This is a genomic window from Clostridium sp. (genome assembly GCF_036646415.1).
Classification (GTDB): Bacteria; Bacillota; Clostridia; order Clostridiales; family Clostridiaceae; genus Clostridium_J.
The window spans coordinates 57,672-108,258 of record NZ_JAVXMF010000011.1; the positions used below are offsets into that span (position 1 = coordinate 57,672).

Annotated in this window: 55 protein-coding genes and 1 riboswitch (1 of these 56 running past the window's edge); of the genes, 53 read left to right on the top strand and 2 right to left on the bottom strand. The window is 31.0% G+C overall.

Annotation, left to right across the window (positions count from 1 at the left end):
- From fliY to RSD37_RS09560, 52 genes are all read left to right on the top strand, one after another.
- Positions 1 to 174, top strand: partial view of a flagellar motor switch phosphatase FliY gene (fliY, locus tag RSD37_RS09305; protein ID WP_346946454.1) — the 3' portion only. 1,005 nt of this gene lie to the left of the window's left edge; only the last 174 of its 1,179 coding nucleotides appear in the window; its start codon lies off the left edge, out of view; its stop codon occupies positions 172 to 174.
- A gap of 128 nt (positions 175 to 302) precedes the next feature.
- The gene (flgM, locus tag RSD37_RS09310; RefSeq protein ID WP_346946455.1) at positions 303 to 593 is read left to right on the top strand and encodes a flagellar biosynthesis anti-sigma factor FlgM; all 291 of its coding nucleotides are present in this window, start codon (positions 303 to 305) and stop codon (positions 591 to 593) included.
- Positions 594 to 1,004, top strand: coding sequence for a flagellar protein FlgN (locus RSD37_RS09315; protein ID WP_346946456.1), 411 nt, complete (start codon positions 594 to 596; stop codon positions 1,002 to 1,004).
- An 11-nt stretch (positions 1,005 to 1,015) separates the two neighbouring features.
- The gene (gene flgK, locus RSD37_RS09320) at positions 1,016 to 2,689 is read left to right on the top strand and encodes a flagellar hook-associated protein FlgK (RefSeq protein WP_346946457.1); all 1,674 of its coding nucleotides are present in this window, start codon (positions 1,016 to 1,018) and stop codon (positions 2,687 to 2,689) included.
- 27 nt (positions 2,690 to 2,716) lie between these two features.
- Positions 2,717 to 3,658 carry a flagellar hook-associated protein FlgL gene (flgL, locus tag RSD37_RS09325; RefSeq protein WP_346946458.1) on the top strand — a complete coding sequence of 314 codons (942 nt, stop codon included), beginning with the start codon at positions 2,717 to 2,719 and terminating at the stop codon, positions 3,656 to 3,658.
- Positions 3,659 to 3,992: 334 nt separating this feature from the next.
- Positions 3,993 to 4,421 carry a flagellar assembly protein FliW gene (fliW, locus tag RSD37_RS09330; protein WP_346946459.1) on the top strand — a complete coding sequence of 143 codons (429 nt, stop codon included), beginning with the start codon at positions 3,993 to 3,995 and terminating at the stop codon, positions 4,419 to 4,421.
- A gap of 1 nt (position 4,422) precedes the next feature.
- The gene (gene csrA, locus RSD37_RS09335) at positions 4,423 to 4,644 is read left to right on the top strand and encodes a carbon storage regulator CsrA (protein WP_346946460.1); all 222 of its coding nucleotides are present in this window, start codon (positions 4,423 to 4,425) and stop codon (positions 4,642 to 4,644) included.
- 130 nt (positions 4,645 to 4,774) lie between these two features.
- The gene (locus tag RSD37_RS09340) at positions 4,775 to 5,128 is read left to right on the top strand and encodes a flagellar protein FlaG (protein WP_346946461.1); all 354 of its coding nucleotides are present in this window, start codon (positions 4,775 to 4,777) and stop codon (positions 5,126 to 5,128) included.
- 15 nt (positions 5,129 to 5,143) lie between these two features.
- Positions 5,144 to 5,533, top strand: a complete 390-nt coding sequence (gene fliS, locus RSD37_RS09345) for a flagellar export chaperone FliS (protein ID WP_346946462.1) — start codon at positions 5,144 to 5,146, stop codon at positions 5,531 to 5,533.
- Positions 5,534 to 5,547: 14 nt separating this feature from the next.
- Positions 5,548 to 7,026 (top strand): flagellar filament capping protein FliD, encoded by a 1,479-nt coding sequence (gene fliD / locus RSD37_RS09350; protein ID WP_346946463.1) that lies wholly within the window; start codon positions 5,548 to 5,550, stop codon positions 7,024 to 7,026.
- A gap of 1 nt (position 7,027) precedes the next feature.
- Complete coding sequence (locus RSD37_RS09355) at positions 7,028 to 7,357, top strand: hypothetical protein (protein WP_346946464.1); 330 nt, start codon at positions 7,028 to 7,030, stop codon at positions 7,355 to 7,357.
- A 176-nt stretch (positions 7,358 to 7,533) separates the two neighbouring features.
- Positions 7,534 to 8,346: a flagellin gene (locus RSD37_RS09360; protein ID WP_346946465.1), complete on the top strand. Its 813-nt coding sequence runs from the start codon at positions 7,534 to 7,536 to the stop codon at positions 8,344 to 8,346.
- 148 nt (positions 8,347 to 8,494) lie between these two features.
- Positions 8,495 to 9,307 (top strand): flagellin, encoded by an 813-nt coding sequence (locus RSD37_RS09365; RefSeq protein ID WP_346946466.1) that lies wholly within the window; start codon positions 8,495 to 8,497, stop codon positions 9,305 to 9,307.
- Between the two features lie 149 nt (positions 9,308 to 9,456).
- Positions 9,457 to 11,187, top strand: coding sequence for a 6-hydroxymethylpterin diphosphokinase MptE-like protein (locus RSD37_RS09370; protein ID WP_346946467.1), 1,731 nt, complete (start codon positions 9,457 to 9,459; stop codon positions 11,185 to 11,187).
- Between the two features lie 9 nt (positions 11,188 to 11,196).
- Complete coding sequence (locus RSD37_RS09375; RefSeq protein ID WP_346946468.1) at positions 11,197 to 12,417, top strand: 6-hydroxymethylpterin diphosphokinase MptE-like protein; 1,221 nt, start codon at positions 11,197 to 11,199, stop codon at positions 12,415 to 12,417.
- A gap of 18 nt (positions 12,418 to 12,435) precedes the next feature.
- A complete protein-coding gene (locus RSD37_RS09380; protein WP_346946469.1) occupies positions 12,436 to 12,777 on the top strand; it encodes a hypothetical protein in 342 nt (113 codons plus the stop codon).
- Between the two features lie 321 nt (positions 12,778 to 13,098).
- Positions 13,099 to 14,163, top strand: a complete 1,065-nt coding sequence (gene pseB / locus RSD37_RS09385; RefSeq protein WP_346946470.1) for a UDP-N-acetylglucosamine 4,6-dehydratase (inverting) — start codon at positions 13,099 to 13,101, stop codon at positions 14,161 to 14,163.
- Between the two features lie 3 nt (positions 14,164 to 14,166).
- Entirely contained in the window at positions 14,167 to 15,354 is a 1,188-nt protein-coding gene (gene pseC, locus RSD37_RS09390; protein WP_346946471.1) for a UDP-4-amino-4,6-dideoxy-N-acetyl-beta-L-altrosamine transaminase, read from the top strand.
- 8 nt (positions 15,355 to 15,362) lie between these two features.
- The gene (locus RSD37_RS09395; protein ID WP_346946472.1) at positions 15,363 to 16,106 is read left to right on the top strand and encodes a glycosyltransferase family protein; all 744 of its coding nucleotides are present in this window, start codon (positions 15,363 to 15,365) and stop codon (positions 16,104 to 16,106) included.
- A 36-nt stretch (positions 16,107 to 16,142) separates the two neighbouring features.
- Complete coding sequence (locus RSD37_RS09400) at positions 16,143 to 17,009, top strand: methionyl-tRNA formyltransferase (protein ID WP_346946473.1); 867 nt, start codon at positions 16,143 to 16,145, stop codon at positions 17,007 to 17,009.
- Between the two features lie 6 nt (positions 17,010 to 17,015).
- Complete coding sequence (pseI, locus tag RSD37_RS09405; RefSeq protein ID WP_346946507.1) at positions 17,016 to 18,065, top strand: pseudaminic acid synthase; 1,050 nt, start codon at positions 17,016 to 17,018, stop codon at positions 18,063 to 18,065.
- A gap of 52 nt (positions 18,066 to 18,117) precedes the next feature.
- The gene (gene pseG / locus RSD37_RS09410) at positions 18,118 to 19,137 is read left to right on the top strand and encodes a UDP-2,4-diacetamido-2,4,6-trideoxy-beta-L-altropyranose hydrolase (protein WP_346946474.1); all 1,020 of its coding nucleotides are present in this window, start codon (positions 18,118 to 18,120) and stop codon (positions 19,135 to 19,137) included.
- Positions 19,138 to 20,150: 1,013 nt separating this feature from the next.
- Complete coding sequence (locus tag RSD37_RS09415; RefSeq protein ID WP_346946475.1) at positions 20,151 to 20,996, top strand: flagellin; 846 nt, start codon at positions 20,151 to 20,153, stop codon at positions 20,994 to 20,996.
- Between the two features lie 106 nt (positions 20,997 to 21,102).
- A riboswitch (cyclic di-GMP riboswitch) is annotated at positions 21,103 to 21,186 on the top strand.
- A gap of 213 nt (positions 21,187 to 21,399) precedes the next feature.
- Positions 21,400 to 21,777, top strand: coding sequence for a flagellar basal body rod protein FlgB (flgB, locus tag RSD37_RS09420; protein ID WP_346946476.1), 378 nt, complete (start codon positions 21,400 to 21,402; stop codon positions 21,775 to 21,777).
- Positions 21,778 to 21,779: 2 nt separating this feature from the next.
- The gene (gene flgC / locus RSD37_RS09425) at positions 21,780 to 22,211 is read left to right on the top strand and encodes a flagellar basal body rod protein FlgC (RefSeq protein ID WP_346946477.1); all 432 of its coding nucleotides are present in this window, start codon (positions 21,780 to 21,782) and stop codon (positions 22,209 to 22,211) included.
- A gap of 20 nt (positions 22,212 to 22,231) precedes the next feature.
- Complete coding sequence (gene fliE, locus RSD37_RS09430) at positions 22,232 to 22,558, top strand: flagellar hook-basal body complex protein FliE (RefSeq protein ID WP_346946478.1); 327 nt, start codon at positions 22,232 to 22,234, stop codon at positions 22,556 to 22,558.
- Positions 22,559 to 22,574: 16 nt separating this feature from the next.
- The gene (gene fliF / locus RSD37_RS09435) at positions 22,575 to 24,146 is read left to right on the top strand and encodes a flagellar basal-body MS-ring/collar protein FliF (RefSeq protein WP_346946479.1); all 1,572 of its coding nucleotides are present in this window, start codon (positions 22,575 to 22,577) and stop codon (positions 24,144 to 24,146) included.
- Positions 24,147 to 24,148: 2 nt separating this feature from the next.
- Entirely contained in the window at positions 24,149 to 25,162 is a 1,014-nt protein-coding gene (gene fliG / locus RSD37_RS09440; RefSeq protein ID WP_346946480.1) for a flagellar motor switch protein FliG, read from the top strand.
- Positions 25,146 to 25,904 carry a FliH/SctL family protein gene (locus tag RSD37_RS09445; protein ID WP_346946481.1) on the top strand — a complete coding sequence of 253 codons (759 nt, stop codon included), beginning with the start codon at positions 25,146 to 25,148 and terminating at the stop codon, positions 25,902 to 25,904. The genes fliG and RSD37_RS09445 overlap by 17 nt, the downstream gene beginning before the upstream one ends.
- A gap of 15 nt (positions 25,905 to 25,919) precedes the next feature.
- Positions 25,920 to 27,227: a flagellar protein export ATPase FliI gene (fliI, locus tag RSD37_RS09450; RefSeq protein ID WP_346946482.1), complete on the top strand. Its 1,308-nt coding sequence runs from the start codon at positions 25,920 to 25,922 to the stop codon at positions 27,225 to 27,227.
- Positions 27,228 to 27,243: 16 nt separating this feature from the next.
- A complete protein-coding gene (gene fliJ, locus RSD37_RS09455) occupies positions 27,244 to 27,684 on the top strand; it encodes a flagellar export protein FliJ (protein WP_346946483.1) in 441 nt (146 codons plus the stop codon).
- A 2-nt stretch (positions 27,685 to 27,686) separates the two neighbouring features.
- Positions 27,687 to 29,051 (top strand): flagellar hook-length control protein FliK, encoded by a 1,365-nt coding sequence (locus tag RSD37_RS09460; RefSeq protein ID WP_346946484.1) that lies wholly within the window; start codon positions 27,687 to 27,689, stop codon positions 29,049 to 29,051.
- A gap of 11 nt (positions 29,052 to 29,062) precedes the next feature.
- Positions 29,063 to 29,752, top strand: coding sequence for a flagellar hook capping FlgD N-terminal domain-containing protein (locus tag RSD37_RS09465; protein ID WP_346946485.1), 690 nt, complete (start codon positions 29,063 to 29,065; stop codon positions 29,750 to 29,752).
- A 79-nt stretch (positions 29,753 to 29,831) separates the two neighbouring features.
- On the top strand, positions 29,832 to 30,923 hold the full coding sequence (locus RSD37_RS09470; RefSeq protein WP_346946486.1) for a flagellar hook-basal body complex protein: 1,092 nt from the start codon (positions 29,832 to 29,834) through the stop codon (positions 30,921 to 30,923).
- 102 nt (positions 30,924 to 31,025) lie between these two features.
- Positions 31,026 to 31,241 carry a flagellar FlbD family protein gene (locus RSD37_RS09475; protein ID WP_346946487.1) on the top strand — a complete coding sequence of 72 codons (216 nt, stop codon included), beginning with the start codon at positions 31,026 to 31,028 and terminating at the stop codon, positions 31,239 to 31,241.
- Entirely contained in the window at positions 31,228 to 32,028 is an 801-nt protein-coding gene (locus RSD37_RS09480) for a motility protein A (protein ID WP_346946488.1), read from the top strand. The genes RSD37_RS09475 and RSD37_RS09480 overlap by 14 nt, the downstream gene beginning before the upstream one ends.
- Before the next feature lie 2 nt (positions 32,029 to 32,030).
- Entirely contained in the window at positions 32,031 to 32,756 is a 726-nt protein-coding gene (locus RSD37_RS09485) for an OmpA family protein (protein WP_346946489.1), read from the top strand.
- Positions 32,749 to 33,240 (top strand): flagellar basal body-associated FliL family protein, encoded by a 492-nt coding sequence (locus RSD37_RS09490; RefSeq protein WP_346946490.1) that lies wholly within the window; start codon positions 32,749 to 32,751, stop codon positions 33,238 to 33,240. Before RSD37_RS09485 ends, RSD37_RS09490 begins: the two co-directional genes overlap by 8 nt.
- A gap of 8 nt (positions 33,241 to 33,248) precedes the next feature.
- Entirely contained in the window at positions 33,249 to 33,599 is a 351-nt protein-coding gene (locus RSD37_RS09495) for a flagellar biosynthetic protein FliO (protein WP_346946491.1), read from the top strand.
- Between the two features lie 86 nt (positions 33,600 to 33,685).
- Positions 33,686 to 34,456: a flagellar type III secretion system pore protein FliP gene (gene fliP / locus RSD37_RS09500; RefSeq protein ID WP_346946508.1), complete on the top strand. Its 771-nt coding sequence runs from the start codon at positions 33,686 to 33,688 to the stop codon at positions 34,454 to 34,456.
- Positions 34,457 to 34,470: 14 nt separating this feature from the next.
- Complete coding sequence (gene fliQ, locus RSD37_RS09505; RefSeq protein WP_346946492.1) at positions 34,471 to 34,740, top strand: flagellar biosynthesis protein FliQ; 270 nt, start codon at positions 34,471 to 34,473, stop codon at positions 34,738 to 34,740.
- A gap of 11 nt (positions 34,741 to 34,751) precedes the next feature.
- Positions 34,752 to 36,587 (top strand): fused FliR family export protein/FlhB family type III secretion system protein, encoded by a 1,836-nt coding sequence (locus RSD37_RS09510; protein WP_346946493.1) that lies wholly within the window; start codon positions 34,752 to 34,754, stop codon positions 36,585 to 36,587.
- A gap of 10 nt (positions 36,588 to 36,597) precedes the next feature.
- On the top strand, positions 36,598 to 38,670 hold the full coding sequence (flhA, locus tag RSD37_RS09515; protein ID WP_346946494.1) for a flagellar biosynthesis protein FlhA: 2,073 nt from the start codon (positions 36,598 to 36,600) through the stop codon (positions 38,668 to 38,670).
- Positions 38,670 to 39,800 carry a flagellar biosynthesis protein FlhF gene (flhF, locus tag RSD37_RS09520; protein WP_346946495.1) on the top strand — a complete coding sequence of 377 codons (1,131 nt, stop codon included), beginning with the start codon at positions 38,670 to 38,672 and terminating at the stop codon, positions 39,798 to 39,800. The genes flhA and flhF overlap by 1 nt, the downstream gene beginning before the upstream one ends.
- Positions 39,794 to 40,660: a MinD/ParA family protein gene (locus tag RSD37_RS09525; RefSeq protein ID WP_346946496.1), complete on the top strand. Its 867-nt coding sequence runs from the start codon at positions 39,794 to 39,796 to the stop codon at positions 40,658 to 40,660. Before flhF ends, RSD37_RS09525 begins: the two co-directional genes overlap by 7 nt.
- Before the next feature lie 9 nt (positions 40,661 to 40,669).
- A complete protein-coding gene (locus tag RSD37_RS09530) occupies positions 40,670 to 41,323 on the top strand; it encodes a flagellar brake domain-containing protein (protein ID WP_346946497.1) in 654 nt (217 codons plus the stop codon).
- Between the two features lie 13 nt (positions 41,324 to 41,336).
- Entirely contained in the window at positions 41,337 to 42,071 is a 735-nt protein-coding gene (locus RSD37_RS09535; RefSeq protein WP_346946498.1) for a FliA/WhiG family RNA polymerase sigma factor, read from the top strand.
- 15 nt (positions 42,072 to 42,086) lie between these two features.
- Positions 42,087 to 42,704, top strand: coding sequence for a hypothetical protein (locus RSD37_RS09540; protein ID WP_346946499.1), 618 nt, complete (start codon positions 42,087 to 42,089; stop codon positions 42,702 to 42,704).
- A gap of 80 nt (positions 42,705 to 42,784) precedes the next feature.
- Complete coding sequence (locus tag RSD37_RS09545; RefSeq protein WP_346946500.1) at positions 42,785 to 42,907, top strand: hypothetical protein; 123 nt, start codon at positions 42,785 to 42,787, stop codon at positions 42,905 to 42,907.
- Positions 42,900 to 43,682 (top strand): flagellar hook-basal body complex protein, encoded by a 783-nt coding sequence (locus RSD37_RS09550; protein ID WP_346946501.1) that lies wholly within the window; start codon positions 42,900 to 42,902, stop codon positions 43,680 to 43,682. Before RSD37_RS09545 ends, RSD37_RS09550 begins: the two co-directional genes overlap by 8 nt.
- 39 nt (positions 43,683 to 43,721) lie before the next feature.
- Positions 43,722 to 44,510 carry a flagellar hook-basal body complex protein gene (locus tag RSD37_RS09555; RefSeq protein ID WP_346946502.1) on the top strand — a complete coding sequence of 263 codons (789 nt, stop codon included), beginning with the start codon at positions 43,722 to 43,724 and terminating at the stop codon, positions 44,508 to 44,510.
- Between the two features lie 114 nt (positions 44,511 to 44,624).
- Positions 44,625 to 45,422, top strand: a complete 798-nt coding sequence (locus RSD37_RS09560; protein WP_346946503.1) for a hypothetical protein — start codon at positions 44,625 to 44,627, stop codon at positions 45,420 to 45,422.
- Between the two features lie 47 nt (positions 45,423 to 45,469).
- On the opposite strand, the gene RSD37_RS09565 is transcribed toward RSD37_RS09560, so the two are convergent.
- Positions 45,470 to 47,110, bottom strand: coding sequence for a putative manganese-dependent inorganic diphosphatase (locus tag RSD37_RS09565; RefSeq protein WP_346946504.1), 1,641 nt, complete (start codon positions 47,108 to 47,110; stop codon positions 45,470 to 45,472).
- 168 nt (positions 47,111 to 47,278) lie between these two features.
- Between RSD37_RS09565 and RSD37_RS09570 the strand changes: the two genes are divergently transcribed.
- The gene (locus tag RSD37_RS09570) at positions 47,279 to 49,828 is read left to right on the top strand and encodes a calcium-translocating P-type ATPase, PMCA-type (RefSeq protein WP_346946505.1); all 2,550 of its coding nucleotides are present in this window, start codon (positions 47,279 to 47,281) and stop codon (positions 49,826 to 49,828) included.
- A gap of 57 nt (positions 49,829 to 49,885) precedes the next feature.
- On the opposite strand, the gene RSD37_RS09575 is transcribed toward RSD37_RS09570, so the two are convergent.
- Entirely contained in the window at positions 49,886 to 50,314 is a 429-nt protein-coding gene (locus tag RSD37_RS09575) for a hypothetical protein (protein ID WP_346946506.1), read from the bottom strand.
- Positions 50,315 to 50,587 lie beyond the last annotated feature (273 nt).

The following is a 50,587-nucleotide window of genomic DNA, read 5'->3' on the forward strand; positions in this document are numbered from 1 at the left end:
CTTTCAAGAGGATCACTAATAGAACTAAATAAATTGGCAGAAGAGCCAGTGGACATTTATATTAATGGAAAAAGAATTGCTTACGGAGAAGTAGTCGTAGTAGATGAAAACTTCGGAGTAAAAATCACTGAAATAGCCAGTGGAGAAGATAGAGTAAAAAGTCTTTCTAAGTAAAGACTTTTTTTCTTTGTGTAGTTAATAAAAAATTAACTTACTTATGCAAGTTTAAATAAGAAATACTATAAACTTTAATTGAATGTAGTCGACTATAGAAATAGAGAGAATTAGTTGGGAGTGAAATTATGAAAATAAATAACGGAAATATTCACGCTCTATATGTAAAGAACTATAAAACTAATGAAAATATATCAAATAAAGATAATTGTAAATTAGCGAAAGAAAATATTAAAGATACATGTGAGCTTTCCTCATTAGGTAAAAGTTTAAATAAGCTATCCATAGAGGATGAAAGTATAGGAGTAAGTAATAAAGTGGTTGAGAAAATAAGAAATGAAATTTCAAAGGGGACATATACTGTAGATTCAAAGGTTTTAGCAAAGGCTATGGTAAACTCAATGAAAGGTGGACAATAAATGAAAAATCAGCTCAGAAGTATATTGGAGGAAGAAGTAACGGCTATTAATGCTCTCGTAAATATTTTAGAGGTACAACATAGTTTGTTAGTTAATCAGGATGTATTTCAGCTTGAAAAAATAACTAAAGATATAGATGAATGTAGTAGGAATCTAGCTAGAAGTGAAGGCAAGAGAAGAGGCCTTATAGGACAAAACTCAATGAAGGTTATACTAGAAACTCTTGGAGAAGAAGAAATTGATGAGGTTTATCTTAAGGTGACTAGTAGCTTAAATGAATTAATAATACAAAAGGAAAGTAATGAACTTTTAATAAAACAAAGTCTTAGCTATACAAATTCAATGTTAGCTATGATAGGACCCAAGAAAGAAACACCAACCTATAATGCTTATGGCAAAGTAGGAAGATAAGGAGGACATAAGTGTCAGGATTATTTGCAACATTAAATACGTCAAAAAATGGTATGTTTGCTCAACAGCAATTTATTAATGTAACAAGTCACAATATATCAAATGCTAATACACCAGGATTTTCAAGACAGCATCTTGTACTTCAGACTGCAAGACCACAGACTGTGGTAGGGGGAGCAGGGCAGATTGGTACAGGGGTGTCTGTGACCTCCATAGAAAGAACAAGAAACCAATTTTTAGATTATCAAATAAGAAAAGAAGGATCACACCTTGGGACTTATGGTGTAAGACAAGAATATCTTTCTCAAATTGAGGGGATTTTTAATGAACCTTCAGATACAGGGATATCAGAACTCATGTCAGAGTTCTTTGATGCATGGCAGACTCTTTCAAAAAATCCGGAGAAATCAGATGCGAGAACAGTAGTTGCTCAGAAAGCAAAGGCTCTTGTGGATGAAATTAATCATACTTATAAGAAACTAAATGATACTAAAGATAATGCAGTAAATGAGATTCAGAGTAGTCTATTCGAGATAAATACTACATTAGATCAATTAAATTCTATTAATAAAGAGATTATAACTGTTACAATAGCAGGAAATAATCCTAATGACTTATTAGATAGTAGAGATGCTCTTTTAGATCAGCTAAGTGAAAAGTTTGGGATAGATACAAAGAATCAAAATTTAAATGGTATGGTCTGTAAGCCAGAGGGAAATGATTTAATTAATTTTATTAGAAATAAAGAATCAGAGAAGATAAATAAATTAGGGTATGTTAACAAGATAACTGAAACAGTACCAGGAAGTGGTATTTATGAAGTTCAATATTATAAAAATGGAGATACTACCTCAGAAAAAAATAAGGTGACTGAAACTATAAAGCTAACAGCAGATCAGTATAAAGCTTTAAATGAAGGTAGAGTTATTGTTACAAAGGAAGATGGAAGTATTGATTTAAATGCTGATGGAACTATTGAATCAGGTCTGATTTTCAATCCACCTTCAGGAGAGTTAGGTGGACTTCAATCAGTTTCTAAGGATGCAGATGATTATATAGAGCAATTAAATACGTTAGCAAAAACTATAGCATTTGCAGTTAATGGGGTACATACACAAGGTATAGATTCCGCAAAACAAGTAGCATTCTTTGTAAACTCCGATGGAACACCTCTTAATTTTGATGGAATTACTGCAGGAAACATAACTATGAATAAAAATATCCTAGACAATGTTATGTTGATACAAACTGGATCAAGTGATAGTTCAGGATCTACAGATGGTGATAGAGCACTAGCCATTGCAGCACTTAGAGATTATGGATTAAATATCGATAGTGTACAAGGTGGAGCAACCTATGATAATTTTGTAACTGAACACTTTGGAATAACAGATATTGGGAAAATTCCAACGTTTAAACCGATAGCTTCAGGAACAAAAGTTGAAAGTTTTTTTAAGAATACTATAAATAAGTTAGGGGTACAGGCTCAAGAAGCAAGTAGAATAGTTAAAAATCAGAGTACCCTACTAAAGGGACTTTTAGAAAGAAGACTTTCAACTTCAGGAGTGTCTCTTGATGAAGAAGCAATAAACTTAGTGCAATTCCAACATGCATTCCAAGCAAATGCAAAGGTGATATCTACAGTAGATCAGCTTTTGGATGTAGTAATCGGACTAGTTAGATAGCAAAAGTTTAATATAGAGGTGATAAAAATGAGAATAACTCATGGAGTAATGGTAACTAGTTTTTTAGGAGATATGAACACAAACCTAAATAGCATGAATAAAATACAAAGGCAATTAAATACGGGTAAGGTATTTTCCAAACCTTCAGATGATCCTTTTAGAGTGTCTCGTTCTATGCAGATGTATTCTGAAATAAATGCTAATAAGCAATACAATACTAATATAAAAGATACTACGAATTGGATGGATACAACGGATACAGCTTTAAGTCAAACTACAAATTGTCTTCAAAGGATAAGAGAACTTATGGTATCAGCTGGTAATGCTGCCTATGGTACTAATGAGCTTACAGCCATTAAAGATGAGATAAATGAAAAAGTAGCAGAGTTTGGACAGATTTTAAACACAAGCTTTGATGGGAAGTATATATTTGGAGGAAAAGATGGAGCTTCGAAACCGGTAAAAGTAGAGACCGTTGATGGAAAAAACTCAATTGCTATTGATCCACAGAAAGAAATAGTAATAGATCAATCCCTAAAGGCAGAAATTTCTGCAGGAGTAACGGTAGATTACAATGTTAATGCAGTAGAAATATTAAAGTTTAAAGATCCAAATGATTCAACTAATGAAATAGATGTTACGAAGATTTTTGATGATATTATCAAAAATTTAAGTAGCACTGGAGATAAAACCAAAGTTGTAGGAGAAAATTTAGGACAAATTGATAAGATTATTAATAATATGTTGAGTTTGAGTTCAAAAGTTGGTGCTATACAAAATAGAATGGAAAGCGCACAAAAGCTAAATGTAGCACAAAATGAAGACATGACAGAAATTTTATCTTCAAATGAGGACATTGACTTCGTAGAAAAAAGTATGGAGATGGCGGTTGCACAAACGGTATACACGGCGGCGCTTCAAACTAGTGCAAAGGTTCTTCAACCAACAATATTAGACTTTTTAAGATAGGGTATGTTTTAACTTACGTTGTGTAAGGCATTTTATTATTCTCGCTAAACCGTTTCAGAACCCTTATTTACTACAAGCTCTGTTCAGGATAAAATCTAAAATACAACAACTCGCATGGGCTCAAACAGGTTGTATTTTTAAACGATTTTAACCATCACATAGCTTAAGTAAATTAAGGAGCCCTGCAAATGGTATTACGCTGGGATAATATTGATGCCACCTTCAACTATCAGTTAAAACAAATCCAATATTAAGTGAAAATTAGTTTTAGAGAGAAAATTAAATTTGGTAGATATCGGACAAAAAAATCTGATAATTAAGGTGGGCTGAGAACATGACACTAGATAAAGAATTAAATGCTGACAGAAGTAAAGACGATTCAAATACAATTACCTTTACTCATGGAATTCCGGGTTTTGAAGAGTTTAAAGAATTTCAATTGACAGATATAGAGAAAGATAGTCCCTTTAAGCTATTGAAATCTATAGAAGATGACAAGATTGGATTCGTAACAGTGATGCCCTTTGACTTTAAACAGGATTATCAAGTGGAATTAACAGAGGGAGTAATAAAAGATCTTAAAATAGATAAGGAAGAGGATGTATTAATTTTAAATACAGTAACTCTTCATAGTGATGTGAAAAAGATAACTACAAATTTAAAGGCTCCTATAATAATAAATCTTAAAAATAACCTTGGGTATCAAATGATTTTGGATAGGGAAAACTATAGCATTAAACATCCCCTAATAAAGGAGCGATAGTATGCTAGTTGTAACAAGAAAGCAAGGTCAAAGTATTAGAATTGGTGATGATATAGAGATAACTATAGCTAAACTGGACGATGGTTCTGTAAAGGTAGCTATAAGTGCACCTAAGGAAGTAAAGATTTTAAGGAGTGAACTTTATAAAGAGGTTGGAGAAGAAAATAAAGTAGCAGCGAGTATAGATATGAATCTATTAGCTGCTTTAAAAAGTAAAAAATAGAAGTAAAGATAATATTGATACTAACTTCAACTACCTATTAAAATATAGCTAATTATAAATTGATGATGCATAATTCAGGGAAGAAGAAATGCAACAAAATAAATAAAATAACATTAATTGGGGGAAAATTATGGAAATTAATGGAGTGAATATAGGGACAGCCATGGAAGGTACAAGACAAGTAAGAGAGATTCAAAGAATATCAGGGGATAATATTAATGTAAGCCAAAAGTCATCCAGTAGTGAACATGAAAACTACACTAAGGAAGATGTAGAAAAAGCAGTAGATAAACTTAATAAGGTTCTAGAGGATGAAAATATATGTACAGAGTACTCAGTTCATGATAAGTTTAATCAAATAATGATAAAAATAATAAATAAAGATACTAAGGAAGTATTGCTAGAAGTACCATCAAAGAAAATTATTGATATGGTGGCTAAAATGTGCGAAATGGTAGGAATACTTGTAGATAAAAAAGCCTAAACTGGAGGAGATAGAATGTATAATGCAGGTGCTAATGCCTACAATGCTTATAAAAATAACAGTGTAAACTATGCTTCAAAGGAACAATTACTAATGATGCTTTTAGACGGAGTTGTAAAGTTTTCTAAAATAGCAAGACAAGCTATTTTAGATAAAGATATTAAAAAGAGTCACGAAAACCTTATAAAGATACAAGATATATTTACAGAATTGATGATTTCACTAGACCAAGGTGCAGGGGAGTGGGCTGTTCAGATATTTAAGGTTTATGAATACATTAAGATGAGATTGATGGAGATAAATATTAGTAAAGATATAAAGGCTATGGATGAGCTAATGCCTATAATTGAAGAAATAAGAAATACTTGGAATGAAGCTTATGAAATTTCTAAGGGAAAAAGATAAGGGGGGGAAGTTAAATGAGAATTACAGGACTGGCAACTGGAATGGATATAGATACCATGGTTAAGGATATGATGAAACCTTATAGAGTAAAGGTGGATAAAGTACAACAAGACAGTGATATTTATGCAATGAAGCAACAATTATATAGAGATGTTCTAAAGGACTCCCAAGAGTTTTATAATAAATATTTTGATGTTTTAAAAAAAGATAGTTTGTTATTATCTAGTAATTGGGAATCTATAAAGTTTACGTCATCAGATGATAGTTTAGTAACGGCTAAGGGTATGGCAGGTGCAACTGCAGAAAACTTTACTGTAGATGTTAAAGCAATTGCAACTGCAGCATCATCAACTTTAAAAGATGTTGACTTAGCTAATGCTAGTAAGATTGAAATAGCTGTAGATGTAAAAGGGGTTAGAGAAACTTTTGAAATAAGTACTGCAAAAGCTGATGTAAGCGGAACTAAAACATCCAAGGAATTGGTTGATGAGTTAAATGTAGCATTAAAAGCGAAGGGGTCTGATGTTACAGCTAAATATAGTGAGTTTTCTAAAGGTATAGTGTTAGAAAGTAAAAGTCTTGGTACAGGTGTTACCTTTGACGTTGTATTAAAGGATTCCTCAGGTGCTAAGATATTTGAAAAATCACCTATTGGAACAAATGCGGATGTTACTATAACTAATAGCAAAGGTGAAACTTTTGTACATGTTGGAAATAATAATACAGTAAACATAGATGGAATTGAATTTACTTTTAATGGCAAAACTGACGGGGCAAATCCTGTTAAGCTAAATGGGAAAAGTGATGTCACGGCATTGAAAGATAAGCTTGTAGGTTTTATTAATGATTATAACAAGCTAATAGAGGGAATAAATACGAAGGTATTAGAAAATAGAGATAAAAAATACGCACCATTAACTCCAGAGCAAAGAAAAGAAATGAGCGAAGATGAAATTAAGCTTTGGGAAAAAAAGACAAAGGAAGGTTTATTAAGAAAGGACAGAGATTTAGAGCGATTGACTAATTCTCTGAGAAGTATCATGTCACCGGTAATGGGAGAACTTAAAAAGATAGGTATAACGCCTATATCTAACTACTCAGATAAAAATGGAATGTTAACTATAGATGAGAGTGAATTAACTAAAGTACTTGAAAATAATGCTGAAGGTGTTAAAGATTTATTTATAAAAGCTCCTAGTAGTGATAGTTCAAAAGATGGTGGTATATTACATGGATTTAAAGATGTTTTATATGAACAAACAGTGACAGTGAATTCATCACTGATTAAGAAGGTGGGAATGGAAGGATCTGTTACAGCTACAACTAATGAATATACTAAAATAATGGACAAGAAAAAAGCACAGATTGCAGAAATGGAAAAACAATTTACTGCAAAAGAAAGTGCTCTTTATATAAAATATTCAAGACTTGAAACTCAGATGGCAAATTTAAATAATCAAAGTGCCTATTTAATGCAACAATTAGGAGGCTAAAATGACTTTATATGAATTACTTCAAGACTATAAAAATACTACAACTAAAATCATTACAGAAGTGTGTGCAGATAGTGATATTGAAGTGATGATTAGTGATAGAGAAGATATTATAAACTCTTTAAAAAAAATGCAGTTTAGTAAAGAAGAATTTAAAGAAATTATAGAAGAACTTGGAGTATTAGAAGTAGATAAGAAGCTGTTTGCTACTTTAGAAAAAGAAAAGCAAAATGTAAAACATGAATTAAATGAAATTCAAAGAAAAAAAGTAGCTGGAAGACAGTATAATAAAACTTTTGGCATGTATACTTTGCTTAATAAAAAGATATAAAACACTTATTAAAGGCACAAATTAGAACAGATAAATAGGTATTATATAGTGGGTGAAAATATTTTCAGAAAAACTATAAAGTTATTTTAAGATGAGGCGAAATATATAGTATAAGGCTTAAGCCTTAAATAAATATTAGGACAAGGATGTCCGTTAAATTCAAGGAGGATTTTATTATGATTATCAATCACAATATGAACGCAATGAACGCTCACAGACAAATGGGAGTAAACAACACAAACAATGGTAAGGCTATTGAAAAGTTAAGCTCAGGTTTAAGAATAAACAGAGCTGGAGACGATGCAGCAGGACTTTCTATATCTGAAAAAATGAGAGGACAAATCAGAGGTTTAGATCAAGCTTCAAGAAACTCTCAAGATGGTATATCTTTAATCCAAACAGCAGAGGGTGCTACTAATGAAACTCATAACATTCTTCAAAGAATGAGAGAACTAGCTGTTCAATCTACAAATGGAACTAATACATCTGCAGATAGAGCTCAAACTCAAAAAGAGTTTACACAATTACAAAGTGAAATTAATAGAATAGCTTCTCAAACTCAATTTAATAAACAAGGTTTATTAGCATCAGATAAGACTGTTACTTTCCAAGTTGGAGCTAATGCTGCACAAACTATAGCAGTTTCATTAAAGAAAATGGATACTACAGCTTTAGCAGTAACTACTGCAGTTAAAGTTACAACTGCAACACTTGCAAGTGCAGCGATTACTGCAGTAGATACAGCAATTCAAACTGTATCATCATTTAGAGCGGATTTAGGATCAGTTCAAAATAGATTAGAGTCGGCTATAAGATCAACTGATAACTCATCAGAAAATTTACAAGCTGCTGAATCAAGAATTAGAGATGTAGATATGGCTAAAGAGATGATGACTTTCTCAAAGACTAATATATTATCTCAAGCTGCTCAAGCAATGCTTTCACAAGCTAATCAACAACCACAAGGTGTATTACAATTATTAAGATAAGTTAGAATCTAAATCTTTGATTTAGTTATTCGAAATTACTCAACTGACTTTGGAGGGGGAGTTTCCATCAGGAGTCTAAATGTTGAAAATTATGTAATGAACAAATATTAGGACAAGGATGTCCGTTAAATTCAAGGAGGATTTTATTATGATTATCAATCACAATATGAACGCAATGAACGCTCACAGACAAATGGGAGTAAACAACACAAACAATGGTAAGGCTATTGAAAAGTTAAGCTCAGGTTTAAGAATAAACAGAGCTGGAGACGATGCAGCAGGACTTTCCATATCTGAAAAAATGAGAGGGCAAATCAGAGGATTAGATCAAGCTTCAAGAAACTCTCAGGATGGTATATCTTTAATCCAAACAGCAGAGGGAGCTACTAATGAAACTCATAACATTCTTCAAAGAATGAGAGAACTAGCAGTTCAATCTTCAAATGGAACTAATACATCTGCAGATAGAGCTCAAACTCAAAAGGAGTTTACACAATTACAAAGTGAGATTAATAGAATAGCTTCTCAAACTCAATTTAATAAACAAGATTTATTAAAAGCTTCACAAACTATTAAATTCCAAGTTGGAGCTAATGCTTCACAAACTATATCAATTGATTTGAAGAAAATGGATACTACGGCTTTATCAGTTGCAGCAGGAATTACTGTTTCGACTGCAGCTAATGCAAGTACGGCTATTACTGCAGTGGATAAGGCTATTCAAACTGTATCATCATTTAGAGCAGATTTAGGATCAGTTCAAAACAGATTAGAGTCAGCTATAAGATCAACTGATAACTCATCAGAAAATTTACAAGCAGCAGAATCAAGAATTAGAGATGTAGATATGGCGAAAGAGATGATGACTTTCTCTAAGACTAATATATTATCTCAAGCTGCTCAAGCAATGCTTTCGCAAGCAAATCAACAACCACAAGGTGTGTTACAATTATTAAGATAGTAACTACTAAATATTAAATTTAATATTGGAGTCATATTTACTGATAAAGTAAAATGATTTTAGTAGAATTTAAAGAGTGATTTTTCACTCTTTTTTTTTACCCATTAAGTATATTAAAAAGATTTCGATAATACTTATGAGGTGATATTATGGAAATGTGTTATACCTTAGATAAAACAAAGGATAATTACAATATTTTAAGAGTAAATAAAAACAATAGAAAAATGTATATAGGAAGTAAATATAGAGAGAATGAAGAAAATTATAAAATCATAGAAGAACAAGGTATTATTACTGAAAACACCAATTATATAGTTTTTGGTATTGGCACAGGAAATTTGATAAGAGAATTAATTAAAAGAAAAGATAAGAATAGTAAAATAATAATAGTTGAAGTAGATAAAGAATTATTAAAATTTGTTCGTGAAAAAAAAATTGTTGATGATTTAATTAAAAGGGATGATATTATAATTACTACTGAAGTAAATGGCATGTTGGATAGTGCTAATAAAATAATAAGTGAAATGAATGTTGAATTTTTAAAGATTATAGAAAGCACTAATTATTCAAAATTATATTCAAAAGAATTGGAAGAATATTTTATTGTAATAAAAGATTTTATAGTTAAAGTTTGTGTAGAAAGAAATACGAGAAAAAGATTTTCAGTGGAATGGTATTATACTCTGCTAGAAAATATGAAGTTTTATACAACTGGTAAGTCTATATTTGAATATAAAAATAAGTATAAAGGAAAACCTGCCATAATAGTTTCGGCAGGACCATCTTTAAATAGAAACATAGATTTGTTAAAAAATAATACAAATAATATAATATTAACAGGTGGAAGACCATTAAAGGCATTGTGTGAAAGAAATATAAAAGCAGATTTTCTTGCAATAGTAGATGCAGGTGAAAGTTCATTTAATATAGTGAAGGATTGGATAGATAGTGTAGAGTGTCCTTTATTAATGAATGAAACAACTAATTCTAAAGCAACCCAAAAACATAAGGGGGAAAAAATAGTTACGGCTAGAAATAAATTTATTAAAAGAGCATTTGATGATAAAATAGATTCCGTTGATTACGGTGGCTCTGTTGCTCATTCTATGACATATTTTGCCATGCAAATGGGATGTGATCCCATAATATTCATTGGTCAAGATTTAGCATATACTAATGATAAAGGCCATGCAGATGGAATTGATCATGGTGAGAATAATATGAATGGATATGGAAGAGAAGATGATATATATGTAGATGATATATATGGGAATAAAGTTAGAACTAGTTTAGTATTAAATGTTTTCAGGACTCAATTTGAAGAAATTATAAAAGGAAAACAAGATGTAACATTTATAAATGCGACAGAGGGTGGAGCTAATATTAGCGGAACCATAGTTATGAAATTACAAGATGTGTTAGACAAATATTGTGTAAATGCTTTTGGAAAAACTGTAGTAGTAGGTAATGAAGATAAAAATAGAAAAATAAAAATTGTTAATGAATTGGAGAATATATTGCTTTCGATGAAGGAGTCTAAAAAGGTAGCTAAAGAAGCAATTAAAGTATTTAAAGAGTATAAAACAGCATATTATTCAAATAAAAATGGAAAATTAAATGATTTAAATAGGAAGTTAAATAAGTTGGAGACAAGATTAAAAGCTAGTTATGCAAATGCTGAAATACTAAGTGATTTAGAATTTGATGTAATGTATACTATAAATAATAATGAAAAATATTTAATTAATTTAATTGATAGTAAGAGTGAGGTTATTAAGAAAAGATTTGATAAAAATGAAGATATTTATGTGGCAACTGTAGAACTTATGGATATTGTTATACCTAAAATGGAATATGAAATTAAAAAACTATTACAATAAGGTGAATGTATGATTGAAATAATAAAAACAAAGACATCATATCCTACAATTAAATATAATAATTTATATTTACATAGTAAATATGATCCAATAGATGAAGCCGTTAAATTTATAGAACCATATAGTAAGGTTTTAAAAGGCGATATTATATTAATATATGGAATAGGTTTAGGATATCATATAGAGGAATGTTTGAAAAAAAGTAATAAGAATAGCAAAATTGTTATTTTTGAATTAAATGAAGAGTTAATAAATATATGTAAGGAATATAATCCATCAATATTTGAAAAAAAAAGGATTACAATAGTTGATAATAATCAAGAAAAATTTTGTGAAATATTTGCGGAATATTTAAATTTGGTAGATGATATAATAATACATAGACCATCATTAGAAACTATAAAAGAAGAGTATAAAGATATGTATAATGTTATAAAGTGGTATAAACTTAATAAAGAGAATATTAATCGGAATAGTAGTATGCTTATTAATAATTATAAAAGTAATATAAAAGAAAATTGTATGCCTATTGAAAAGATATTAAATGATATTGGTAATTTAAATAAACCTTTTTTAGTTTTGACATCAGGTCCATCTTTGGATCTAGAACTTGAAAATATAAAGATGAATAGAAAAAAATTCATTATAGTTTCAGTGGGAAGTTCATTAACAAAGATAGTTAAGGCTGGAATAAAACCTGATATGTTCGTTTTAATTGATGGACAAGAAATTGTTTATAATCAGATTAAAGGGTTGGAAAAAATTGGAATTCCACTATGCTTTTTATCAACGGCATCTAAAGAGGCTGTATCTAAATACAATGGACCTAAATATATTTTTTATAATGAATCAATAGGGAATAATATTGTTATAAATACAGGGAAAACAGTAGGGGCAGCTGCATTGAGTATAGCAACAAAGTGTTGTCCTAAAACTATAATATTAATTGGGCAAGATTTATGTCTAATAGATGGTAAGTCACACCATTCTGATATTGAAAAGCTTTATGGGATTGAGGATCAAGGTAAGTTTACAAAAACTAATATAACAATTAAAGATGTTAATGGGAGAGAAATATTAACATCTGAAACATATAACTATTTTAAGTTACAAATAGAGTTAATAATTAGAGAAAATATTAGTAATATCCAATTCTACAATTGCAGTAAAGGAGCTTTCATAGAAGGTGCTAAGAATATAGAGTTTAAAGATGTTTTAAAAAATATATAAGTGAAGGAGTAGATTTACATGAATAATCAAGAAATAGAAGTTTTGAATACAGCTAAAGAATATATTGAAAGACTAATAGCTGGAATAAATGAAGCAGTACAATACATACAATGCGGAAATGAAAAACTGGGTATAGAAATGATACCTTTAATAGGTGAAGGTATAGAATATATAACAGATATTCTTTTACTTTTACCATTAGAGGTAAACAGTAATGACATAGTTGTAAATTTGAATAGTCAGTTAGAAGAAGTAGTTCAGGGGTTGGAAAATGAAGATTATGTATTAGTAGCTGATATACTTGCATATGAAGTAGTAACAATAATTAAAGATATACAGGGGATTTTGGTGAAATTCTAGTTATTAGATATTTGAAATCAAGTATTGTAGTACTTTGAATAAGATAGTAAAATAGTAAAGGTTAACTTTAATGAGATTAAGATATTATATAGTATAAAGCTAACTGTAGTAATGAAATTACGAATAAAAGTGATGGTAAGTATAAATCTTCAATATGGTGTTACGAAAAAAGTGGCTTATGCCACTTTTTTATTTCATATCAAGTTTTGTTAAATTGAGTCGATAATTTAAATATAAACTATGGAATTATCAAATACTAAGGTGTTATTTTTATAAAAATATACAACAAAAGGTAAATGTATTTAAAGAAGGAGAAAAGATATGTTAAATGATAAAGTTATATTAATAACAGGTGGAACAGGCTCTTTTGGAAAGAAGTTTACAGAAAGAATATTAAGAGGATATAATCCTAAAAAAATAATAATATACTCAAGAGATGAATTTAAACAAGATTTAATGAAGAAGGAATTTGCAATGAATTTTCCTGAAAAAGTAAACAAACTCAGGTTTTTCATAGGAGATATCAGAGATAAAGATAGATTGTATAGAGCTTTTGCAGGAGTTGATTATGTTATACATGCGGCGGCGATGAAACAAGTGCCAGCTTGTGAGTATAATCCATTTGAAGCAATAAAAACAAATATTAATGGGGCTCAGTATATAGTAGATGCATGTATCGACAGAGGTGTTAAAAAGTGTGTAGCGCTATCTACTGATAAAGCGGTTAATCCAATAAATCTTTATGGAGGAACAAAATTAGTTTCAGATAAACTGTTTATTTCGGCTAATGCATATGCGGGAGATGGAGGAACTGTATTTTCAGCTGTAAGGTATGGTAATGTAGCGGGAAGTAGAGGCTCTGTTATACCATTCTTTGAATCATTAATAAAAGCAGGACAAAAGGAGTTACCAATCACTGATTTTAACATGACAAGATTTTGGATAACTTTAGATGAAGGTGTAGATTTAGTTTTTAAAGCTTTAGAAGAGTCTAAGGGTGGAGAGACTTATATATCTAAAATTCCATCTTTCAAAATTACGGATTTAGCAAAGGCTATGCTACAGGATGTTGAAATGAAGGAAGTTGGTATTAGAGAAGGTGAAAAACTTCATGAAGTTATGGTAACTAAAGATGATTCAAGAACTACATATGAGTATGAAAAACATTACATAGTTTATCCTCACTTTGATTGGTGGCATTTTGATAGTCACTTTACATCAGGTGGAAAGTTGATTGAACCAGGGTTTGAATATGATTCTGGCACTAATGTAGAATGGTTGTCAGTTGAAGACTTAAGAAGAGAAATGAGAGCGTTAGGATTATTTAATGCATATAACTACGAAGCTGAACAACAAGTAGCTACAGAAGTCGATAAGGAGTGTTAATTAATGAAATTAGCTATAAATGGAGGAACTCCAGTAAGAGATAATTATTTAACCTATGGCAGACAGTCAATAGACGATAGTGATATAGAAAGCGTAATAAAGGTGCTAAAGGGAGATTTCATTACAACGGGTCCAAAGGCTCAAGAGTTTGAAAGAAAAGTTGCAGAATACATTGGAGTAAGATATGCAGTAAGTATTGCAAATGGAACTGCAGCGTTGCATATGGCTTGTGCTGTAGCTGAAATTAGTGCTGGGGATGAAGTTTTAATACCTGCAATAACCTTTGCAGCATCTGCTAATTGTGTATTGTATTGTGGTGGTACACCAGTTTTTGTTGATGTAAATCCAAAGACCTATAATATAGATATAGAAGATATGAAAAGAAAAATAACTAGCAAAACTAAAGTAATAATACCAGTAGATATGACAGGTCAAGGAGTAGATATTGATAGGATCATGGAAGTTGCAAAGAAACATAATTTAATTGTAATTGAAGATGCAGCTCATGCACTAGGAAGTGAATATAAAGGGAGAAAAGTCGGAGCTACTGCGCATATTACAGAGTTTAGTTTCCATCCAGTAAAGCCAATAACAACAGGTGAAGGTGGTATGGTTGTAACTAATGATAAGGATTTATATGAAAAAATGCTTAGATTTAGAAGTCATGGTATAACAAGAAAACCAGAATTTTTAGTTGATAACCATGGACCATGGTATTATGAACAATTAGAGTTAGGTTTTAATTATAGAATTACAGATTTACAGTGTGCACTAGGAATTTCTCAAATGGATAAATTAGATAAATTTATATGTAGAAGAAGAGAAATAGTAAACATATATAATGAGGCTTTTAAAGAGCTGAAAGAGATTACTAGTCCATTTGAAGCAGAGTTCTCTAATTCAGGATGGCATATTTATGTTATTGCTTTAAATTTAGATAAATTGACAGTGGGAAGAAAAGAAATATTTGAGGCATTACAAAAGGAAAATATAGGGGTTAATGTTCACTATATGCCAGTATATTTACATCCATACTATAAAAATCTTGGCTATGAGAAAGGTCTATGTCCAGCAGCAGAAGATTTATATAATAGGATTATAACAATACCATTATTTCCATCAATGACAGATAAGGATATAGAAGATGTAATTAAGGCTGTAAAAAAAGTAACAGATTTCTATAGAAAGTAGGAGAATATATGAAGATAGTATGTATTATGCAAGCTAGGGTAGGTTCTTCAAGACTTCCAGGGAAAGTACTTAAAAATATATGTGGTAAAACAGTTCTAGAGCATGATGTAAACAGGTTAAGACTAGCCGATAACATAAATGAAATAGTCATTGCAACAACTGTTGAAACACAAGATGATAAGATTGTAGATGAAGCTAATAGACTTGGAGTAAAATATTTTAGAGGGTCAGAAAAAGATGTTTTATCTAGGTATTATTATGCAGCAAAAGAAAATAATGCAGATGTTGTTATTAGGGTAACAAGTGATTGTCCATGTATAGATTATAATATTTTAACAGATATGGTTAATGTATTTATGCAAAAAAATGAAGACGAGAATATTGATTACCTTAACAATACTATAGAAAGAACATTTCCAAGAGGATACGATGCAGAAATATTTACATTCAAGGCATTAGAAGAAGCATTCAATAATGCGAAAGAAGAATATGAAAGAGAGCATGTAACACCTTACTTATATGATGTGAGTAATGGATATAAAATCTTTTCATATAAAAATGCTGAAGACTATTCACAATACAGAGTAACATTGGATACAGTAGAGGATTTAGAAGTAATAACTAGAATATACAATGATTTATTTACTAATGGAGAATATTTTTCTATGAATGAAGTTATAAAATTACTAAAGAATAACCCTCAAATAGTATCCATTAATAGGGATATAGAGCAGAAAAAGTTGGGTGAATAATTTAAGTATTAATTAAATACTAGGGGGACGGAATAAATGAATGTATTATTTATGGGTGGCCATGAATTAGGTGCAATTACATTAGAAAATCTAATTTTGAATAATATTAATATAGTTGGTGTAGTAGTTACTGAAACAGATAATGAATGGTATAGTGGAGTAGATTTAATTGCTAATAAGCATAACATAAAATTATATAGAGAATCTAATATTAATAATATAAATTTTATAAATAGTGTTAAAAAATTAAATGTAGATTTAATTACTTCGGTTAATTTTGGACAAATATTGAAGAGTGATATAATTAACTTACCTAGTAAGGGATGTATAAATACACATGCTTCACTTTTACCTAATTACAGGGGGAGAGCACCATTAAACTGGGCAATTTTAAGTGGTGAAAAAGAGGTTGGAGTTACTGTACATTATATAGAAGAGGGGATAGATACTGGAGATATAATTATCCAAGAACGAATAGCGGTTAAGGACACAGATTATATAGGCGATGTACTTAATAGTGTAAAAAGTATTTATCCAGGAATAGTATTAGAAGCAGTAAAATTAATTGAAAACAATAAAGTTGTTGCAGTTACTCAAGATATCAGTAAGGGATCTTATTATGGTAAAAGAAGTACAAAGGATGGAGAAATAGATGTTAATAAAAGCTCTAATGAAATAATGAATTTAATAAGAGCGGTATCTAAACCTTATCCAGGCTCATTTGTAAAAGTAGATGGGAAAAGGATAATTATTTGGAAAGCAGAAATTATTGATAATAATATAAATAAATATAATATTAGATACAATGGACAGTTTGTTGAGAGAAACAATGAAATAGTAATTAAAGTAAGAGATGGATTGTTAGTTGCTAAAGAATATGAGTGGTGTGAAAATCAAAAGTAAGGAGTTATAAATGTGAAAATTGGAGATAGAGAAATAGATAATAAGTCAAGGTGTTATATTATAGCAGAACTGTCTGCTAATCATGGGAATGACATAGAAATAGCAAAGAAAACTATTAAGGCTGCAAAAGATTGTGGCGCAGATGCAATTAAATTACAAACGTACACAGCAGATACGTTAACTATTAATTGTGATAAGAGCTATTTTAAGATTAATACAGGAACACTTTGGGATGGGAAAACATTATACGAATTGTATCAAGAGGCATATACTCCGTGGGAATGGCAACCAGAGTTGTTAGAGTATAGTAAGAGTATTGGCATTACATGTTTTTCAAGTCCATTTGATAGAACATCAGTAGATTTTTTAGAAAAATTAAATGTTCCGGCATATAAAGTAGCATCATTTGAAATAACTGATATTGATTTAATAGAATACATAGCATCAAAAGGTAAGCCAGTAATAATATCAACAGGTATAGCTACAAGCGAAGAAATAGAAAATGCTATTTCAGCATGCAAAAGAATGAGAAATAATGAAGTTATATTATTAAAATGTACTTCTCAATATCCAGCTAATGTGGAAGATGCTAATTTGAAGACCATACCATACTTAGCTAATAGATACAAGGTGATTTCTGGATTATCAGATCATTCTATGGATATTGAAGTTCCGATTACAGCAGTAGCATTGGGAGCAAAAGTATTGGAAAAACACTTTATATTAGATAGAAGTATAGGTGGACCAGATGCTGAGTTTTCATTAACACCGAATGAATTTAAAGCTATGGTAGAATCAATAAGAAAAACAGAAAGTGCTATGGGAATTGTGGATTATGAACTAACGGATAAAAAGGTTAAAAGCAGGTTATTTGCAAGATCATTATTTATCGTCGATGATGTAAAAGTTGGGGATACTATAACAAAGGAAAATATTAGGTCAATTAGGCCAGGCTATGGATTACCTCCAAAGTTCTTAAGGGATATATTGGGTAAAACATTTAGAGGGAATTATGAAATGGGAACTCCTTTGAAGTGGGAACATATAAATCAGTAGGTGTATACCTACTGATTTATATTCAAATAAAATAAATTTTAAAGGTGAGAATATGAAAAAAATATTGATTAGAGCTGATGGGGGTAAAGGCATTGGAATGGGACATATCATGAGGATGTTAGTTCTTGCAAAAGAATTAAGGAATGAATGTGAAGTTTCTTTTATATGCAAATATGATGATTATAAATATCTTCCGGGAATAAGAAAAGTCCAAGAATGTGGGTTTAAAGTTCATGAAATCACATCAAACAATGTGGTTAAAGATATTATACAAAATCAACAGAAGATACAGGCTGATTTATTAATTACAGATAGCTATGATGTAGATGAGGAATATTTTGATATATTAAATAGTTACTTTACTAAAACTGTATATGTAGATGATATAAATATTTGCAGAATAAATACAGACATAATTATAAATCAAAACATTAATGCAAAGGAGTATTCATATAATACTAAGCCCAATAAAGGAACAAAGCTTTTACTAGGTAGCAAGTATATTATGTTAAGAGAAGAATTTAGAAATAACGTTACAAAGAAAATACCGAATATGGTTAAGGACATAATATTAACGCTAGGTGGTATGGATGATAATTACCTTACTTTAAAAGTTCTAGAATCGTTAATAGATTTTGATGGAAATGTTCATGTTATACTAGGTGGAGCCTTTGAAGAAGAACTTATAAAAAAAGTAGAGAATTTTAAAAATGAAAAATTAAATGTTATAACACATAAAAATGCAATTATGTCTGAAGTTATGAAAAAATGTGATTTAGCTATATCCGCATGTGGTTCTACCTTGTATGAATTAAGTGCTATGAAGGTGCCTACCATAGGTATTGTAGTAGCTGATAATCAAAAGAGAATTGCAGAAGTTATGGATAGCAAAAAGATTATAATTAATACTGAAGAATTAATTTTGAATAATATTGAAATATTTAAATGTATAGTTAATACAATGATTGATAATCAAGAGAAGAGAAAAGAAATGATGGAGATTGGACGAAAGGAAATAAATACTTATGGAGTAGAATGCTTGGCAAGAGAAATACTTAATATGTTAAATTAAGATTATATAGCACCAATAATATAAGTAAATAATTTTTAGATAGCAACATATAAAATTCAATTAGTACTGATATAATGAAAAAATTTGATTTGGATATGTCAATACGTCGGAGATTTAGCACTTGAAAAAAATATTAGACGCTAATCATTTTAGTCATAAGGGATTAGCGGCATTTATAATTTTATCGATAAAATTCAATTTTTACTGAAAATAGTGTAAGCGTCAAAGTATGTCCTGAAGAATTGGTTAATGCCAATTCATACTTTATAAAAGATGAGGGATGGCCCCTCGAAATCGATATTCAGGTGTAGGTTTCAAACCACTTTTAGGTGCTGTAATCAAAAGTTATGGTGCTGAGCGTAAAGGCAAAAAGCTAAATAAATTAGTCAGGTGAGTGCCATAAAGCTGAACGAAAGTGAAGAGCTGATGAAGCATTGTTAATACGAAGTACAGTCAGAACTAGTAGATTTTTACACTGATGGGATAAATCTGAAAGAAACCTGATTACTGTTCTGATGGCTGTCGGCGTATAAGCTACAGGAGTATGGTACAGGCTTTTATAAGGAACAGGAGAAGTCTGTATTTTGATGATGAGTGAAAAATCCAAGGTAACCGTCAAAAAATTACCGCTATTAACAATGTACCTCCTTGTATAATGTAGTCATAACATTTGATAGAAAACTAAACTCATTTCTAATGAACATTAAAACTCACATCATAAATTTTATTTGTATTTCTATAAGATGCCTCACCCAATGACTAACGACACCAAATGAATATGCTTACAAACCTCTAACATCACTATATACAATATCACTACAGCTTACGTAACGAATAATTGATAAATTAATGTTACTTTGTAGAATTTATTGTGGAATTATTGGAATTAATAAAGTATAATGGAATTAAGTGATAATTATGATTATCAGTTGGTAGAATGTGTTGGTTTCATATCAAGTATTCGTGGTAATAATCGATAATACAAGTAAAAGTAATTTTAATGGAGTGATAATATGAGATTAAGTAGAAATATGCCAGCAATGAGAATATTTAATAGCTATACTAAGAATTTGGAGGCTCAGTCTAAGGCTTATGGAAATGTAAGTTCTGGAACCAAGATTAGGAGTTATAGAGATGACCCTAATGCTAAAGCAAAGAGCGATAAGCTAAAACTTGAAATAAGAGGACTTCAAATGGCAAATAGAAATATTCAAGATAGTACAAGTCTTCTTCAAATTGCAGATGGTGGTATGCAAGGCATAAGTGATTCATTGCAAAGAGCTAGAGAGCTTATGGTTCAAGCAGGTGGAGCTACAACAGAAGAGGATAGACGTGTTATTCAAGAGGAAATAAATCAAAATCTAGAACATATAACCTACACTGCAAATAATACGGAGATGAATGGAGTAAAACTGTTGGGAAGCAATAATAAACCCGATGATATGATAAATTTACTTATTGGGGCAACCAGTGAGGATATAGTAAAGTTACCTACTTTTAATTTTACGGCGGTAGGCCTTGGGTTAAGAGATAGTGAAGATAATGATAATGGTAAAATTAGTACCGGGGACATTGATAATAGCTTAAATAGATTAGATAACGCTATAGATCTTCTTAATAGTGGAAGAAGTAGATATGGAGCTATCAGCAATAGGATGGAATCTACTGCTACCTATACTGATAAACTTGAATCTAGGATTGAAGGTGCAGAGGCTGATATTACAGGTGCAGATATTGGATTTGAGATGCTAGAGTATTCTAAGAACTCTATATTAGTAGATTCAGGATTAGCTATGATGGCTCAGACAAATCAGTTTCCACAGGATATATTGAAAATATTGGAGAATGTTGGAAGATAATAGGTAAAAGAGGCAAATATGAATATTTCTACAAGAATTAAGAAGTTAATGTTAAAAAAATGTTGAAATATGGTAAAAAATAATATATAATTTGAATTGTAAGACAAAATTTAATAGGCAAAACTAGGGAAATCTAGCGACGCAAAGCTATAGGGGCTAAAGTGCAACACTATGCCAGCCAGTTGCCAAAGAGTAATTTATACTTTTTGTTTTTTTAGGTAATTGTAGAAATGTAATATTATTTCTAGTTATGCCTTTAATTAGCATTTAAGCTACTCTTTCGAGTAGTTTTTTTATGTTATATAATCTTATATAAGAAATTCTAAAAAAAAAAGAAGGAATTATGACATTTTTGTCTAATTATTAAGAATATATAATAAACAGATAAAAAAGGAGGGAAATCATGTCAGAAAATCAGATTTATAGTCTGTTGAAGAAATCTATGGGGGTTACCGTTGAAGCAAATAAAGCCATTGCTAATAATATTGCAAATATAAATACGAAGGGTTATAAAAGACATTATGTTCCATTTGAACAGGTTATGGATAATACTGTTACTAGTAGTTTAAAAACTACAGATAGAAGACATATAAGTACTAATAATGATAAGGTTAAGATAAAAAGAGATACTACCAGTTCTATGCGAGAGGATGGAAATAATGTAGATATTGAATCAGAAATGACAAGTCAGGCTGCCAATACTATGATGTATGAATCTTTAGTGAGGTTTGCCAGTGGAAAACTTAATGGAACAAGTAAGGTTATAAAAGGAGGGGTTTAAAAATGGAGGCATTTAGAGGATTAAGAATTTCAGCTAGTGGACTTTCTGCTGAAAGACTAAGAATGGATACTATTTCATCTAATATTGTAAATGCAGGAACTACAAGAGGTGAAGATGGAAAGCCTTATGTAAGGAAAATAGCTGTATTTCAAGAAAATTTAGAAAAAGAATATAATAGAACCACAAACAAGTCAGAAGAAAAGCTACAAGGTATAAAAGCTGTAGGAGTTATTGATGATGATTCAGAACTTACAAAGGTTTATAATCCAAGTCATCCCGATGCTGATGAAGAAGGATTTGTAACTATGCCAAATGTAAACATTTCAAATGAAATGGTGGAACTTATAGCTTCAAGTAGAGCTTACGAAGCAAATATAAATGCTATGAATGCACAAAAGACTATGTTTATGAAAACTTTAGAAATAGGTAAATAGAAGGATAGGAGCAATACTTTATGATTAACAGTTATATACCAAGTACAACAATTTTTCAGAAAGACTTAAAAGAGATATATGGAACAAAGGAAACTTCTAATGAAAAAAATGTAGGCATAGAAAGTTCTGGAACAGATTTTGGGAAGATTATGAAAGAGCAGATACAGAAGGTAAATGATCAACAAGTAAATGCAGATACTAATGTTACAGGATATATTAATGGGGAAAAAAGCATTCATGAAGTTATGTTAGCTACGGAAGAAGCATCCATGTCATTAGAACTTGCTATTCAGGTTAGAAATAAGCTGGTTGATGCTTATAAGGAATTTAACAATATGCAAGTATAGTGGGAGGAAGAGTTAGATGAATAAGCTATCGGAATTAATGAAAAAAATAAAAGATAAGTGGAATGCTATGTCGAAGACCAAAAGGATAGCTTTAGCAATTATTATTATAGTGGCAATATTAGCTATAGGAATATTATTTTACATATCAGTTGCACCAAAATACACAGTTTTGTTTTCAAATATGGATTCTAAGGATTCAGGAAAAGTAATAGCTAACTTAGAGGATAAGGGTGCTAAATATAAAATAGAAGGAAATTCTATCTTAGTTGAAAAATCTCAAGTTGATAAACTGAGAATGGAGATGCTATCAGAGGTTCAAATGACTGAAGGAAGTCAAGGTTTTGAAATTTTTGATCAAGGTAAGATAGCTCCTACGGATGAAGAATCTAGAATTATGTATCAAAGAGCCATTTCTGGAGAATTGGAAAGAACTATAAAGTCCTTTGAGGAAGTTCAAGGGGCAAAAGTAAATTTAGTGTTACCTAATAATTCAGCTTTTATAACAAAACCATCACCAGCTAGTGCATCAGTAACATTAAACTTGGTTCCAGGAAGTGAACTTTCTCCAGAGCAAGTTAAGTCAATAGTATATCTAGTTTCAGGTAGTGTGGAGAATTTAGATAAAAAGGATATTACTATTGTATCAGATAATTTAAGCTTACTTACAGAAGGGTTATTTGATGAAGAAGCTGGTGCTCAATCTGGAAGTACAGAAAAACAGATTGCATCAACAAAAAAGATAGAAAAAGAATATGAGAGTAAGATTTTAAATGTACTTGATCCTATTTACAGAGATAATGTTAAAGTATCGGTAAATGCAGAGTTGAATTTTGATGCTATAAAGCAGAATAATGTAATTTATGATAAAGATACCAATGTTATTGTTAGTGAACATATTATTAAGGATAAGTCAGGAAGTACTGAGAATACATCTGGAAGTACCGTTGATAACAATATGAATAACACTCAAGATAGTGAAGAGACTACAAATGGAGATGGATACTCTGAAGAAACAAAGAATTATAATAATTCTAAAACCGAGGAGACTGTGGTTAAGGCTCCTGGACAGGTTGATAGAATTACTGCATCAGTAGTTATAAATGGTGATTTGGATCCTGTTACCAAGGGGACTATAAAAAATTTAGTTGCAGATGCCATTGGATATAATGCAGATAGAGGCGATGGAATATCTATCGAAAGCTTAAATTTTGATGAAGACTTTAAAACTCAAGCTGAGGAAGAAATTAATGCCATGAAGGCAGCAGAGCTAAAAGCACAGAGGAATAAAATAATTGCACTTATAGTAGGAGCAGTTGTAGGACTTATAGTTATTATCATAATTATTTCTATGCTAAGAAGCAAAAAAAATAAGGACAAGGAAGAAGATGAAGAGGCTGTGGATGGATTAGATGTTATAGTTGGAAATGAAGAATTAGAAACTGCAGCTGACTTATATAAAACTTTAAACTTAGAAGCAGAAACGGAAAAAGAGAAAGTAATGAAGGAAGTTAAAAAATACGCAGAGAAGAAGCCAGATCAGGTTGCTGAAATAATAAAATCATGGCTTTCTGAGGAAGAAGGGAGATAGTAATGGCTAAGACAGAAAAATTTACAGGAATTCAAAAGGCTGCAATACTATTTATTTCTTTAGGACCAGATGCCTCTGCAGGGATAATTAAAAGATTACCGGAAAATGCTATTCAAAAAATCACATATGAAATTGCTAATATGTCTTCTGTTAAATCAGAAGAGAGACAGCTTGTTTTAGAAGAGTTTATGGCAAATAATAAGGCTAAGGACTATATTTTAGAAGGGGGAGTTGAATATGCTAGAAGTGTATTATCAAAGGCTTTAGGGGTTCAGAAAGCCAATGATATTCTAGAGAGGGTTACAGAGTTTTCACAGCAGTTTAGACCTTTTTCAATTGCTAGAAAGGCAGATGCAACCCAGCTTATGAATGTAATTTCTGGAGAACATCCTCAAACCATAGCATTAATTCTTTGTCATCTTCAACCAGATAAGGGCGGACAAATATTATCAGCCCTTCCTCCAGAGCTTCAAAGTGATGTAGCTTATAGAGTAGCGACAATGAGTAATATATATCCAGTGGTAGTTAAGGAAATTGAGGACGTTTTAAATAGCAAGTTATCATCTGTTGTAACTAATGAGAGTAATGTTATTGGAGGAATTCAATCTCTGGTTAATATACTTAACCAAGTTGATAGAACAACTGAGAAGAATATTACTGAAGGTCTTGAAAGAGAAGATATGGAACTTGCAGATAAGATTAAGGAATCTATGTTTGTATTTGAGGATATTATTACTATTAATGACGTAGAAATTCAAAGAATTCTACGTGAAGTTGACAATAAAGAGCTATGCATGGCATTGAAGGGTACTTCAGAGAATGTTGTAGAAACCATATCAAGAAACCTTTCAAAACGTGCTGCATCTACATTGAAGGAGGATATGGAATTCTTAGGACCTGTAAGACTTATAGATGTTGAAAAATCACAACAAAAGATCGTTGCTTTAATTAGAAGATTAGACGAAGCAGGCGAAATAACAATTTCAAGAGGTGGAGACGATGCACTCATCTTATAGGGTAATTAAAAGTTTTAATGTGTGTGAAGTTGGAGATAAGGAAATAGATGCAACTTTTCCAATGGATGCTATTAATGAATCTTATAGCGAAGAAGAGATTGACGAGAATTATATAGGTGAGTATCTTGAGATTAAGAGAAAATCTAAGGAAATTCTAGAAAATGCCCATAAAGAAGCGGAATCTATGATTTTAAAAGCTAAAGATGAAATTGATAATAGTCTGTATCAAGCTAAGGAAAATGGATTTAAACAAGGCTACGATGAAGGCTATGACGTTGGATTTAATGAGGGATACCAAAAGGCTTATGCTGAGGGTTTAGAAAAAAATGAAGAAATAATAGGGAATGCAAATTACATCTTATACCAAGCAAAAGAAGAGTATGATAAGTATCTTAAAGCTAAGGAAATGGAAATAAGAGATATTATCGTGAGTTCTGTAGAAAAGATGTTAAAGAAGGAATTTGAAAGCAATGAAGCCCTTAATAAGCTTTTATATAGCATATTAGCTGAGGAGAAAAATGCAAAGATGATTATTATAAGAGTATCCCCTACATATGTAGAAGAGTTAGAAAGTGTAATAAAAGACTTTAAACAAAGTTTAGGTATTAGAGGGGAAGTTGTTATACTTCAGGATAACTTCCTAGAAAAAGGTACATTAGTAGTGGAAAAAGATCATGGGAGAACATCATTTACTATTAATAATAGCATAGAAAAGTTAAGAGAAATTCTTATGGAAGTATAAAGGTAAAATAAGATTATGATTAGTATAGATGTTAATGAAATATACCAAAAGATAAATAGAACAAACTTTAATTATATGGAGGGTGTAGTTAAAAACATAATTGGGCTCACCATAGAAGTAAAGGGAGTTAAAGGTTTTGTAGGAGAAATATTTCATATATATAATGAGGAAAATAACTCTATAGTATCTGAAGTTGTTGGATTTAAAGATGATAGTTTAATGTTGATGCCACTTGGTAATCTAACAGGTATTTCACCAGGATGTAAGGTTGTTAGAACGGGTAAGCAGCTTAGTATAAAGTGTTCTGATGAACTTCTTGGTAAGGTGTTAGATGGAATTGGTAATCCCTTAGATAATAAAGAACTTACATTATACAAGAATTATCCCCTTGAGGCTATGCCACCTGATCCTTTGAAAAGAAGAAGAATTAAGGACATATTACCTACAGGAGTAAGAGCTATTGATGGTTTCTTAACTTGTGGTGAGGGACAAAGAGTAGGTATCTTTGCAGGTTCTGGAGTTGGTAAAAGTACAACTCTTGGAATGATTGCTAGGGAAGCAAAGGCTGATGTAAATGTTATATCTCTAATTGGGGAAAGAGGTAGAGAGGTTCTAGATTTTATAGAAAAAGATTTAGGGCCAGAAGGCTTGAAGAAATCAGTAGTAGTATGTGCCACTTCAGATCAGCCAGCTTTAGTTAGGCTTAAAGGAGCATTTACAGCTACAGCCATCGCAGAATACTTTAGAGATAAAGGACTTAAGGTTGTGTTAATGATGGATTCAGTAACGCGTTTTGCTATGGCACAGAGGGAAATTGGACTTGCCATTGGAGAGCCACCAGCCTCAAAGGGATATACTCCTTCAGTTTTTGCCATGTTACCAAAGCTTTTAGAACGAAGTGGGATGTCAGATAAAGGGTCTATAACAGCATTCTATACTGTGCTAGTAGATGGAGATGACTTTAACGAACCTATTGCAGATGCGGTTAGAGGTATTTTAGATGGGCATATTGTGCTAAGTCGTGATCTAGCTACAAAAAACCATTATCCAGCCATAGATGTATTAAAAAGCATATCTAGGCTTATGCCTGAAATTGGTGAAGATGAACACAAGAAGGCTGCGTCTATTGCAAGGGACTTAATGGCATCATACAAAGAAGCAGAAGATTTAATAAATCTTGGAGCTTATGTTAAGGGAAGCAATGAAAAAATTGATATGTCAATTAATTATATTGCGGATATAAATAAGTTTTTGACTCAGGGAATAGAAGAGAGTAGTGAATTTAACGAAACTAAGGATATGCTTTTAAATATGTTTAGTTAAAAGGGTGGGGGATATTTTGGGACAAATTTATAGTTTCAAACTACAAAAGTTATTAAATATAAGAGAAAAAGAGGAAGAAAATAAGAAAATTATTTTTATGGAAGCTCTAAGGGAGAAAACTAAAGTAGAGAGTGAACTTAAGAATTTGAAGATTAACTTTGAAAAATATTCTGATATAAAAAATAATATGACTACTACTGAAAGAAAAATGCAACATCACTATTTAAATTTATTAAATGGTACCATTGAACTTACCAAGGAAAAGCTTAAAACCCATGAAGAAGATGTGGAAGTTACAAGAAAAGAATTAGTTACTGCTCAAGTAAATAAAAAGATTGTAGGAATTTTAAAAGAAAAAGATAAGGCTCAGTTTGTAAAAGAAGAAAATAGAGTTGAGCAACTTCTTAATGATGAATTTGCATTATATGGATTTCTACGTCAAAGTGGGAGGAGATAACAATGGTAGATATAGGACAAGTCGTAAATGTTGATTTTAAAAATAACTCTAATAAGACTAGTGGGTTTAATAGTAAAACTAGTAAAGAAAAGCAGTTATCAAAGGATGATTTTACTAGACAACTTGAAAATGTAGGCAAAAATAATAAGGTTAAGGATAATAGTGTAAAGAAAAATCAAGATACTGCAACAAAAGATAATGTTAGTAATAAAAAAGATGTAGATAACAAAGATGTAGATAACAAAGAAGTAGATGCTAAAGACATAGTTAATCAAGAAGATTTAAAGTCTTTAATTGACATTATTATAAGTTTAATGAATGTTAATAAAGAGGAAAGTTTTAAGCCTGAAGTTCTAACTAATGATTTAAATGTTAAGATAGATAATTTAAATGTTGGAGATTTACAATATATATTAGAACTTATAGGAAGTGGTGAAGCTTCACAGAATTTATTAAGCTTACTAGATGATATGTCTTCCAATAGTGAAGTTAAAGATACCTTCTTAAACTTAATGAATGTTATAAGCCAGGATGAAGAATTCTTAAAAGAAAACAGTAGCTTACTTAAGGATATATTTACAGGATCTGATAGAACTGAAAAGGGCGATTTAATTAATCAGCTCCAAGGACTAGTGAAATTAAATACAGAAGGTCGAAACCAGTCCACTGGTAAGGTTGATGAAATAGTTAGCTTAAATGTTCAGGATAAGCCAACAGATGTAGACATTGAGAAAAGCTATAATAATACGGAAAATAATCAGAAACAAGATGGTGCAAATAAAAAAGATGAATTTTCAAAGGAATCAGATATCTTAAGTAAGGTGATAAATGGAAATGAGAAGGATTCAAAGGTTACAAGAGTTGCTGACTTTATGTCTGTATTTGAAAACAATATATTAGATATAGAAAGTGTATCTAATGAAAAGCCTATTGCCATGTCAAAGAGTGATTTAAATAATGATGTGATTAAAGCTTTAGCTTATATGGATAAGAACGGTATAAAGGATCTAACTGTTAAAATTTATCCTAAGGAGCTTGGAGAGGTTTGCATATCCGTAAGTATGGAGCAAGGAACATTAAAAGCTATGGTAAAAGCTACATCAAAGGAAGCTGTAGAAATGTTATCCCTTGGACTTAAGGATATAAACGAGAAAATTAATAATACAGATATTAAAATACAGTCAGTAGATATTGGACTATATGAGGAAGATACCACTTATTTTGCACAACAGCATGAAGGAAAAAATAGCTCTAAGGGAAATGGTACTGAAAAGAAAAATGGGGAATTAGAGGAAGACATGAATGTTGAAGGTGTTGTATCTGAAACTAGTGCTAAATATAAGGGTGAAATAGATTTATTAGTTTAGGAGATGAGAAAATGGCAATATCAGCTTATAATACTGTAGCAAAAAGTAGTGCTACAGATAATGGAACACCGATAGTAAAACCGGGATCAGATCTTGATAAAAATGCTTTTTTTAAGATATTGGCTGCAGAACTTTCCAATCAAGACCCGACAAAAGAGCAGGATACTACAGCTTACATCTCTCAATTAGCTCAATTTACAAGTTTAGAACAGATGTCAGCATTAAATACTACAATGACTCTTTCAGCTGCGCAAAATCTAACAGGAAAGTTTGTAGCTCTTGATGTACTAGATTCAAATGGAATGCCACAATGTGGTGTAGTTAGAGCTGTGTATAAACATGGTGAGGAAGTCTATGTTACCGTTGAAGGCGTGGATGGAAAGCTTAGGGATTATGGATATAGGCAAGTTACTGATGTTATTGATTCAGCTGATCCTAATATGGATAATTTAACTTTTTCTAACGCAGTAACATTAATGGGCAAAATCGTTGAAATAGCATTGCCACCGGAGCCACCTTCAGAAGGTAATGTCGGTGAGGGCGAAGAAAATAAACCAGAAGAAGTTAAGAGTATTACAGGAAAAGTATTAGAAGTATACAGAGATGCTGAAGGTATCAAGCTTAAGGTTGAAGTTGAAATTGATGGTAAAACTGAGGTTAAGGATTACTTATTTAACTCTGTTATTGGAATAAAGGGCTAAGAAAGTTTTATTTTCTTAAAAATCCACTGAACACATTTACTAATAAAGCTAGAATAAAGAATTGGGGGAATAGTATATTATGTTAAATTCAATGTACTCAGGAATATCTGGATTAGGGGCAAATCAGAAGAAATTAGATGTAATTGGTAATAATATTGCAAACGCAGGAACGACTTCTTTTAAATCATCATCGGTTACATTCCAAGATAGTATGTATCAAGGGTATAAAAGAGCATCAGGCCCTGGATTAAACCTTGGAGGAGTTAACCCATCAAGAGTAGGTATGGGAGTTTCAATACAAAGTATAGTTACGAATATGGCTCAAGGAAGTTTACAGCCAACAGGAAGACCTTATGATGCAGCTGTTGATGGAACAGGATACTTTATAGTTGCTAAAGGACCGGAAAACGGAACTATTACTGTAGGGAATGACCAAAGTATGTCTTCAAGTGACATGGAAAGTTTCTATACTAGAGATGGTTCTTTTAAAGTAGACAGTAGTGGAAATCTTCTTAATGCAAATGGATACAGAATTATGGGATATTCAATAAGTTATCCTGGAAAACCAGGAGATGCTACTGCGACACCACCAGTTCTTGATATTCCTGGTGGATCATCGCCAAGTAATCTAGGTAAGGCAGAATATGTTGATGGAGAATCTAAAGCGTTAAATGCAAATCAAAATCAACTTGTACCACTAATAATACCGGAGACTGTATCTAAACCTAAATTGGATAACAATGGTAATCCGGTGGTGCCTGCGACAAATGAAGATGTTAGAGTTCAAGGTTTTTCTATAGAGAAGGATGGAATGATTAAGGCTGTCCTTGCTGATGGAAGTACTACTGTACTTGGACAAGTTGCTATGGCATCATTTACCAACAATGAAGGTCTTGAGCAAATAGGTAATAATATGTATTCACCTTCAGCAAACTCAGGAGCACCGTTAGCAAGAGTAGGTAAATATGCTGATGAAGCTGCACTAGGTGGCAGAGTTGATAATGGTAAGGCATATGGAGCGGTCCTTAATGGATTCCTTGAAATGTCTAATGTTGACTTATCAGCACAATTTACTGATATGATAGTTGCAACTCGTTCATTCCAAGCTTGTGGGAAAATTATAACTACAGCAGATGAAATTTTACAGGAACTTGTAAATTTAAAAAGATAATTATGTAGGTAAAAATTGAAATAATTAAACTAAAGAGGATGGTCAAAAGATATCTTTAGTTTAATTAAATTCTATTTACGGTATATGATTATAGGAGGTAAGATGATAGAAGTTAATCCCTTAAAGGGTACAAAGTTTATTCTTAATAGTAATCAGATAGAAAAAATAGAAGAGATTCCTGAAACTGTAATAACTTTAATCAATGGAAAAAAATATTTAGTAGAAAATAGTGCTAAGGAAATTGTAGAGAAAGTTATAGAGTTTAAAAAAAGGTATTGGACTAATGTATGCGTGGAGGAAAGTCATGAAGAAGAATGATATGTTAACGGGGATAGGTTTTATTATTGCCATGGCTCTAGTAGTTTATGGAATGATGACTGGAGGATCTTTAAAACTGTTTTTTGATGTACCTTCATTGGCAATAACTGTTGGGGGATCCTTTGGTGCAATTTTAATGGCCTATCCTATAGAGGAAGTTAAAAGATTTCTTAAGGTAGGAAGCCAGGCATTTAAGGCAGAGGCATTATCAAAGGTTGATAATGTAACGTTATTTGTTAATCTTTCAAAGAAAGCCAGAAGAGATGGATTACTTTCATTAGAAGAAGATATACAAGGAATTGATAATGAGTTTATAAAAAAAGGGTTAAATATGATAGTAGACGGGATAGAACCAGAGTCTATAAGAGATATTATGACATTAGAAATTAAAGAACTAGAGAAAAGGCATGAGGATGCATCATCTATGTTTTCTACTTGGGGAGCTTATGCTCCAGCAATGGGTATGATAGGAACACTAATTGGACTTATACAAATGCTTGCAAATTTAACGGATTCAGCAAACCTGGCATCGGGTATGGGAAAGGCACTTATTACAACATTTTATGGATCTATGCTTGCAAATTTAATTGTAATTCCTATAGCAGGAAAATTAAATTATAAGACGGCCAAAGAGGTAAATAGCATGGAGATGATGATTGAAGGAGTTCTATCAATTCAATCAGGAGTGAATCCAAGAATAATAGAAGATAAGATGGTTGTATACTTATCACCAGAGGATAGAGTTAAATATATGAGTAGTGTAAATAGCAAAGAAGCAGGTGAATAGCTATGGCGAAAAAAGACATAGATCTTAATGCATGGCTTGCCACATATGCAGATACAGTTACATTACTGCTTACATTTTTCGTTTTGCTTTATGCTATGTCAACGGTAGATGCACAAAAATTTAATCAATTAGCAGGTGCTATGCAAATTCAATTTAGTGGCAGTGCTAATAAATCCATACTCGAGTTCAATATGTCTACAGGTGATGTTCCCATAGTTGGAAAGCCACAAATCACAGTAGATAATGTGATTGAAAATGAAAATTCAGATATTTTAGAGGATGTATTATCCTATATTAAGGAAAATAATTTAGAGGAAGATGTGCAGATTTATTCGGATCAGCGAGGACTTAATATACAACTTAAGGATTCCGTGCTTTTCGACACTGGAAAGGCAGAGATAAAGTCTGAAAGCAAAGTTGTACTTGATAAGGTTGCTGACATCTTAGTAAAAGTTAATAATGACATAATAATTGAAGGACATACAGATAATATACCAATTAATACAAGTAACATGCCTAATAATTGGCATTTGTCTTCAGCTAGAGCACTGAGTGTATTGGATTATTTTTTAAATACTAAGAAAGTATTAGATCCTCATAAATTCTCGGCTCAGGGTTGTGGAGAGTTTCGACCTATAGCAGCTAATGATACAGTAGAGAATAGAGCAAAAAATAGAAGAGTTAATATTATAGTTGTAACTAATACGAAGGAGCAATCAAATGAGTAAGAAGAATAAGGAAAATCAATCAGATAAAGAAAAAAATGGAAGTTCTAAGGTGGTTGTAGCTGTAGTAACTACAATATTGATATTTGCACTTATCAGTGGGGCTGTATTTGTGGGGTATAGAGTAGCTACAAAAAATTCTGATAAGAATACAGTAGAATCTTCAAGTGAAGAAGTTACGGAGGAATTTACATTAGAATTAGAAGAGTTTCTAGTAAATTTAAGTGATGAAGGAAAATCTAGATATTTAAAAATTAATATATTTTTAGGTGTGAATTTATCAAATGAAGAATTACAAGTGGAATTATCATCAAAGGTTCCACAGATTAGGGATTGTATTAATAAAATTTTAAGAACTAAGAAATCATCTGAATTTACACCGGATGGTGAGGAAGTTTTAAAACAAGAAATAATAGCTGGAGTGAATGAAGTACTAAATAATGGAGAAGTACTAAATATCTATTTCTCATCTATTATAGTTCAATAGGTGAAGTGATGAGTGGACAATTTGGTATTACATTAATGAAGATATTAATATTTTTTCCAATGGTAATAGGATTAATAGTATGGTTAGGAAAAGTTTCGGAAAAATTTAGTAAGAATGGTAGAACCTCTACTATGAGGGTGGTAGAAAGGCTCCAAGTTAGTAAAGATAATTCACTATTAATTATAAGAATTGGAGATAAGTTTTACCTTGTGACATCTACCCAAGGAAAGGTAGAATTCATAAGAGAAATTGAGGATGATAATCTTGATAATTACCCAAATATTCCGCTGGATAAAACAGAACATTTGAGGGAAATAGGGATATTTTTAAAGAATAAGTATTTACAAGGTCGAAAGTAAAATATGATTTTAAGAATAAAGGAATAATACATATGAGAAGAATTAGATTACAAGATTTCATTAAACCAATAATACTATTATTGGTAATGTTTTGTGTTTTTTCCGTTACTAGTAAGGTAGCTTATGCTACTAATGACACTTTGCCAATACCAGACATCAATATATCCTTTGGAGAGGGAACGGAGAAAACACCCACAGAGTATGTTGATAATGTAAAATTATTGATGGTGTTAACAGTACTTACTGTACTTCCATCAATTCTTATACTAACTACAGGATTTGTTAGAATTGTTACTGTACTATCCTTTTTTAAAAATGCAATAGGTGCAGCTCAATCTATACCTAGGCAGGTTATTGTTGGACTAGCTCTATTTCTAACTTTCTTTGTAATGGCACCTACATTTACAAGAATTAATGAAGAAGCAGTGAAGCCATATATAAACGAAGAGATAACCATGGAGGTAGCCGTAGAAAAGGGTATAAAACCTATGAAGGATTTTATGCTAAAGCAAACTAGAGTAAAAGATTTAAAGTTATTTCTTGAAGCTGGGAATGTTGAAGATTCTGTAGTTGTAGAAAAGGATGATGAGGGTATAGAATCTTATAATTATGATAAAGTACCACTTTATGCCATCGTTCCAGCCTTTGCTATAAGTGAATTACGAACAGCTTTTGAAATAGGATTTTTAATATTTATACCTTTTTTATTAGTAGATATTGTAACAGCCAGTGTGTTAATGTCCATGGGTATGTTCATGCTACCACCGGCGATGATTTCGCTACCATTTAAACTGCTTCTATTTGTACTAGTAGATGGATGGAATTTACTTAGCCAATCCTTAATTTTAGGATTTTAAAGAGGTGAAAAATTATGACACAGTCTATGGTAATTGCGATACTACAAGATATGGTAAAGACTGCACTGATAGTGGCAGGACCTATATTACTTGTAGCCACAGGAGTAGGACTTCTAGTAAGTATATTTCAGGCTACAACTCAAATACAAGAGCAAACACTAACTTTTGTGCCTAAAATAATAGCTGTAGCTTTAGTAGGTATAGTTATGGCTAGCTTTATGGGAAATGCTATAGTAGGGTTTACACAGAGAATTTTTTCGATTATTTCTAATATAGGAGCTTAGGTGGGATAGCGTTGGTAGATATTTTAATGTTCATAGCTTTTTTAATGGTGTTTATGAGGATAACTTCCTTGATTTTTACAGTGCCAGCATTTTTCCCAGCGGGAACCCCAAGTATGATGAAAATTGGAATTGGACTGATTTTATCTATGATATTATTACCAATAATTAATCGAGAAGCACTGCCAGAAGTAACAAGTACTGCCGTGCTAATAATTCTTATGGGTAAAGAGATAATCATTGGATTGTGCTTAGGATATATTATTAATTTAATGTTTAGCATTTTTCAAATGGCAGGACAAATGATGGACTTTTCTATGGGGTTTTCTATGATGAGTTTATTTGATCCCGTTGCAGGTGAAACTATCTCAATAATGGGAAGATTATTATATTGGACTTGCCTTGCAGTATTTATGTTAGTAGATGGACATCTTATAATAATAGAGTGCCTTATAGATAGTTTCAAGGCCGTTCCAGTAGGAACCATAGTTTTTACAACAGGCCATGGAAACTATATTATACATATTATATTTGAATTTTTTACAATAGGATTTAAGGTTGCATTACCAATAATAGTTATAATTCTTATAACAGAAATAGCATTAGGACTTGTTTCAAGAGTAATGCCACAACTTAATGCTATGATTATGGGAATGCCAATTAAGATTTTTGTAGGACTTATGACATTTTCTATTTCAATTCCTATAATTATGAAAGTAATGGTTTCAAACTTTGAAACTATTAAAGATATATTTTCAGAACTTTTTAAGATAATGCCTATAATATTAATTTCTGCTTCAAATGACAGCGGAGATAAGACTGAAAAACCAACTCCTAAGAAACTTCAGGATGCAAAGAAAAAAGGTCAAGTTGCTAAGAGTAAAGAGCTGTCTTCGGCTATAACACTTATAGCAATAACCCTGATAATTTCAATTCTAAGTGGATTTATTATAAATACCATGAAGGAAGGTATGCAGTTGTATCTAGGAAACTACATGGATTTTCAGTTGAATATCCAAAGTTTAAGGGGAATTCTTATAAATGGTTTAATTTTTATTTTTAAGATATTTATACCTGTAGCAGTACCAATTATGGTTATAGGAGTTATAGGAAATATAATTCAAACGGGGTTTATAAACTCAGCAGAACCTTTAAAGCCACAGTTTAGTAAATTGAATCCAATAAATGGATTCAAGAGAATGTTTTCGTTAAAAGCAGTAGTAGATCTAATTAAAAATTTATGTATTGTATCTATTATTGGATATATAGGATATAAGTTTATCTTAGATAATTACTATGGTCTTTTAAATTTTGGGAACTACAGAATAGGAAAAATACTTTTAGAAATTTCAGGTCTTCTTATTAGTATATTTACTAAGGTTAGTATAGTACTTTTAATAATAGGAACTGTAGACTTTTTATATCAAAAGTATCAGCATACAAAGGATTTAAAGATGACAAAACAGGAGATTAAAGAAGAATATAAACAACAAGAAGGAGACCCAAAAATAAAAGGAAAAAGAAAGCAAAAACAAATGGAAATGTCAATGAAAAGAATGATGCAATCTGTACCTGATGCTACAGTTGTTATAACAAACCCAACGCATATAGCAATTGCTTTAAAATATGAAGAAAATAGTGGGAAAGCACCAATTGTAGTGGCTAAGGGAAGTGATTACATAGCTCTAAGAATAAAGGAAAGAGCTATTGAAAACAATGTACCAATTATAGAAAACAAACCATTAGCTAGGCTTATGTTTAAAGATGTGGAGTTAGATCAGGAAATTCCAGCAGATCTGTACAAAGCGGTGGCAGAGATCTTGGTATTAGTTTTTAAAATAAAGAAATAACATAAAGAGGATGATAATTGTGCTTAAAGATGAAGGTTTTAGTATTAAGAATAACTTAGATATAGTTGTAGCAGTTGGGGTAATTCTTATTGTACTAATGATAATTATACCATTACCACCGTGGCTTCTTGATATTTTCTTTGCAATAAATATTTCAATATCCGTAGTTATAATGCTATTAACAATGTTTACTACAAATGTATTACAGCTATCAGTATTTCCAACATTGCTACTTGTAACTACACTTTTTAGATTAGCCTTAAATGTTTCATCAACGAGGCTTATTCTTGCGGAAGCAAATGCTGGTAAAATAGTACAAGCATTTGGAGAATTTGTAATTGGCGGAAATTACTTCGTGGGAATAATAATATTTTTAATTATAGTAATTATACAATTTCTTGTTATTACAAGTGGTGCAGGTAGAGTGTCTGAGGTTTCAGCAAGATTTACTCTAGACGCAATGCCAGGAAAACAGATGAGTATAGATGCGGATTTAAATGCTGGGATGATTTCAGATGTAGAAGCAAGAGAGAAAAGAATTAACCTTCAAAGAGAGGCTGACTTTTATGGAGCAATGGATGGAGCTTCTAAGTTTGTTAAGGGAGACGCTATTGCTGGTATTATAATTACTATAATTAATATAATAGGAGGAATTGTAATTGGAGCTGTAATGATGGATATGGAAATTGGAGAAGCAGCAGCAACCTTTACAAACCTCACTATAGGAGATGGTCTAGTAAGTCAACTACCAGCTTTATTAATATCAACAGCTTCAGGTATACTTGTTACTCGTTCAGGAAGCGCTGATAATTTTGGAACTCAGCTTTCATCTCAGCTTACGGCCTTTCCAGTAGTTATAGCCATAGCATCTCTTGTGCTATTTATACTTGGAATAATTCCAGGTATGCCAACCTTAACTTTCTTTATGCTTTCAATAGCAGCAGGTTTTAGCGCATATCTAATGTATAAAGATGAAAAAGAACAGGCTAAGCAAGAAATAGAAATACAAGAAAAAGAAATTGTGGAGACGGGAAATAGAGAACCGGAAAATGTAATGAATCTTATATCAGTTGAACCTTTAGAGGTGGAAATAGGTTATGGTCTTATTCCTATGGCAGATGAGTCTTCAGGCGGGGATTTACTTCAAAGAATTGCATCTGTAAGAAGGCAATGTGCCATTGAAATGGGAATAGTAGTTCAACCAATTAGAATTAGAGATAATCTTCAAGTTAAGAACAATGAGTATGTAATAAAGATTAGAGGAACTGTAATTGCAAAATCTGATATTATGCCAAGTATGTTTTTATGTATGAATCCTTCAGGGGAAGAGATAAATATTCAAGGTATAAGAACTATAGAACCAACCTTTGGAATTGAAGCTCTATGGATAAACAAAGATCAAAGAGAAGATGCGGAGATAAAAGGATTAACGGTGGTAGACCCAACTACAGTTATGGTTACTCACCTTACAGAAACTATTAAATCCCACTGTCATGAACTTCTTGGTCGTCAAGAAACTAAGGTTATATTAGATTCAGTAAAAGAAAAATATAACACAGTTGTAGAAGAACTTGTACCGGACTTAATGACCATAGGAGAAATTCAAAAGGTGCTACAAGGGCTTCTAAAGGAAAAAGTATCAATAAAAGATATGGTTACTATATTAGAGTGTCTTGCGGATAACTCAAGAAACACTAAAGATATAGAAATCTTAACGGAATATGTTAGATTCTCATTAAGTAGAACCATATGTAATGATTTGGTAGATGAAGATAATAGAATAATAGCTGTAACAATATCTCAAGACATAGAAAAGATAATAGGAAGTAATATTCAAAAATCTATGCAAGGATCATTCCCAGCTATAAGTCCAGACATTACCACTGAGATATTTAATAGCATTAAAGCAATGTTAGAAACAACTTATTTCCCTACAAATATACCTGTAATTTTAGTTTCACCGAGAATTAGATCAGCTTTCCGTAAACTGATAGAAATGGTATTCCCCAATATTGTAGTATTATCATTAAATGAGGTGCCAAATGATATAGAGATAAGAACTGAAGGAGTTGTGTCCATATAATGATTATAAAAAAGTATATAGCTTCAAATATGAAGGAAGCATTAAATATGGTGGGAAGAGAACTTGGGAAAGATGCTATAATTATTAGTCAAAGAGCTATAAGAAAGCCTGGAATTAAGGGAATATTCTCTTCCAAGGTGGTAGAAATAACAGCGTCAGTTGAGTCTAAAGTTACAGATAGCAATACAAGAGAAGAAGTAAAAAACTTCAATTTACAAGAAAATGGAATGACAAATCATGATGAAAATTCATTAAAAAAAGAAGTTGAAGATATGAAAAATATTCTTAATGCTTATTTAAATTCTCAAAGTGACTTATCGAAGAATGGAAGTAATCAGAAAGAAAAAGTAGCTGAATCTGATTACACAGATGAAATCATAGAAGAATTATGTAATCTTGATATATCAAAAGATATAGCTGTAAATATAGTAAATAGTATTAATTCTAAGGTAGATAAATGCTTATCTAGGGATGAATTAGTTGATAAGATAAAAGAAGAATTAAAAGCTATTATGAGAGTAGATGTTGAAGAAATAAGTGGAACTGTAGCTCTTGTAGGGCCTACGGGAGTTGGAAAAACCACAACTATTGCAAAGCTTGCTGGTAACCTAGCCCTGGTTAAGCACAAAAATGTAGGGCTTATAACTGTAGATACCTATAGAATAGGGGCAGTTGAACAATTAAAGACTTATGCAGATATTATGAACATAAATTTCAAGGTAGTATTCTCTATTAATGAAATGGAGGAGGCTATTGAATCCATGAAGGATTGTGATGTAATACTTGTAGATACAACAGGTAGGAGTAGTAAGAATACAATGCAAGTTTTAGAATTAAAAGCTTTTATTGAAAAAGGAAACGTAGATAATACATATCTAGTAGTTAGTGCTACAACTAAAGGGAAGGATATGGATATTATAGCCAAGGGTTTTTCCAATATTACATATAGGGGATTAATACTTACAAAACTTGATGAGACAGGGTCTTATGGATCAATAGTAAATATATGTAATAAAACAAATGCTCCTATGAAATTTATTACCCTAGGACAAAATGTTCCAGACGATATAAAAATTCCTACAGAAGACGAAATGGTAAAGCTAGTGTTAGGGGAAAGTGGTATATGTTAGATCAAGCTTCAAGATTAAGACAAATGGCAATAGATAAACATTTTTATGCAGAAAGTCATAATAGTAATACAAAGATTTTTACCATAACCTCTGGAAAAGGTGGAGTAGGAAAAAGTAATATAGTTATTAATCTTGCTATAGCACTAAGGAAACTAGGTAAAAAGGTTTTAGTGTTAGATGCAGATTTAGGAATGGGAAATGCTGATGTATTAGTAGGAACCATTCCTAAATACACTATCTTTGATGTGATTTTTAATAATAAGTCAATTAATGATGTAGTAATAAATGGACCTTTAGGAATTAAAATTTTATGTGGGGGTACAGGACTTTCAAGATTAGATGATTTGGACACGGATCAAAGGATGAGATTAATTGAAAAGTTGGGAGAAATCAAAAGCTTTGAATATATATTAATTGATACTGGAGCAGGAATAAATAGAACAGTTATGGCTTTTATTGAATGTAGTCATGAGGTTTTCATTGTAACAACACCAGAGCCAACGGCATTAACTGATGCTTATAGTTTATTAAAAACTGTATGTAACTATAAAGTTAAGGATAGTGCTAAGATTATTGTAAATAAAGTATTAGATGAAAAGGAAGGTAATAATACTTTTAGTAGACTTAATAACTCTGCACAGAAATTTTTAGGAGCTGAATTAGTACACCTGGGAAATGTAGCTGAAGATAGACGACTTGTACAAGCAGTACGTATGCAAAAGCCAGTAATATTATCATTTCCCAAAAGTGATGCAAGCAAGGATATTGAAAGCATAGCGAAAGAATTAGAGGGTATACAATATAGGAATGGGAGTAGTATACAAGGTATATTTAAAAAAATGTTTAATATTTTTTCATAGGAGGAAATTATGGAAACTAACATTACAATGGAAATTAATAATAAACTAGAAGTCTATACAGAAGATAATAAATTGGCTAAATCTATAATTCAAGAAGTCGATAATGACAGTATTTCTATAGCTATGCCAATATATATGGGAATTAATTATCCTCTACTTAAAGGAAATCTTATTGAATGTAATTATAATGACGGAAAAGGAAATATTTATAGATTTACAGCTGAAGTTATAGGAAGAAAATTTGACAGAATTCCTATGATTGTTATAAGTAAGAAAAGTGAACTTGAAAAAATACAGAGAAGAGATTTTGTAAGAATTCCCTTTATAAATGAAATAGGCTATGCAATTATAGATAAGTATAATGAAAGAATGCTCCATGATATAGAGAAAGTTGACTATAAATCAGGAAAATCTCTAGATTTAAGTGGTGGTGGAATGAGGATTAAAATTAAAGAAAGTCTTAATTTAAATCAATTGATAATGATTAAGACTGAAGTTAATAATAAACCTGTACTAGCCCTTGGTAAAGTAGCTAGAATTGAAAATTCACAGGGAGATGAACATGTTTATGGCATGGCATTTAAGTATATTGATAATAAAGTAAGAGAAGAAATAATTAAATTCATTTTTCAAAATATGAGAAAATCAATGAAAACTAAGTAAGGAGGCAAACAACGTGTCAGTAGCTTGTATGTTAGATGTTAGAGAAGAACTAATAAAAAAGAATATACCCCTTGTAAAATATATTGCTTCAAAGATTATTATAGGTAAAAGTAAGTACATGGAGTATGAAGATCTAATAAGTTATGGTATGATTGGACTTATGGATGCTATAAATAAGTATGATGACACTAAAGGAATGAAATTTTCTACCTATGCAGCTATAAGAATAAATGGAAGTATTATTGATGAAATAAGAAGAAATAGTCCAATATCTAAGAGAGCCATAGATAAGCTTAATAGATATAACAAAGTGGTTGAAGAACTTCAAAACAAGCTATTTAGAGAGCCACAGGATGTAGAAGTAGCTGAGCATATGGGGATATCCTTGAAGGAACTTACGGATATACAGGGATATGTAAATTATATTTCAATGATGTCTTTAGAAACTATTTTATTTGGTGACGATGAAGATATGTCATTACTTAACTCCATAGAAGATACCAATAGTCCTTCACCTCAAAAATCCTTAGAGGAAAAAGAGTTACTAGAATATTTAAGAATGGCTCTTGATAATTTAAAGGAGAGGGATAGATTAATATTAAATCTATACTATTTTGAGAAACTAACATTAAAGCAAATAGGACAAGTACTAGAAGTATCGGAGTCCAGGGTTTGTCAACTACATAGTAGAGCAATTTTGAATTTGAGAAAAGAAATAGAAAAGCTTCAATATAATATAGAAGCATAGAAATTAGGTGAATGTATGTATATTTTATTAATAATCATCGGAATAGCATTAATTGCACTGAATATAAAGGCTATAAAGAAAGAAAAAAATAGCTTTAATAGTGCCATGATTAAAGCAGAGTCAGATACTGATGAGGTTGATATGAAGATTATGGAAATGAGAAGTGAATTTGGTAAAACAATTACTGAGCTTCAAAGAGAGATAATGGATTTAAAGAGTAGTTATGACTTAGTTGTAGATAAAGATTTAAAAAGTTCTAAGGACACTAAGGATGAGGAAGAACTATTCAAATATAATGAGGATAAGATTTCAGAGTATACAGAAAATTTTGTTGATAAGGTAAGTTCAGAGTGGGATAAAAAACATGAAGAACATGATAATAAAAAATACATAAATACTTTAGTAGAAACCATAAAAACTTTTGATGATGAAATTCAATTAACAAATCAAAACAATGAGTTAAAAGGTGAAAATAAAGACTGTAATCCTAGAAAAGATGTTGGTACTAATAGCTTGAAGGTTGAGGATGTAAAGGAACTCTTACATCAAGGAATTAGTGATGATGAAATAGCTCAAAGGCTAAATATAGGAAAGGGTGAGGTCTTATTAATAAAAGAATTATATCTAAGATAAAACAATGGATTAATATGTTAAGCGATAGAAAAATTTTATTTGGAATTGGTATTGGAATAATCATAGGAGTGATTTTTACAATGTCTACTAAATTGAACTATAATTTAAGTGATGGAATGATAGAAATAAGAGCAAAAAAGTTAGGAATGAGTTATCCCGAGGATATTAAGATAGATATTAAGGATGGTGTTAATAATGATTAGAGGATTGTATACAGTAGCGTCAGGAATCATTGCTAGTGAAAAGAGTCAAAGTGCAATTATGAACAATATAGCTAATATAAATACAACTGGGTATAAGTCAGAAATATTATCGCTTAAGAGTTTTGATGAAGTATACATATCAAATAAGGATGGACATAACAATACAAGAGCAACCATTGGAACTATGAGCAATGGGGTGAAAATAAATGACCGTACTACTAACTTTTCACAGGGAAATATAAGCGATACAGGAGTGAAAACTGATTTTGCAATTCAAGGAGAAGGTTTCTTTGTGGTTCAAAGACAAGAAGGTAATGGGAGTAAGAATTATTACACAAGAGATGGACATTTTGCCATAGATACATCTGGGTACTTGGTGAACTCAAGTGGAGATAGGGTTCTTGGAAGAAATGGTGGAGGACTAGCACCAATATACATAGGAGATGGAAGCATTTCAGCTGGATCCAATGGTTCTATATCAGTTGATGGTAGGAACCTAGGACAGCTTGCAGTGGTAAATTTCCCAAAAGATAATGAAGGAAATTATACAAATCTTGATACGGTAGCATTTAATTTTTATGATGGAGAAAATCCAACATTTTCAAATAATTCGCATATTGTAAATAGTTCTCTTGAAAAGTCAAATGTTAATGTAGTTGAAGAAACTAATAACATGATGACGATTATGAGAAATTTTGAAAGTAACACTACAGTATTAAAGACCTTAGATTCAACATTAGAGAAAGCAGTTAATGAGTTAGGGTCTGTAAGGTAGATAAAAATTTAAAAGAATAAAAGTGCAAGGAGTGATTTTATGTATGGTATGTTTTATACCAATAGTAGTGCAATGCAGGCACAGCAAAATAAATTGGATATAATATCCAATAATATAACAAACTCACAAACCACTGGATATAAAAAGCTATCTTCAAGTTTTCAGGATCTTTATGTAAGTTCACTTGATAAATTAGGAATTCCAATTTCAAAGGATGCAGATAGTAATTTATATATAGGAACTGGAGTTAAATCTACTGAAGCTGTTAGAATAAGAACTCAAGGCAGCTTAACAAATACAAAGCTTACAACAGATTTAGCCATCGATGGTCAGGGACTATTTAAGGTTTATAAAGCAGATGGATCTGTGGGATATACAAGAAATGGTAACTTTAAAGTTGATGCGTTAGGTACTTTAGTTGATGGTAATGGATATAGACTTTCTATTTTGGATGCAAATGGAAGGGAGCTTAATACTCCTGAGGGCCCTATAAATTTTGGAAAAGATAGCTTTTCAGTGGATGCAGGTGGAGCTGTATCCCTAGAAAACAATGGAAGTACTATAAAGATTGGAGAAATTAAAACTTATAAAACCGTAGGGGATGAGGATTTCATTTCAGTAGGTGAAAATTTATTTGCACCTAAGGACGGAGCTACAGTTATTGAAACTATGGATAGAGATATTTATCAAGGTTATTTAGAAAATTCTAATGTGGATATATCTACAGAAATGACTGATATGATTGTAACTCAAAGAGCCTTTCAATTAAGTTCATCAGCTTTAAAGACTGCTGATGATATGTGGCAAATGATAAATAATTTAAGATGATTTTTGAAAGAATGGAAGAGTTGGCTTTTCCATTCTTTTTTTATACATTGAAACATATAATATATTATAGGAAGGTAGAAAGAAGACTCAAATTATACAAGGGGGGATATAACTTTGGGGGTAGGATATTTATTTGGCTGTTTAATGAGCATATTATTATGGAAATTAGATAGACATAAATTTTTTTGCAAAATTCATAGTAGAATTAGTAATAGGATAAAAAATAAATTCTTTTTACAAATTATATATATACTACTAATAATAATAGTGGGATTATTAGTAATTAATATCTCTGGTAATGAATTAATTAATGCGATTACAGGTTTTTTAGTGATAGAAATAAGTAATACTGAAAGAAAAACTGTGATTAAAAAAGTAGCTGAAAAGATGGAATTTTATAATACCTTATCATTAATAAGTAAATCTTTAATTTGTGGATTCTTGGCGCCAACAATTTACATTTTACTTATAGGAAATGTAGGAGGAATTATATACACATTAATTTATTATATAAATGATGATGAAGACCTAGAATGGTTTAATACTATTTTTAATATACTTAATATTGTTCCAACCCTTGTTGGAGGACTAGTATTATATATTGTATATATTAGTAGAAATAAAACCTTAAAAATAAATTTCAAGGGAGATTTTCTTATAAACCTAATAATTAATCCCCTATTAAATATTTACATTATAGCTGCATATATTGAATCAGTAAATTTCTACTACTATGTAGAAGATAAAGGTGTTCATTATTTGAAAAGCTATGGAGTTTATCAAGGTAAAATTGATGATATATGTATAAAAGATTTTTTTACAATTATATATGGCGTTTGCTTTGTGATTTATATATTATTTTGGATTTATATTAGTAATATGGGACCGATTATTAAAGTATTAGGTAAATAAGAAAAACTCAGTTTGATTTTATATAAATAAATCAAGCTGAGTTTCAATTATTTGATTTGATTAATAACTTCTGAAAGTGGAGGAATAACCTGTTTCTTTCTTGAAACAACTCCGTCAATATAGGCAGTATTATTTTGTAGTTTTACATCAAAGGCTCTAGAGAATACTTCCTTATGTTCACCTGAAACTATAAATAGAGATGATTTTTTAAATATATCTGTAGCCATTAGTAGAAGCATATCAAACTTATCTTGAGAAGCTTTTTCGTTCATAAGAACTTTTAGGTCATCTACTAAAGGTGTGAAACCATCCATATAAGTTGTTGTTATTTGTGAAACTCCAAGTTTAAAAGACCCAATATTAAATACTTTAAAGTCTTGATATAAAAGTTCTTTTGGACTTTTACCCTCTAGTGAAGTTCCTGCTTTAAACATCTCTTGTGCAAATTTTTCTATATCTAAGTCAGCTATTTCTGCAAGTCTTTTTAGAATTAATTCATCTACAATAGTAGCAGTTGGAGACTTTAAAAGTAAAGTATCAGAAATTATTGCTCCACATAAAATACCTGCAACTTTTTTAGATGGTCTAATGCCATTTTCAAAAAATATTGAAGACACTATTGTTGAACTACTTCCTACAGGCTCATTCCTAAAGTAAATAGGTTGTCCTGTTTGAATATCTCCGATTCTATGATGATCAATAATCTCTAGTATGTCAGCGTCCTCAAGACCATCTACTGATTGAGTTTTTTCATTGTGATCTACTAGGATTACCTTTTTTTTCTCCTGAGTAATTAGGTGGTATCTAGAAATACTTCCTATTACAGTACCTTGTTCGTTTAGTACAGGATAACTTCTATATCTGGTTTCAAGCATAATATCTTTAATATCCTCAATAAAGTCATTAGTAGAGAAGGTAATTACATTATGTTTGGTCATAACATAATCTATTGGAATACTTTGAGGTATTAACCTAGCTGCGGTAAAGGAGTCATAAGGAGTAGTTATTATAGTGCATCCTTTTTCTACTGCATATTCAATAATTTTATCAGATGGTGTACAATTGTTAGTTATAATCATTAGTCTACAGTTTCTATCTAATACAAATTCTTGAACTACTTCACGATTTCCACATATGGCAATATCTTCTGCTTCTATTATATTATTACCACTAGGTTCCATCATAGCAACTACAACTTTTCCTTTTAACTCTAGATTTTCATCAGATAGATATACTATTTGAGCTGAAAGAGTTTCAAGAATGTTGTTAAGCTTGGTCTTGCTTTTTGCAAGGACATAATTATCCCAGATGTCGAGGTAGCTAGAAGCTAAGTTTGATACGGATACAATACCTGCAAGTTTGTCATTGGAATAAATAACAGGTAAAGTCTTGATGTTCTTTTGTTTCATTATAGACCATGCCATCTTTAGAGATATATCTGTCGAAATTGGAGCTACAGTATCTATTTCTAAATCCACGATTTGTGGTTTGACTGTTTGGATAAGTTCTGGTAATTTAACTTCAAAGTAATCTAAGATAAATTTAGTTTCTCTATTAATATCTCCTAGCCTGATTGGAATTGCATTAATTTTTTGAGTCTTATTTTTAAATTCTGCATATGCAATTGCTGCACATATAGAGTCAGAATCAGGGTTTCTATGTCCTGTTATATATACTGAGTTTCTCATAAAAAACCTTCCTTCATATTAACATTTTACATATAAATATTTTAAATGTTAATTTCATTTATGTAAAGCTAAATCTTTCATATACTGATGATACACTACATATATTTTAAGGAAAGCTTGTTTACAAATTTTATAAAACACAGAATAAATTATAAAGGGGGAGAAAATGTGAGTGCAAATGAATATAGGGGACTATCTACAAGCGAAATAGAAGATAGGCTCAAGGAATACGGATTAAATGAATTACAAGGTAAAAAGGGAGTATCGCCGATTAAGATATTCTTATCTCAATTCAATGATGTGATAATTTGGATTTTAATGGTAGCTACTTTCATATCAGGGGTTATGGGAGACAAAGCAGATGCTATAACAATTTTAATAATTGTTATAATGAATGCAATTTTGGGTTTTGTACAAGAGTATAAAACAGAGAAGTCGTTAGAACAATTGAAAAAGCTTTCCGCACCTACAGCTAAGGTTATAAGAAATGGTAAAATAGAGGTTATTAATTCCATATATCTAGTTCCAGGAGATTTGGTAATATTGGAAACAGGAGATAGGATTCCTGCTGATAGTCTTTTAGTTGAAGGTAGTAATCTAATGTTAGATGAATCACTTCTTACAGGTGAATCAGTTGGAGTTCATAAAACTCCAGAAGGCAGTGATAACAACATATTCATGGGTACTATTGTACTTACTGGCAAGGGAAAAGCTAAAGTGTATGGAACAGGAATGAATACTGAGATGGGTAAAATAGCTAATATGCTTCATTCAATTGAGGATGAGCCATCTCCATTAAAGGAAAGACTAAATTCCCTAGGAAAGGTTCTAGTTGTACTATGCCTTACTATATGTACTATGGTAACATTACTAGGAATATATAGAGGGGAAAATGTATATGATATGTTCTTATCTGGAGTTAGTCTTGCTGTTGCAGCAATTCCAGAAGGGTTATCTGCTATAGTAACAGTTGCATTAGCTCTTGGAGTTTCTAGAATGCTTAAGAGGAATGCTTTAATTAGAAAACTCCCAGCAGTAGAAACTCTAGGGTGTACTTCGGTAATTTGTAGTGATAAAACAGGAACATTAACAGAAAATAAGATGACGGTGACAGCACTTCTTCATAACGGTAAAGTTCATGATATTAAGGATGAAAAAAGCTTTGATCATGAAATACTAAAAAGAATATTTGTGTATTGCAATGATTGTAATTATAATTATGCTGACCATTCTATAGAAAAAGCATTAATGGGAGATCCTACTGAAACTGCTCTTATAAAAGGTTTTTTCAAGAAAACTACAGATGTGGAAATATTTAATAATAAAGTAGAAAGAGTCTTTGATATACCTTTTGATTCTACAAGGAAAATGATGACAGTAATTGTAAAAGACAAGAATTCAAGAAAGGAAGTTTGTTATGTTAAAGGAGCGCCTGAGCGAGTTCTTGATAAATGCGCTTATATATTAGTCAACGGCAGAATTGAACCACTAACAACTCCTTATAGAAGAAGTGTAGAAAAACTTATTGATGATATGTCCTTTAGAGCTTTAAGATGTATTGCAGGTGCTTACAAAGAAGAGAATCTTATTAAAAGTGATAAAGTAGAGAACAACTTAGTATTTGTAGGAGTAGCAGGAATTATTGATCCACCAAGAAAAGAAGTTAAGGATGCAGTATTAAAATGTAGGGTAGCAGGAATTAAACCTATTATGATAACTGGGGATCATAAAAATACAGCCTTTGCCATTGGTAAAGAGCTAAATATATGTAATGAAAGCAAGGAAGTAATTACAGGTGCAGAACTTGATAGAATAAGCGATAAGGATCTTGAGAAATCTATAGATAATTATAGAATATTTGCTAGAGTTAGTCCAAAGCATAAACTGAGAATAGTAAAAGCTTTTAAAAGCAAAAACAATATAGTAGCTATGACTGGAGATGGTGTTAATGACGCACCAGCAATTAAAGAAGCAGATATTGGAATAGCTATGGGAATATCAGGAACTGATGTAACAAAGGAAGCAGCATCTATGATACTTTTAGATGATAATTTTGCAACAATCGTAACTGCCGTAGAAGAAGGCAGAGTTATATATGATAATATTAGAAAGTTTATAAGATATCTTTTATCTTGTAACCTAGGTGAAGTATTAACTATGTTCCTAGCATCTTTATTCTATTTGGAAGTTCCATTACTTCCAATTCAAATATTATTTGTTAACTTGGTTACTGATGGACTTCCAGCTATAGCCCTTGGTGTTGACCCAGCAGATAAAAATATTATGTATGAAAAGCCAAGACAAAAAGGAGAAAGCGTTTTTGCAAGAGGTTTGAGAGAAAAGATATTAATTAGAGGATCTTTAATTGGAATCTGTACTGTACTTGCATTTTTATCAGGAAAGTATTATGGATATAGTATTGAAATTTGTAGAACTTTAGCCCTTGGAACTTTAATTACTTCTCAATTAATACATGTATTTGAATGTAGAAGTGAAAAATATTCTTTATTTGAAATTAATCCTTTTACAAATATATATTTATTAGGATCAGTTTTAATTTCAGTAATAGCACTTTTACTAATAATATATTTACCAGTATTCCAAATGATATTTCATACCATGCCTATTAATTTAGGACAATGGGCAATAATTATATTCTTCTCAGGAATAATATCATTTATAAATAGTATAGCTATATTTATAGGAAATAAGATTTAATAGGACATGGTAAAAAATGAAGAAATAAAAAATAGCTTCCAAATTGGAAGCTATTTTTTATTTAAATCTTTTGTCTTGCTTTGCTCTTTGAACTTTTTTAGAAGCACCTTCAACAGGAATTAAATCTTTCTTGTTAGTAAGATTCATAACATTCATTATAGAAATATGATCTTTGATTTTCTTGTTTTTCTTCTTTTTTGAATAATCAGGTTTTAAACCTTGAATAACTAAAGAATGTCCTTGAGATATAGGAATAAATAGTGGTTTCTTAAACCATCTCTTTTTCTTATATACACAGGTTGCTATAGTTCTAGCATTATCTTGCTTTACAACTATAGTTACAATAATAGTATTTAAAATTCCTAGAAAAGATTTCTCTACTGTTTTTACAGATAATGCTCTTCCTTGGACTTGGGTTACTCTATCGCCATATTTGTTCATAAATGCATTGGTATACCCTTGTGATAATTTGTCTTTGAATCCCATATGAATAACTCCTTTACATGAAGAATAATTACTAAGTATAATATTAGGTTACATGCGTCAATATCATAATACTACACAGTAACATTATTATATAATAATTAATTTATTATAACAAGTTTTAAAATTATATTTAGTAATTTTTACATTTTTGTTCCAAAACTCGTTTTGTAAGAATATTAATATACTAAATGAGTTTATATGGGAGGGCAGTATGAAAAAAGTTTTAAAACCAAGAGAAGTTTTATATGATTTTAATATTAATGATAATGAAAA

What these genes read in the sequence shown, in the direction of transcription:
- flgM (WP_346946455.1), top strand. Translation starts at nt 303, where the DNA reads ATGAAAATAAATAACGGAAATATTCACGCTCTATATGTAAAGAACTAT.
- RSD37_RS09315 (WP_346946456.1), top strand. Translation starts at nt 594, where the DNA reads ATGAAAAATCAGCTCAGAAGTATATTGGAGGAAGAAGTAACGGCTATT.
- flgL (WP_346946458.1), top strand. Translation starts at nt 2,717, where the DNA reads ATGAGAATAACTCATGGAGTAATGGTAACTAGTTTTTTAGGAGATATG.
- fliW (WP_346946459.1), top strand. Translation starts at nt 3,993, where the DNA reads ATGACACTAGATAAAGAATTAAATGCTGACAGAAGTAAAGACGATTCA.
- csrA (WP_346946460.1), top strand. Translation starts at nt 4,423, where the DNA reads ATGCTAGTTGTAACAAGAAAGCAAGGTCAAAGTATTAGAATTGGTGAT.
- RSD37_RS09340 (WP_346946461.1), top strand. Translation starts at nt 4,775, where the DNA reads ATGGAAATTAATGGAGTGAATATAGGGACAGCCATGGAAGGTACAAGA.
- fliS (WP_346946462.1), top strand. Translation starts at nt 5,144, where the DNA reads ATGTATAATGCAGGTGCTAATGCCTACAATGCTTATAAAAATAACAGT.
- fliD (WP_346946463.1), top strand. Translation starts at nt 5,548, where the DNA reads ATGAGAATTACAGGACTGGCAACTGGAATGGATATAGATACCATGGTT.
- RSD37_RS09355 (WP_346946464.1), top strand. Translation starts at nt 7,028, where the DNA reads ATGACTTTATATGAATTACTTCAAGACTATAAAAATACTACAACTAAA.
- RSD37_RS09360 (WP_346946465.1), top strand. Translation starts at nt 7,534, where the DNA reads ATGATTATCAATCACAATATGAACGCAATGAACGCTCACAGACAAATG.
- RSD37_RS09365 (WP_346946466.1), top strand. Translation starts at nt 8,495, where the DNA reads ATGATTATCAATCACAATATGAACGCAATGAACGCTCACAGACAAATG.
- RSD37_RS09370 (WP_346946467.1), top strand. Translation starts at nt 9,457, where the DNA reads ATGGAAATGTGTTATACCTTAGATAAAACAAAGGATAATTACAATATT.
- RSD37_RS09375 (WP_346946468.1), top strand. Translation starts at nt 11,197, where the DNA reads ATGATTGAAATAATAAAAACAAAGACATCATATCCTACAATTAAATAT.
- RSD37_RS09380 (WP_346946469.1), top strand. Translation starts at nt 12,436, where the DNA reads ATGAATAATCAAGAAATAGAAGTTTTGAATACAGCTAAAGAATATATT.
- pseB (WP_346946470.1), top strand. Translation starts at nt 13,099, where the DNA reads ATGTTAAATGATAAAGTTATATTAATAACAGGTGGAACAGGCTCTTTT.
- pseC (WP_346946471.1), top strand. Translation starts at nt 14,167, where the DNA reads ATGAAATTAGCTATAAATGGAGGAACTCCAGTAAGAGATAATTATTTA.
- RSD37_RS09395 (WP_346946472.1), top strand. Translation starts at nt 15,363, where the DNA reads ATGAAGATAGTATGTATTATGCAAGCTAGGGTAGGTTCTTCAAGACTT.
- RSD37_RS09400 (WP_346946473.1), top strand. Translation starts at nt 16,143, where the DNA reads ATGAATGTATTATTTATGGGTGGCCATGAATTAGGTGCAATTACATTA.
- pseG (WP_346946474.1), top strand. Translation starts at nt 18,118, where the DNA reads ATGAAAAAAATATTGATTAGAGCTGATGGGGGTAAAGGCATTGGAATG.
- RSD37_RS09415 (WP_346946475.1), top strand. Translation starts at nt 20,151, where the DNA reads ATGAGATTAAGTAGAAATATGCCAGCAATGAGAATATTTAATAGCTAT.
- flgB (WP_346946476.1), top strand. Translation starts at nt 21,400, where the DNA reads ATGTCAGAAAATCAGATTTATAGTCTGTTGAAGAAATCTATGGGGGTT.
- flgC (WP_346946477.1), top strand. Translation starts at nt 21,780, where the DNA reads ATGGAGGCATTTAGAGGATTAAGAATTTCAGCTAGTGGACTTTCTGCT.
- fliE (WP_346946478.1), top strand. Translation starts at nt 22,232, where the DNA reads ATGATTAACAGTTATATACCAAGTACAACAATTTTTCAGAAAGACTTA.
- fliF (WP_346946479.1), top strand. Translation starts at nt 22,575, where the DNA reads ATGAATAAGCTATCGGAATTAATGAAAAAAATAAAAGATAAGTGGAAT.
- fliG (WP_346946480.1), top strand. Translation starts at nt 24,149, where the DNA reads ATGGCTAAGACAGAAAAATTTACAGGAATTCAAAAGGCTGCAATACTA.
- RSD37_RS09445 (WP_346946481.1), top strand. Translation starts at nt 25,146, where the DNA reads ATGCACTCATCTTATAGGGTAATTAAAAGTTTTAATGTGTGTGAAGTT.
- fliI (WP_346946482.1), top strand. Translation starts at nt 25,920, where the DNA reads ATGATTAGTATAGATGTTAATGAAATATACCAAAAGATAAATAGAACA.
- RSD37_RS09460 (WP_346946484.1), top strand. Translation starts at nt 27,687, where the DNA reads ATGGTAGATATAGGACAAGTCGTAAATGTTGATTTTAAAAATAACTCT.
- RSD37_RS09465 (WP_346946485.1), top strand. Translation starts at nt 29,063, where the DNA reads ATGGCAATATCAGCTTATAATACTGTAGCAAAAAGTAGTGCTACAGAT.
- RSD37_RS09470 (WP_346946486.1), top strand. Translation starts at nt 29,832, where the DNA reads ATGTTAAATTCAATGTACTCAGGAATATCTGGATTAGGGGCAAATCAG.
- RSD37_RS09475 (WP_346946487.1), top strand. Translation starts at nt 31,026, where the DNA reads ATGATAGAAGTTAATCCCTTAAAGGGTACAAAGTTTATTCTTAATAGT.
- RSD37_RS09480 (WP_346946488.1), top strand. Translation starts at nt 31,228, where the DNA reads ATGAAGAAGAATGATATGTTAACGGGGATAGGTTTTATTATTGCCATG.
- RSD37_RS09485 (WP_346946489.1), top strand. Translation starts at nt 32,031, where the DNA reads ATGGCGAAAAAAGACATAGATCTTAATGCATGGCTTGCCACATATGCA.
- RSD37_RS09490 (WP_346946490.1), top strand. Translation starts at nt 32,749, where the DNA reads ATGAGTAAGAAGAATAAGGAAAATCAATCAGATAAAGAAAAAAATGGA.
- RSD37_RS09495 (WP_346946491.1), top strand. Translation starts at nt 33,249, where the DNA reads ATGAGTGGACAATTTGGTATTACATTAATGAAGATATTAATATTTTTT.
- fliP (WP_346946508.1), top strand. Translation starts at nt 33,686, where the DNA reads ATGTTTTGTGTTTTTTCCGTTACTAGTAAGGTAGCTTATGCTACTAAT.
- fliQ (WP_346946492.1), top strand. Translation starts at nt 34,471, where the DNA reads ATGACACAGTCTATGGTAATTGCGATACTACAAGATATGGTAAAGACT.
- flhA (WP_346946494.1), top strand. Translation starts at nt 36,598, where the DNA reads ATGATAATTGTGCTTAAAGATGAAGGTTTTAGTATTAAGAATAACTTA.
- flhF (WP_346946495.1), top strand. Translation starts at nt 38,670, where the DNA reads ATGATTATAAAAAAGTATATAGCTTCAAATATGAAGGAAGCATTAAAT.
- RSD37_RS09525 (WP_346946496.1), top strand. Translation starts at nt 39,794, where the DNA reads ATGTTAGATCAAGCTTCAAGATTAAGACAAATGGCAATAGATAAACAT.
- RSD37_RS09530 (WP_346946497.1), top strand. Translation starts at nt 40,670, where the DNA reads ATGGAAACTAACATTACAATGGAAATTAATAATAAACTAGAAGTCTAT.
- RSD37_RS09540 (WP_346946499.1), top strand. Translation starts at nt 42,087, where the DNA reads ATGTATATTTTATTAATAATCATCGGAATAGCATTAATTGCACTGAAT.
- RSD37_RS09545 (WP_346946500.1), top strand. Translation starts at nt 42,785, where the DNA reads ATGTCTACTAAATTGAACTATAATTTAAGTGATGGAATGATAGAAATA.
- RSD37_RS09550 (WP_346946501.1), top strand. Translation starts at nt 42,900, where the DNA reads ATGATTAGAGGATTGTATACAGTAGCGTCAGGAATCATTGCTAGTGAA.
- RSD37_RS09555 (WP_346946502.1), top strand. Translation starts at nt 43,722, where the DNA reads ATGTATGGTATGTTTTATACCAATAGTAGTGCAATGCAGGCACAGCAA.
- RSD37_RS09565 (WP_346946504.1), bottom strand. Translation starts at nt 47,110, where the DNA reads ATGAGAAACTCAGTATATATAACAGGACATAGAAACCCTGATTCTGAC.
- RSD37_RS09575 (WP_346946506.1), bottom strand. Translation starts at nt 50,314, where the DNA reads ATGGGATTCAAAGACAAATTATCACAAGGGTATACCAATGCATTTATG.